The organism is Streptomyces sp. NPDC012510, from assembly GCF_042955065.1.
Classification (GTDB): domain Bacteria; phylum Actinomycetota; class Actinomycetes; order Streptomycetales; family Streptomycetaceae; genus Streptomyces.
Map to the genome: position 1 here is coordinate 113,648 of NZ_JBIBEN010000022.1, position 46,747 is coordinate 160,394.

Genomic DNA, 46,747 nt, shown 5'->3' on the forward strand with positions numbered 1-46,747 from the left:
GGCCCGTACGACGACGAACCCGTCCCCCACGGTGAGGTGCCCGATCCAGCCGGGCGCGAGAACCACCACCGTGAGCGTCGTGGCGAAGTCCTGCGCGTCGGCGCCGGTCCGGTCGAGGAAGTCCTTGCTGACGTCGTCCAGGGCGTCCCGCAGCAGCTCGTGCACGGCCGCCCCCGGCCGCACCTCCACAGCCGCCTCGGCCCGCCGCGCGAAATACTCCGTCGCGAGCCGCACCGCGAGCCGCGCGCCCTCCTCCGACCGGGGCCGGCTGCCGGCCCCGTCGGCGACGGCGAGCACGGCGACGGAGGGCGTCGCGGTGGCGTCACACGCGTCCTGGCAGGGCAGGCCCTGGCGGCGGTGCCGGTAGCCCTCGACGCTCAGGCCGTGGATCCGCCAGGGCGCGGCGGCGGTCACCTCACGCCTCCCAGGCCGGGCGCTGTGTCTTGAACTGGCTGAAGATCTTCTCGAACACCTCGTCACCCGCCCCCTTCTGCTCGGCGTTGGCGCTGGCGGACATCATCTGCAGCAGCTCCCGGAACGGGAATCCCTGCAGTCGCGCGTTGAACTTCGGCGCGAACGCCCGCAGCACCTGCTCCCCCCTGTCCGTGATCCCGCCGACCCCGATGGCGTACAGCCGGAACCTCCGCGCACCCTGTTCCTCGGCGAGTACGGGCACCAACCGGTGCCAGGAGTCGGTGAGATGACCGGTCGGGTCGGTCGGCAGACCGTCCGTGACCAGGCAGATCTGGGGCCGGTAGTACTGCAGCCCGGATGCCCTCAGCTCGCTCTTGCGGGCCGCGACGATGTGCATCGCCAGCTCCAGCGCCTCCGTCATCAGGGTGACTCCGGCGGCCGTGAGCTGTGGCGCCTGGAAGGCGTGCGCGGGTATGAAGGGGCTCGTCCGGGTGCGCGGGTCGAGGAGCTGGGGACCTCGCCACGCGCCGACTCCCTGCCCGCCGAAGGTGACGACGGCGACCTCCACGCTGTAGCTGAGGCTCACGTCGTCGTGGAGTTCCCGGGTCCACTCGGCGAGCGCGTTGTTGAGCGTCTGGATCGGCTGTCCCGCCATGGAGCTGGACGTGTCGAGGCAGAGCACAAGCGGCATGCGCTGCGCGTTGTTCTCGAACTCGATGTCGGCGTACTCGGCCGGCAGCGTGGGCGGGTATTCGCTGTGCATCGTTGGTCCCCCTGCTGTGGTGCTGGTGTGCCTGGTGGCGCTGTCGGCGCCGGGATGCCGGCGGCGCGGCCGGGGTCACCTGGGTGTGCCCTTCGCGTGCCGGGCGGCGGTCGGCGGGAAGGCGTACAGGACGTCGGAATCGCGTTCCCGTGCGTCGGTGACGTCGACGTGCTGGCCGGGCGCGGGCGGCGGCCGACCGGGCTCGGCCCACACCGCCCGGCGCAGCACCCGGTCGATCTCGACATAGCCCTGCGGGTGCAGTTCGGTGCGGACCACCGCGGTCCGCGCGTGCGCCGGGCGGGCTCCCACCTGCCGTCCGTGGCGTGGCGCGGGGGCGATCCGCAGCCGGGTGGTGCGCTCGTCCTCGCCGCCGCCCGCGACCCCGCCCGCGCCTCCGACGCGCGCCGCGTGGGCCGGCGCCGCCCGCGCGGGGCCACCGACCACCCGCCCGGGCGACGCCGCTCGGTGGCCCACGGCCACCGGGCCCCTGGAGCGCCGGATCACGATCACGAACGCGAGAAGCAGCAGAGCGAGGAGGAGCGCCATCCAGAAGGCGGTCCAGGTGGAACCGCCGTATCCGGAGGCTTCGCCGTCGGGGGTGTCCTCCGCCTCCCGACCGGGTGTGGGCGACTTGGGCCCGGCCGGGGAGGGCTCCCGTCGGGACGGGTCCGAGGCGCCACCGGGTACGGGGCCGAGGGCGTCGACGTGGGTGGAGTGGTCGGCGGCGAGTCCCGCGTCGATCAGCGCCTGACCGTCCAGGGTCTCGGGCCGGCCGTCCTTGCGCTCGATCAGCTCGCACAACGGTCCCCGCTCAGCGCAGAGGCCCGCGTCCTTCAGCTCGTCGAGCGGGCCCGGCCGCAGCCGGTCGATCCTGGCCTCGGGATGGACGAGCCGCCCCTCGGCCAGGACCAGCAGGGCCGTACCGCCCTCGCCCGTGCGCTTGCCGCCGCGCACCTGGACCACGAGCGAATGGCGGTCGTCGCGCAGCGTCTGGATGTCGTGGCGCTGCCGCTCGTCGACGTTCTCGTAGGCCAGGGGCGCGTCCAGCGTGATCACGACCGGGCCGTCCTTGATCACCTCGGCCCAGCACGCCAACTGCTCGGTGAGCCGGTCGTCGCACGACTCGGCCTCCGCCACCGCCGGTCCGTCCGGAACCGTCGCGACCAGAAGCCCCACGAGCGCACCGACCAACGACAAACGCCCGATCGCACTCACCGCACCAACCCCCCGTGGCCTGAAAGGCACGCCCCCGCGGCCCCGAAAAAGCCCACTCGCATAGTGGAGCAGACAGCGGGGCGGCCGGAAGGGTTTGAAGAATTCCGCCGACGGACTTACGGCGAGTTACGCCGATTTTCGATCAGTATGCTTTTCACTTCTACAACTTGAACACCTGATGACAACGACTGAACATCTGTCGCGCCCGGTCCACCCAGTCATTGGCCAGCGCGTCGAAATCCACCTGAGTGATACGGCATGTCAACGGCAGATCGCAGACTCCGGCGAGACATGGGCGCGGCCCGCGTACGTCCCACACCGAAAGCATGGGGTTCAGTTGTTCGGTATTCCACGCGTTCGACGCGGCGGCGGCTATGGCGAGTTGGTCCTGCCGCAGGAAATTCCCGTCCGTGGCGAAGGCGACCAGGAGTTTCTTGGTGGTCATGAATCTCACCGTGACCATCCGCCCCGCCTCATGCAGATCGAATCGCAGGGAAACGGAGACGGTGTCGTGGACCGTGTGGTAATTCCGCCGGGCCACCCAGCTCTGCACCAACTGCCGCCAGTGGGAGCCGAGGTCGTAGATCTCGGCGTTGCGCCCCGGATACGAGTCCCGCCCGGGGAAGGAGTCACGCCCCGCGTACGACTCACGGCCGGGGTACGACTCACGGCCGGGGTACGACTCACGGCCCGAGGAGGAGTCAGGCACCGTCACGGACCACCGCCCCGGCGACCATGGCGTCTGTCAGTCCCGCGTCGAGCAGCGCCTGGGCGTGCAGCAGCAGACAGGAGGGCACGGACTCGCTCGTCGTACGGCGCCGATGCCGGTCCTTCAACTCCTCGTGACGCACCTCGATGGTCCGCGCCACCTGCGGCGGCGGCCACACCTCGGTTGCCACGCTCTCCCCCACCGACTCCGCCAGGATCTCGGCCAGTCCAGGCCGTTCCTCGGGCCGCTTCGCCAGGCAGCGGGCGATGAGGGGCCGCAGTCCCGCCGGTACGCCGTCGAGCCGGGGCTCCCCTCGTGCGACCTCCACGCGCACGCCCTCCCCGCTGCCGTGCGGAGGCCGGCCGGTGAGCGCGTACACCAGGACCCCGCCCAGCGAGAACACATCGCTCGGCGGGCCCACCCGGTCTCCTCGGATCTGTTCCGGCGACATGAAGGACGGGGTGCCCACGACCACGCCGGCACGGGTGAGGCCGGGTGCGCCGTCCACGCGGGAGATGCCGAAGTCGATGACGCGGGGCCCGTCCTGGGCCAGCAGAACGTTCGCCGGCTTGAGGTCGCGGTGGATCACATGGGCGGCGTGGATCGCCTGCAGGGCCTCGACGAGACCTGCGGCGAGGGGGCGGACCTGGGCCTCGGGCAACGGGCCGTCGGCGCGGACCGCTTCCGCGAGGGAGGGGCCGGGGACGTACAGGGTGGCCAGCCAGGGGAGTTCGGCGTGCGGGTCGGCGTCGACGACGGCGGCGGTGTAGGCGCCGCTGACCACGCGGGCGGCGGCCACCTCGCGGGCGAAGCGTTCGCGGAATTCGGGTTCGGCGGCGAGTTCGGGGCGGGCGACTTTCACGGCGACCTCTCGGCCGGCGGGGGAGCGGCCAAGATAGACCCAGCCCATGCCGCCCGAGCCGAGGCGGCCGACTATCTTGTACGGGCCGATCTTCATGGGGTCACTTACGGGTGTGCGCACCCCGGTCACCTCATTTCGGGGTTCGGTGCGGATGTCCCGAGTGTCCCGCGAAATCCGGTCAGCGGGAGCGCTTTTCGCCCCCTCCGCCCCTACCCGTCCCATCCCGGGGGCGGTGCCCCTTCGACCCCCTTGGGTGCGTTCTTCAGGTGCGGGTGAGTGGGGGCTTCTCGCGCGGTTCCCCGCGCCCCTGAAAGCGCAGCCCCGGCTTTTCAGGGGCGCGGGGAACCGCGCGAGAAGCTCCACCGGGCCCGCACCCGCCCACGGACCCGAACCCCCGAGCTCCTGGGCACCTCACCCAACAACCCGGCGCACAAGGAATTCCGCGACCGGCCGAGGAGACGTCGCTGGTCAGGGCAACCCATACCCGGCCGGCCGCGGAGCATCAACGCGGGGGTCAGCCCAGGCGGCTCACCAGCGCCCGGTACTCCTCCCACAGCTCCTTCGGCGTGTGATCACCGAAGGTGTTGAGGTGCTCCGGCACCAGCGAGGCCTCCTCACGCCAGACCTCCTTGTCCACCGTGAGCAGGAACTCCAGGTCGGACGCGGCCAGCTCCAGCCCGTCGGTGTCCAGCGCCTCCGGCGTCGGCAGGATGCCGATCGGCGTCTCCACACCCTCCGCCTTGCCGTCCAGCCGGTCCACGATCCACTTCAGGACACGGCTGTTCTCGCCGAAGCCGGGCCAGACGAACTTGCCCTCGTCGTTCTTGCGGAACCAGTTGACGTAGTAGATCTTCGGCAGCTTGGACTGGTCCTTGCCCTTGGCGACATCGACCCAGTGGCCCATGTAGTCGCCCATGTTGTAGCCGCAGAAGGGCAGCATCGCGAAGGGGTCGCGGCGCAGTTCGCCGACCTTGCCCTCGGCGGCGGCGGTCTTCTCCGAGGCCACGTTCGCGCCCAGGAACACCCCGTGGTTCCAGTCGAAGGACTCGGTCACCAGCGGCACCGCGGTGGCACGGCGGCCACCGAAGAGGATCGCCGAGATCGGCACACCCTTGGGGTCCTCCCACTCGGGCGCGATGATCGGGCACTGCGCGGCGGGGACCGTGAAGCGGGCGTTGGGGTGGGCGGCCGGCGTCTCGGAGGACGGCGTCCACTCGTTGCCCTTCCAGTCGGTCAGGTGCGACGGGGTCTGCTCCGTCATCCCCTCCCACCAGATGTCGTTGTCGTCGGTGAGCGCCACGTTGGTGAAGACGGAGTTGCCCCAGAGCGTCTTCATCGCGTTGGCGTTGGTGTGCTCTCCGGTACCGGGCGCGACGCCGAAGAAGCCGGCCTCGGGGTTGATGGCGTAGAGCCGGCCGTCCTCACCGAAGCGCATCCACGCGATGTCGTCACCGATCGTCTCGACGGTCCAGCCGGAGATCGTCGGCTCCAGCATCGCGAGGTTCGTCTTGCCGCAGGCGGACGGGAACGCGGCGGCCACGTACTTCGACTCGCCCTGCGGCGGGGTGAGTTTGAGGATCAGCATGTGCTCGGCGAGCCAGCCCTCGTCGCGCGCCATCACCGAGGCGATGCGCAGGGCGTAGCACTTCTTGCCGAGCAGCGCGTTGCCGCCGTACCCGGAGCCGTACGACCAGATCTCGCGGCTCTCGGGGAAGTGGGAGATGTACTTGGTGCTGTTGCAGGGCCAGGGCACATCGGCCTGGCCGGGCTCCAGCGGGGCGCCGAGGGTGTGCACGGCCTTGACGAAGAAGCCCTCGGAGCCGAGCTCGTCCAGCACCGGCTGCCCCATGCGGGTCATCGTGCGCATGGAGACGGCGACGTACGCGGAGTCGGTGATCTCGACGCCGATCGCGGAGAGCGGCGAGCCGAGCGGGCCCATGCAGAACGGGACGACGTACATGGTCCGGCCGCGCATCGAGCCCCGGAACAGGCCCTTCTCGCCCTGGAAGATCTCCCGCATCTCGGCGGGGGCCTTCCAGTGGTTGGTCGGGCCCGCGTCCTCCTCCTTCTCCGAACAGATGAACGTACGGTCCTCGACCCGGGCGACATCGGTCGGGTCGGACGCTGCGTAGTAGGAGTTGGGGCGCTTGATCGGGTCGAGTTTCCGGAAGGTGCCCTTGGCGACGAGCTCCCCGCACAGGCGCTCGTACTCGGCCTCGGATCCGTCACACCAGACCACGTTGTCCGGCTGCGTCAGTTCGGCGATCTCGTTCACCCACGCCACGAGTTCTCGGTGGGTGGTCGGGACGGTTGAAGAGGGAGCCGCGATGTCGCGCGCCACGATTGCTCCTAAAATGAGGGATTTTTTGTTGGAGGCCCCGTGGGGGCTGCGACCCGGATGCTTCACGGATTGGATCTCAGGGCGCTCATCCGGTGCCGACCGCACTCATTTGATCATCCGATGAGAGTGCCCATATGTCCAGAGGGCCTCACACGTGAGCATCGTGACCATCGCCACTCCCCAGTCGCCCCACGGGAGACCTCCGTGCGTGACCTCCACGTCACTCCAAGTGCACAGCTGGGCGCTCAGGTATCCCCATCGAGGGGACCGCGTGAGATGATGGCCACTTCCGGGAGCGCGAACGGCCCGCACGGTCCCGTAAGTTACGGGTCCGTAGGTACCATGCAGGACATGACTGCGTCCGTCCCCGATGCGCACACGGAGACGCCGGCCGACGGCCGCGATCCCGACGCGCGCTCCCTGTCGCATCAGATCGCCCACCAGCTCACCGACGAGATCCACCAGATCACCGACGAGATCAAGCCCAAGCTCCGGGGCTGGCTCCACCTCGGCATGTTCCCGGCCGTGCTCGTCGCCGGCCTGGTGCTCACCGCGCTCGCGGACTCCACCCGCGGACGCATCGCCTGCGGGATCTTCGCCCTCACCGCCTGCCTGCTGTTCGGCGTGAGCGCGCTCTACCACCGGGGCAACTGGAGCCCGCGCATGGACGGCGTCCTGCGCCGGCTGGACCACGCCAACATCTTCCTGATCATCGCCGGCACCTACACCCCGCTGACGATGCTGCTCCTGCCGGGCACCAAGGGCCAGTGGCTGCTGTGGGGCATCTGGGGGGCCGCGCTCGCCGGGATCGTCTTCCGGGTCTTCTGGGTCGGCGCCCCGCGCTGGCTCTACACCCCCTGCTACATCGCCATGGGCTGGGCGGCCGTCTTCTTCCTGCCCGACTTCATGCGCACCGGCGGCATCGCCGTCCTCGTCCTGGTGATCGTCGGCGGCCTCCTCTACAGCGCCGGCGGAATCATCTACGGCCTCAAGCGCCCCGACCCGTCGCCGCGCTGGTTCGGCTTCCACGAGGTGTTCCACTCCTTCACCCTCGCCGCGTTCATCGCGCACTACGTGGGGATCTCACTGGTGGCGTACCAGCACGCGTGACCCCCGGGACGACCGGAGCCTCTCCTCGGTGCCCGCGACCCTCAGGTCGCGGCCACCGGCGACCGGACGCCGAGACGGGTGAGCGGCGACGGAGCGACGAGGACACCCGCCAACTCGTCGCCCACGCCCTGGACACCGTCCGGTACGGCCTTCCCGCGGGGACCGGCCGAGGGGAAGTGCCGAGCGGTACGGGGCCGGCACCCCTGGGGAAAATCCCTGAGCCGGCGCCACTCCCCCATGCCATCCTGACCAGGTGAAAGCAGCCGAGATCCACGTCGAAGTCGCCCCCGAGCTCGCTCTGTTCGTCGCGCACGGCAGGCGTGGGGGCGGTGCTACGCCTCTGGCCACCGACGGGGTGTCCACGCTCGGTCATGTCGTCGAATCCCTCGGTGTGCCGCTGACGGAGGTCGGCGCGCTCGTCGTCGACGGCCGCGAGAAGCCGGTGTCACACATCCCGGCGGACGGCGAGTCGGTGACCGTACGCCCCGTCGCACGCCCCCAACGCATTCCGGGCGCCCCGCTCCGCTTCCTCCTGGACGTCCACCTCGGCACCCTCGCGCGACGGCTGCGGCTGCTGGGGGTCGACGCGGCGTACGAGTCCACGGACATCGGCGACCCGGCACTGGCCGCACGGTCCGCCGCCGAGCGACGGGTGATGCTCAGCCGGGACCGAGGGCTGCTGCGGCGGCGGGAGCTGTGGTCGGGGGCGTACGTCTACAGCACCCGGCCTGAGGAGCAACTGCGGGACGTACTGGACAGGTTCGCACCCGAGTTGCGGCCGTGGACGCGCTGCACCGCCTGCAACGGGACGCTGAAACCGGCGACCAAGGAGGAGGTCGCCGACCGGCTGGCGGGCGGTACGCGGCGTTCGTACGACGTCTTCGCGCAGTGCGACGAGTGCGGACAGGCGTACTGGAAGGGCGCGCACCACGAGAAGTTGGAGGCGATCGTGCGGGAGGCGTTGCGCACGCGGACGGGATGAGCCGGGCGATGATCACTATCTGGAATCGTTTGTGTTCGCCACGTTGACACCATGGGCATCCCCTCTTACTGTCACGCCAGTCTTGCGACCGTACAACGACATATCGAACAACAGAGGGATGACGACGAGCTGTGCCGGGCGCCCTGATCGGCGATGACATCGGGCGCCCCGTCGGCTTTTCATCAGCGCCGAACGGAGCCGGCACGTGCGAATCGCTCCGGTCGACGCCCCCGGCATCCTCTCGACGACGAGAAGAACAGGGAACGATCACCATGCCCAACCGAAGAGCCGTCCTCGCCGCCATCGCCGGAGCGGCGTCCCTGGCCCTCACCGCGACCGCCTGCGGCGGCGAGACCCCCAGGGCCGGCTCCGAGGGCTACACCATCGGCATAGCCATGCCCACCCGGGCCTCGGAGCGCTGGCTCACCGACGGCAAGAGCGTCGTCGAGGATCTGGAGAGCAAGGGATACAAGACCAAACTGGTCTACGGCGACGACGACCCGAAGGCCCAGGTCGCCCAGATCGAGGAGCTGGTCCAGCAGCGCGTCTCCGCACTGATCGTGGCGGCCATCGACAACAAGGCGCTGAACGGCGTCCTCAAGCAGGCCGCCGACGCGGACATCCCGGTGATCTCCTACGACCGGCTCATCCTCGGCACGAACGACGTCGACTACTACGTCTCCTTCGACAACGAGCAGGTCGGCCGGCTCCAGGCCCGCCACATCATCGACAAACTCGACCTGGAGGAGGGCGAGGGACCGTTCAACATCGAGCTGTTCGCCGGCTCCCCCGACGACAACAACACGAAGTTCTTCTTCGACGGCGCGATGCACCTCCTGCAGCCGTACCTGGACAACAAGCAGTTGGTCGTCCGGTCCGGGCAGACCGACCTCGACCAGATCACCACGCTGCGCTGGGACGGGCCCACCGCGCAGAAGCGCATGAACAAGGTCCTCGCCGATACGTACGCGAACCGGACCGTGGACGCGGTCCTCTCCCCGTACGACGGCATCTCCATCGGCATCATCAACGCCCTGAAGGAGGACGGCTACGGCACCGCGGGCAAGCCCCTCCCGATCATCACCGGCCAGGACGCCGAGTTGGCCTCGGTCAAGTCCATCATCGCGGGCGAGCAGTCCCAGACCGTCTACAAGGACCTGCGCCTCCTCGCGGAGGCCGCCGCGACCATGGTCGACGACATCCTGAACGGCGACACACCGCAGTTGAACAACCGACGCGCCTACAAGAACGGCGTCAAGGCCGTCCCCGCGTACCTGCTCCAGCCGATCAGTGTCGACAAGTCCAACTACGAGTACATCCTGCTGGGCAGCGACTTCTACACGGCCGAGGACCTGAAGTAACGGCCCGGGTGTCGTCACCGCCGCCCTCCACCGCACGGCGGCGGCCCCCCGGCTGCCGCCCGGCGGCGGCCCCGGGCGGGCGACCCGCCGGCTCGAGGCGGAGGGCGGGCCGGGCCGTGGACGGACGGGGCTAGCGGATGTTGCCGGCCGGGGCTAGGTGGTTCCGGGTTGTTGCCGGCCGGGGCTAGGTGGATCCGGGTCGTTGCCGGGCCTCGTCGGCGACCTGCCTGCCCGATTCGCGTGCCTGGTCGCTGACGCGGGTGGCCTGGTCGCGGGCCTCGTCCTGGGTGGTGCGGGCGCCTTCCGAGGCGGTGTCCTTCACCTCCTGCGCCGCGCTCTGCGCGGCCTCCTTGGCGTCTTCCTTGAGCTGCTGTGCGGAGTCGAGGGCCGCCTGCTTCACCGGCTCCAGCGCCTCGCCGCCACGTTGCATCAGGTCGGTGGCCTTGTCCTGCTCCGCCTGGGACGCCGGCAGCATCGAGGACACCAGCATGCCGAAGCCGAAGGCGATCAGACCGGCGGCCAGCGGACTGCCCTGGGTCCGGCGCATCGCCTCGTCAGGCGCCTGCCGTACCGCTTCCCCGGCCTGGCCGGCAGCCTCACGTGCCGTGTCCGCCGCCTGCTGGGTGCCCTCCTGCAGCGAGCCGGCCGCCGACCGCGCACCGCTCCCGACGCCCTGGGCGGTGTCCGTGGCGGTCCCCATGACCCGCTCACGCATGCCCGAGACGGCGCCCCGCATCCTCCTGGTGCGGCGGCGGGCCACACGTCGGGGGCTGGTACGGTCCGCGAGCCGGTCCACGTCCGCGGACAGCCGGTCGCGAGTGGCGCTGATCTCGGCCCTCATCTGGTCGGGTGACGTGCCCATTGCGCATTCTCCTTCATCGATTCGACGGTCTGCTCGGGCTTCGGTGCCACCCCGCGCATCCGGGTGCGGCCACGCTGGTACAGGACGGCCGCGATCACGGCCCACACCGCGGTCACGATCAAGGCGGCCCAGCCCCCGTCCATCACGTTGGCCAGACCGAACACCGCGGCCAGCGACAGGAACAGGAGCACCATGTATCCGGCGAACCCGGCGCCGCCGTACATGCCGGCGGCCTTGCCTGCCTTGGTCGCCTCCTGTCTGACCTCGGTCTTCGCCAGTTCGACCTCCTGGCGGAACAGGGTCTGGACGTCCGACGTCACGGCGGACAGCAGTTCGCCCACCGAGACGTCCCGCCGGTGCGTCCGCACCGGGGCGGACGAGGTCGAGGACAGGGTCGAGGGCATCGGTCACACCTCCGGGTAGGGGCGGCCCGGCGTATCGCGCGGGGGCGTACCGATGGACGGCGGGACCTGCGGCGGAGCGGGTGGCGTGACGGGCGGCGGCATCTGGGCGGCGCCCGGTGCGGGGCCGGTGGGGAGTGCCGTGGACTCCTGCTCGGTCAGCGCCGTCCGCTCCGGAGTTCCCTCCGGGCTTCCGGAGAACGCCGGCCGCCCGTTCCCGGAGGACTGGTCCGCCTTGGCCGCCACCTTCACCAGGCGTCCGACGGCCAGCCCCGCCAGCAGCGCGCCCCCGAGGAAGGCGCCGGGGCGTCGGCGGGCGAAGCCCTGCATCTCGGAGAGGACGCCCTCGACTCCCTCCCTGTCCAGGTAGTCGGCCGCCCGGTGCCCGCCGTCGGCAGCCTGGGCTGCGAGGCTGCGGGCAGGGGAGTCGCTCCGGGCGTTGTCAGCCAGTCCCTCCAGATCGTCCGCCCAGTTGCGCAGCGCCCCGGCCGCCCGCCTGGTCTGCGTCCGGGCCTCGTCCCTCGCGCGACCGCGCAGGTCCTGGACGGCCACGCCGACCTGTTGACGTGCTTCCCCCGCCACCGCCTTGGCCTGATCGGCGGCGGTACCGGCGACCTGGCTCGCGGCCTGCTTGGCCTGACCGGCCGTGGCCGACGCCTCCGCCCTGGCGGTCTCGCCGGTCTGCTGCAACCTCGTGTTGCCTTGTGCTGCCTCACTCATCAGCCACTCCTCCTCGACACCCGCTGACGCGAACGATAAGTAGGTTTTGCCCACGAGTGACTGTTTTGCCGGTCTTCACACATGCGCCCGACGGAATCTCTGACATCTCCGACCCGAAATCCGCATCCGACCCCCGTCCGGGCAGGACTCGGCCCGACTCGGCCCCGTATCCGGCGGGTGTCCGCCGGATACGGGGCCGTCGCCCTGGCCTGACCGATCAGGTCGCGCCGTCGGCCCTCGTCGTCAGCGCCGCTCGAGGTCCGCCCTCCCGCACGCCGGCCCGTCCCTGTCGCGGTCCAGCCGCAAGGGATCGTCCTTGCCGTTCACCTGCAGACGGCCGTAGTCGTTTTCCTGCAGCCACGCGCAGCGGGACGCCGTCGTCGGGACACTGTCGTGTTCTCGATTTCCGCCGGGAACGTGGTCGGCACACAGACGTTCGCCGTGCCGCAGTGGCGGTCGCAGGCGGAGAGGGGCGGGCCGGCCTTCTACGACCCGCGCTTGTTCCGCGGCCTGTGGTCTTGCCCTCCGGCGCGTCCGCGAACTCGTGGAGATGGGCCGAAGGGACCTCCCCGGAGGTCTTTGCCAACGCGGACGGGCCTTGCGGATGGACCCGTTCCGCCACCGACGGAACGCCATTCGCGTCGATCGACACGTCGTGGTTCCATGTGCCGTTGCCCGGCGCTCCCCGCGGCGAGACGCCCTGCCACGACCGGCCCTCGTGCGGCGATCAGCGGGATGCGCAGCACCAGGTCGGCGTTGGCGAGCAACGCGAACCTGCCCATGCGAACACGGGGGCGGTTCCAGCCACTTGTTCAATCTTGCCCCAGTCCCGAACCGGAGCATTTCAACCGGTTACGCCCGTCCCGAGGGCGGTACGCAGCCTGTCGACATCCGTCGTGGGCGCGTCACAGGTGAAATCGCGGCAGACGTACGCGGTCGGTTCGCCGCCGACGAGAGGACGGTCCGCCAGCAGCGGCAGCTCGCCACTGTCCGGGGCCCCCACGGCGACCACCGCGCCCGGCGCGGTCCCCAGCAACGCCGCCCGGTGCAGCTCCCTCGTCCCCGGATGCCCCTCCGGCCCGACCACCGCGACCTCGCGCGGCCCGTCGAGCAGCACCTCCGCCGTCGCGAGCCCCCACCCGATGAACCTCGGCACCCTCGGCCCCAACGCCTTCACCACACCCAACGCCCGTTCCGCCGCGGTCCGGTGAGGCTCGGAACCGGTGTGCGCGGCATAGCCGAGCAGCGCTCCCGCCGCCGCGCTCCACCCGGACGGCGTGGCGTTGTCCGTCGGATCCTGCGGCCGCCGGATCAGCTTCTCCGCGTCCGCCGCGGTGTCGAACAGCGCCCCGGACTCCTCGTCCACGAACCGTACGAGCACATGGTCGAGGAGGAAGCCCGCGAACTCCAGCCACACGCCCTCCCCGGTGACCGACGCCAGCGCCAGGAACCCCTCCGCGACGTCCGCGTAGTCCTCCAGCACCCCCGCGTTGGCCCCGACGTGCCCGTCCTTGCTGGTCCGCGCGAGCCGCGCCTTCTCGTCCAGGTGCAGCCGTACGAGGAGGTCGGCGGCGGCGATCGCGGCGTCCACCAGGTCGGGGCGGTCGAAGTAGGCACCGGTCTCGGCGAGCGCGGCGACGGCGAGCCCGTTCCAGGCGGCGACCACCTTGTCGTCGCGACCGGGGGCGGGCCGCCGCGCACGGGCCCCGTTCAGCCGGTCCCTGACCGACTCGATCCTCGCGGCGTCCAACACCCCTTCCCTTCGTGGGAGTCGGAGCACGGACGCCCCCTCCTCGAAGGTGCCCTCCTCGGTGACCCCGAAGTGGTGCGCGGCGAGCCGGGCGTCCTCCTCTCCGAGCACCTCGGTCAGTTGCTCCGGAGTCCAGACGTAGTACGCCCCCTCGACATGCCTGCCGGTCCCGTCGTCGCTGTCGGCGTCGAGCGCGGAGGCGAACCCGCCCTCGTCGGTCCGCAGTTCCCGCACCATGAAGTCGGCCGTCTCCAGCGCCACCCGCCGGGCAGACTCGGAGCCGGTGGCCCGCCACAGATGGGCGTACACCCGGCACAACAGGGCGTTGTCGTACAGCATCTTCTCGAAGTGCGGCACCAAGGGCCCACCTGGCCGCGGTGTGAGTACGTACCGGTGGAACCCCCCTCCCACCTGGTCGTACAGGCTCGAACGAGCCATCGCTTCACACAGTCCCTCTGCCATCTCCAGCGCCGCCTCGGAACCGGCCCGCGCGTGGTGGCGCAACAGGAACTCGATCACCATCGACGGCGGGAACTTGGTATCCCCTTTGAACCAGCCGCTCGCGGGATCGATGTCCCGGGTCAGTTGCAGAAGGGCCAGGGCCTGGTTCTCTTCGGTGGGCGTCCCGGCATCCTTGGTGCTCAGTTCCCGCCCGGCAAGGTCCCGAGTGATCTTCCCCGCGACTTCTCCCACCTCGCTCCGTCGGCTCGTCCAGGCGTGGTGCACGCCTTCGAGCACCTGCTGGAAGGACGGCATCCCATGGCGAGCCTCGGGCGGGAAGTACGTACCGAAGTAGAAGGGCTGCCCGTCCGGCGTCATGAACACGGACATGGGCCACCCGCCCTGCCCGGTGGCGGCTTGCACGGCCTCCATGTACACGGCGTCCACGTCGGGCCGCTCCTCACGGTCCACCTTGACGGACACGAAGTGCTCGTTCATGTACGCGGCGGTGCCGGAGTTCTCGAAGGACTCGTGCGCCATGACGTGACACCAGTGGCACGCGCTGTAGCCCACACTCAGGAATACGGGGACATCACGCCGCCGGGCTTCTTCGAACGCGTCGGTCTCCCATGGCCACCAGTCGACGGGGTTGTCCGCGTGCTGAAGGAGGTACGGCGACGTGGCCTGCGCGAGTCGGTTCGGCATACCCCCATCCTTGCGCACCCGCCTCCGCCGCGCCCATGTGCCACAGGGGAAGCGCCAGATCGCACCCCCGGTCGGCGAACGACCTCGCCGCCACACGGCGAATCCCGCACCTCGCCTCCAGTGACGATCAGGCCCTCTCGCCTACTCGGCCCAGTCGCCCCACACTGGCCGGAGGCAACCGTTTCGGCGAAGGGGGACGTGTGATGCGGGACAGCCACCGGGGGGAGGCCGAACGGCTGTTGGTCCGGGCGGTCGAGGAGGAGGTCCGCAGGTCCGGCGGCCGTACCGACGGCGTGGTCCTCCTGGGCCGCGCCCGCGCCGCCCTGGACACGATGGCCCAGAACGCGTCGGAGGAGTACGAGGCGTACACCCGCGCACTGGACGAGTCGGAGGCCGGCCGCCTCACCTTCGGCCAGCGCTACGCGAAGGAGGGCTCCGGAACTCCCCTGCTGGTGGCGGCCGTCGCCGCCGGCACGGCGGTCGCGGCCGACCTCTCCTTCGGTGTGGACGCCGGCACCGCCGTGAGCACCGGCGTCATCGTCGGCGTCGCGAGCGCCGTGGCCACGGTCCTGAAGGTGACCGCCTCCCACCTCCCCGCGGCCCACCACCACGCGGGCGCCCTGGGTCAGCCGGGCGGCCCGGAGCAGCTACGGCTGCAATGGCTGACGGCGCTGGAGGTACGCGGCATACGGCCGTTCCTGGACCAGCAGCGCGTCCTCGCCGCGTCGACGGCGACCGCGAAGAAGAAGGCGGTCCAGTTACGCGGCGCCGACAAGAGCGCGGCGGCGCGGCGGCGCAATGTGCTGGAGCAGTCGTTCGCCCAACTCCCGGAGGCCGACGACCGCTTCGCGGGCCGGCGGGCGGAGATGGGCAAGATCCGCCAGTGGGTGCAGGCCGCCCGCGCGGAGACCGAGACCCGGCCGACGGTCGTCGTGCTGCACGGCGCGCCCGGCTCCGGCCGTACCGCCCTCGCCGTCCGCGCGACGCACGAGCTGCGGGACTACTTCCGTGGCGCCTGTGTGGTCGACCTGCGCGCCGACAGCCCGGAGGAGACCCCGCTGTCCACCCGGGACGCGCTGATGCATCTGCTGAATCGTCTCGGCGCACCTCGCGACCAGCTCCTCTTCCGTGAGCGCACCTCTCAGGACCAGCAGGTCAAACGGCTGTGCGAGCTGTACCACCAGCATCTGACCGCCCTGCCGGTGACGATCGTCCTGGACGACGCCTCCGACCCCGAGCAGGTCCGCACCCTCGTCCCCGAGCGCTCCGACAGCCTCGTCCTGGTCACCGCCCGCTCCCCGCTCGCCCTCCCCGCCGACCTGCCCGCCTGGGTCCATCGGCTTCCCGTCGAGCCCCTCGACGGGAAGGGCGCGCGGGAACTGCTGGCGACGGCGGCCCAGGACGGGTCGATGCTGTCGCCGGGCGCAGGCCCAAACACGAGTACGAAAACGGGCGCGGGCGCAGCCCCAGGCGCTTCCGCCGGGGTGGGGACCGCGGCCGGGGCTGGACCGGCCGCCGGGGTAGGAACCACGGCGGGCACGGGGGCCGGGACCGGTGCCGGGACCGGTGCCGGGGCCGGGGCCGGGGCCGGGGCCGGTGCCGGGGCCGGGGCCGGTGCGCCCTCGGGTTCGGGGGTGCGTTCCGCCTCGTACGACCCCGCGTCGGTCGCCCGGATCCGGCAGTTGTGCGGCGGCCTGCCGCTCGCCCTGCGTATCGCGGGCTCCTCCCTCGGGCCCCGTACGCCCGGCCGGTTGGCCGGGGACCTGGGCGCGTACGGCCCGGTCGAGCCGATCGAGCGGGCCCTGTGGCTGCGCTACACCGACCAGTCGGAACTCTCCCGTCGCCTGCTGCGCCGCCTGGCACTGGCGGGCCGCGCCTCCCTGGGCGCGGCGGCGGCCGCCTCCCTGCTGGCCACGGACGAGACGGAGGCGACCCGCCACCTCACCGCGCTGGCGCGCGCGGGCCTGATCGACCATGTCCACGGCAACCGCTACCGCCTGCACGACCTGGTCCGTGCCTTCGCCCACGCCCGCCTCCTCGACGAGGAGGAGCCGAGCGAGCGCACGGCCGCACAGGAGCGCCTGATCGTGACGTACGCGGATCTCGCCGACTCCGTCCTGCGCCTGGTGGACGGCAATATGTCGACCCGCTCGGACCGCTTCGGCCAGCACGGCTTCGTGTCCCTGGAGGAGGCTCTGCGCTGGCTGGACGACGAGACGAGCTTCATCACGTCCACGCTCCGGCACGCGGAGGGCGTCAACCAGGCGGCGGTCCTCAGCCTGCTCGGCGCCCTGTGCGACTACTGCCTGCTGCGCGGCGACCTCTACCGCCTCGGTGAACTGAGCGAGCTGGCCCAGTCGGTGGACCAGGGCCTGCTGACGCGCTCGGTCCAGTGGCGTACGGGTATCGCGGCCCGCCAGCTCGGCGAGCTGGACAAGGCCCGTACGACGCTCGCCTCGGTCGTCGGCCTCTACCGGGAGACCAACCACGACGCGGGGGCCGCCCGAGCCCTGTGCTCGCTGGGCATCACCCTCCACCACCAGGGCAATCTGACCGAGGCTGCGGAGAAGCTGCTGGAGGCCCTCCAGCTCCAGCCGGTCCCCGAGCTGGCGGCGGACCGCGCCTGGACGATGCACGCCCTGGCGGCGGTGGAACGCGACCGCGCCCACCTCGCCGACTCGATGGACCTGCTGACCCGTGCCCTGGTCATCCACCGTCAGCAGGAGTCGCTGCACGGTGAGGGCTGGGCCTACTTCCAGCTCGGTCAGCTCCTGCTGCGCATGGGCGAGGTACCGCGCGCTCAGAGTGAGCTGCGGACGGCCCTGGACCTGTTCGGCCGCACCCGCGACGCCCGCGGCCAGGCCTGGACCATGACCCAGCTCGCCCGTGCCCGCCTCGTGGCCGGCGACCCCTCGGCCGCCGTCGACGGCCTCCGCCAGGCTCTCACCCACCACCGCGACAACGAGGACGCCCGGGGCGAGGCCTGGACCGGCTACTACCTGGGCCAGGCCCTGGAGGAGACGGGCAACCTGGACCAGGCGGTGCGGGAGCTGGAGAAATCCAGGTCCATGTTCTCCCGTATGCGTGACGTCTACGGCCTGGCCTGTGCCCGCCACCACTCGGCCCGGGTCACCCGCGACCAACGGGCCGTCCAGACGGGCTCGCTGCGCAACTCCGGCTTCGCCCGCCAGCTCCTCGTCGACGCCCGCGCCGACTTCCAGCGCATCGGCCTGGCCCACGGCGAGGCCTGGACCTGCCTCGAACTCGCGGTGGTGGACGCCGGCAACACCCGCACGCCGCAGGCCCTGGCCCTCTGCGAAGAGGCGACCCGGCTCTTCACGTCCTACGGCGACCGCCGCGGCGAGGACTGGGCCCGCTTTCTCAAGTGCACGCTGCTGCCGTACGCCGCGCCCGGCGGCGTGGAGATCGGCACCGCCGTCGCCCAGGAGGAACTGGCCCACCTCTCCCGCACCGCCCACCCCCTGCGCGACGAGAAACTCACCGAGTACGTCGAGGCGTACGAGCTGCTGCTGGAACGAGGCGTCAACCTGGAGAGCGGCTGGCGCGCCTGGACCCTGGGCATGGTCCCGAACCGGCACGCCCGGGAGGTGATGGGGGTGCCGGTCACGGGCGGCGGGTGAGCGAGAGCTCGGGCGCGTCCGCGACGACAGGGTGTGACCGCGTGGCACCTCGGCGGTGTCACGCGGTCATGCCGCCAAGCCGTCGCGTCGCCGCTCAGCGCTTCGCCGGTGTCGCCTTCCCGCCCGCCTCCGTCGCCGTCTCCTCGACGGAGGCGTCCGCGTCCGGTGTCTCCTCGAAGTCGACCTTGCCCATGTGCTTGTTCATGGACTTCATCAGACCCCAGACGGCCAGGGCCATCACCGCGAAGACGATGAAACCGAGGACACCGGGGGTGACCTTGTCCTTGTCCAGCTCCTTGGCGAGAGGGACGAGGTGTGTGACTGCCAGGCTTGCGCTTGCGCTCATGCCTGGCATTGTCCCCCAGGCCTAGCGGATGCCCGCAAAGAGGTCGTCCTCTGGGAGCGAGGTGTCCACGAGGGACTTCGCGAGCTCGTACTCCTCGGTGGGCCAGACCTCCTTCTGGATCTCCATCGGGACCCGGAACCAGCCGCCGTCGGGGTCGATCTGCGTGGCGTGGGCGATGAGGGCCTTGTCACGGATCTCGTAGAAGTCGGCGCAGGGCACGTGGGTGGTGAGGGTGCGGTCCTCGTGGCCGGACTCGTCCCAGCGCCTGAGCCAGTCGCCGTACGGGGAGTCCAGACCGCGCTCCAGCAGGGCGTTGTGCAGCGCCTCGGTGCGCGGACGGTTGAAGCCCTGGTTGTAGTAGAGCTTCTGCGGCTGGTACGCCGGGCCGTACTCGGCCTCGGGGTACTTCTCGGTGTCCGCCGCGTCCTCGAACGCCACCATCGAGATCCTGTGGGTCATGATGTGGTCGGGGTGCGGGTACCCGCCGTTCTCGTCGTAGGTGGTGATCACCTGGGGACGGAAGCCTCGGATCTTCCGGACCAGCTCGCCCGCCGCCTTGTCGACGTCCTCCAGGGCGAAGCAGCCGTCGGGGAGGGGCGGGAGCGGGTCGCCCTCCGGGAGGCCGGAGTCGACGAAGCCGAGCCACTCCTGCTTCACGCCGAGGATCTCGCGGGCCTCGTCCATCTCCTTCTTGCGTACCTCGTGAATGTGCTCCTCGATGTACTTGTCGCCCTGCAGCTTCGGATTGAGGATGGAGCCGCGCTCCCCGCCCGTGCAGGTCACGACCAGCACGTCCACCCCCTCGGACACATACTTCGCCATGGTGGCCGCACCCTTGCTCGACTCGTCGTCGGGGTGTGCGTGCACGGCCATCAGTCGCAGCTGGTCAGTCAAGACTCGTTCCCTCGTAAGTCGGCGCCCGGCCTGAACTTCGGTGACTCGGCCCGGCGCGATCCGGTGAGTCCATACTGCCGCCCCGCTGGGACACCCGTGTGGGGCGGCCGTCAGGCGCTGGGCGGGGGGCTTCTATAGTGACGGCATCGGGGGGCGGGATATTCCCGGTCCAGAACCTGGACGCACCTTCCGGGAGTCCGCGCCCGGCCCTCCCTTTCCGAGAGGACGACCTTGACTTCCTCCCCTTCTCCGACCAGGCCGCATCGCTGATGGCGCGGACCAGGCCGCCGTTCTTCACCATGTTCCGAACGGCGAGGTCCTCGATCACGATCGTTTGGTTCTCACGGTTTCCTCCCCCGGCTGAAGCCGGGGGTATCCACGAAGGAGAGACACGATGACGACGGCGAGCAGTCAGCTGCCCGAGGGCCGCTACGGCCGCTCCCCGGACGCGCGCGACGACCGCAGGCTCAAGGTCATCGGCGCCGTCCTGGGCGCCGCCCTCCTCGTCCTCGTCGGCTGGTACGCCTACCACTACGTCGCCGGCAACAGGATCAGCGCCGAGATCTACACCTTCGATACCTCGGCCTCCTCGGTGAGGGTGCACCTCAAGGGCGACAAGGACGCCGGCGTCAAGGGCTACTGCACCGTGCGCTCCCAGGCCGCGGACGGCGCCGAGGTCGGACGCGCCGACTTCCACTTCGACGTCGGCACCACGGACATCGACGAGGTCGTCACCCTGAGGACGACGTCGCGCGGCACCACGGCCGAACTGGTCGGCTGTCACACCGGCTGACCCCCGCCGCGTCCCTCCGCGAGCTCCGGCTTCCCCGCCGCACGGGCCTGACCTGGGGTGACGTAATGCTTGTGGTTTATGTCCTCCCCCTTCCGCCGCTGAATTGTTAGGCTCGTGGTTTCGCCCACTCGTGAAGGAACATTCTTCTGGGTAGGGCGATGCTTTGTATTCCCAGTACCTACGAGGAGCACCTGTGACCCAGACCAGCGAGAACGTCACCTGGCTGACCCAGGAGGCGTACAACCAGCTCAGGGCCGAGCTGGAGTACCTGTCTGGTCCCGCGCGTACGGAGATCGCCGCCAAGATCGCGGCCGCGCGCGAGGAGGGCGACCTGCGGGAGAACGGCGGGTACCACGCGGCCAAGGAAGAGCAGGGCAAGCAGGAGCTCCGTGTGCGCCAGCTCACCCAGCTCCTGGAGAACGCCAAGGTCGGCGAGGCGCCGGCGTCGGCGGACGGCGCGGTGGCGCCCGGCATGGTCGTGACGATCGCCTTCGACGGTGACGAGGACGACACCGTGACCTTCCTGCTCGCCTCCCGGGAGTACGCCAGCTCCGACATCGAGACGTACTCGCCGCAGTCCCCGCTCGGCTCGGGCGTGATCGGCAAGAAGGTCGGCGAGGACGCGCAGTACGAGCTGCCGAACGGCAAGTTGGCCTCGGTGACGATCCTCAAGGCCGTGCCCTACCAGAGCTGACCGCGCGTCTCACGCGACCCGTGGCCCCCGGCGCCCCTTCGGTGCCGGGGGCCTGGTCGTGCGACCTCAGTCGATGACGGTGTAACCCGCTTCGCGGAGGGCGAGTTCGACCTCGGCGCAGTGCGTCGGTCCCCTCGTCTCCAGGTGCAGTTCGACCTCCACCTCCGTGAGCCCGAGCCGGGGGTCGGTCCGCACATGGCTGACGTCGAGGACATTGGCGTCCGCGTCCGACAGCACCCGCAGCAGCGTCGCGAGGGCGCCGGGGCGGTCGGTGAGGCGGAGGCGTACCTGCAGATAGCGGCCGCCGGCGGCCATGCCGTGCCGCAGGATGCGCTGCAGCAGCAGCGGATCGACGTTGCCGCCCGAGAGCACCGCGACGACCGGCCCCTCGAAGGATCCCGGGTCGCGCAGCAGAGCCGCGACCGGGCTGGCGCCGGCCGGTTCCACGACCAGCTTGGCCCGCTCCAGACAGAGCAGCAGGGCGCTGGAGAGGTTGTACTCGGAGACCGTGCGGACCTCGTCCACCAGGTCGGCCACGATGGCGAACGGCACGTCGCCGGGCCGTCCGACCTTGATGCCGTCGGCCATCGTCGCCGGGTTCTCCACGGCCACGGGCGCCCCGGCGGCGAGCGAGGCCGGGTAGGCGGCGGCGCCCTCCGCCTGCACGCCGATCACGCGCACGTCCGGCCGCAACGACTTCACGGCGACCGCGATGCCCGCCGCGAGCCCGCCCCCGCCGATCCCGACGACGATCGTGCGCACCTCGGGGCACTGCTCCAGGATTTCCAGACCGACCGTGCCCTGACCCGCGATGACGTCATGGTGGTCGAAAGGGTGAATGAACACCGCGCCCGTCTCGGCGGCGTACTCCTGGGCGGCCGCCAGCGTCTCGTCGACCACCGTGCCATGCAGGCGCACCTCGGCGCCGTACTCCTCGGTGGCGCTGATCTTCGGCAGCGGGGCGCCCTTCGGCATGAAGACCGTGGAGCGCACGCCGAGCAGTGAGGAGGCGAGGGCGACGCCCTGGGCGTGGTTGCCGGCGCTCGCCGCGACGACACCGGCGGCGCGCTCCTCGGGCAGCAGGCCCGCTATACGGACGTAGGCGCCGCGCAGCTTGAACGAGCCCGTCCGCTGGAGGTTCTCGCACTTGAGGTGCACCGGCGCCCCGACGAGCTGCGACAAATGCCTGCTGCCCTCCATCGCGGTGACACGTGCGATGCCGGTAAGCATCTTCTGGGCGCCTCGCACATCGTCGAGCGTCACCGGAAAGGAGTCAGCCGTGCTGTAGCTCATGACCACCAGTCTCGCAGTTCACAGCGGTCGAACGCGGGTGTGACCAAGGGGCGGGACCGTGTTTCAGCGGCGCCGCTACGCCCCGCGCCCGGTCCGCGTACTCTGTCCCCCAACCCAGCGCCTCACGCATGAATTGAGCCTTTGGCCATGCCCACAACACCTGAAATGTCGATGGACATGACGACCGTCGGTGACACCGGTCTTCTCGACACGCTGCAGCACGAGGTCGCGGTGTTCGCGCGCCGTGCCGAACAGACCCGGCTCGGCGGCGTCGGGCAGGTGCGCAACTCCATGGACCGCGCCGCGTACCTGCTGCTCAACCGCCTCGACAACGAGGGCCCGATGGGCGTCAAGGCGCTCGCGGCGAGCATGGGAATCGACTCCTCGACGGTCACCCGTCAGGTGGCGCCGCTCGTGGACACCGGTCTCGTCAAGCGCACCTCGCACCCGGAGGACGGCCGCGCGGTGGTGCTCCAGCTCTCGCCGCGGGGGCTCTCCCGGCTTGAGGAGGTACGTTCCTCCAGGCGTCAGCTGATGGCCGAGCTCACCCAGGACTGGGCGGCCGAGGAGCGCGAGGCGTTCTGCTCCCTCCTCACCCGCTTCAACACCGCGCTCTCCGCACGCATGGGGGCCGCCCCGGAGGCACCGGCACCGTCCTGACCCTTGACCGCACGCCCGCTCCTGGCCTCATATGAGACCGGGCCCTCGTCGTACCCGACAGCCGAGTCCGCAAGGGGCTGTCGAGTCCGTACGGGGGAGTGAGGTCGGCCTCAGGCGGGAGGCGCGGTGCGAGAACGGCGTGTGGCCCAAGGTGCCCGCCGGGCCAGGGAGTTCGAGGCGTTCGTCGCGGGTGCGGCGGGGCGGCTGCTGCAGACCGCCACCCTGCTCACGGCGGAGACACCGGACGACAACCCGCGCGCGCGTCGGCTGCTGACCCATGCCCTCGCCCACACGTACGCCACCTGGGACCGTCTGCGCGGCGAGGACCCCTACGACCGGACCCGGCAGCAGCTCGCCGTCCGCTTCGCCCGCGGGGCCTGGCACCGGCACGGTCTCTTCCGTCCCCCGCGCGACGGCGTTCTGCGCGTCCTCGGCCCACAGGAGCGGCTGATCCTCGTCCTCCGGCTCTACGAGGGTGTCGCCGAGGAGCAGACGGCGGCGCTGCTCGGGCTGCCCGTCGAACGCGTACGGACGATCTGTCTGCGCGCGATGGCGACCGTCCTGCATCCCCCACGCGGGGCCGCCCCGAAGAAGAAGGTGGTGGAGGTGGCGCCGTCATGAGTCTGCGGGACCGCGAGGCGGCCGTACGGCGGATGCTGGAGCGCGAGCCGGTGCGGGTGCCGCCCGATCTGTACGCGGACGCGGTGCGGCGCGGCGGGCGCATGCTGCGGCGCCGGACGGCGGCCCGCCATGTGATGTGGGTGGTGCTGCTGGCGGCCGTGGTCGCGTTCCTGGTGTGGGCGTCGACGACCCGCCCCTGGGTGGAGCCGCCCTCGCGGACGACTCCCCCACTGACGGTCTGGTGAGCTCCCGGAACGGGGTGGACGGGCGCGGCGGCACCCGGTCAGGTGGCGGGACCGCCTAGCCGGCCCAGGGCCTGCTGGAGGTCCTCCAGGAGGTCGTCGACGTTCTCGATGCCCACGGAGAGGCGTACGAGGTCGCCGGGGACCTCCAGGGCGGAGCCTGCGGCGGAGGCGTGCGTCATGCGTCCGGGATGCTCAATGAGGGACTCGACACCGCCGAGGGACTCGCCCAAGGTGAAGACCTTCGCCCTGTCGCAGACCTCGACGGCCGCCTGCTCACCACCGGTGACCTGGAACGACACCATGCCGCCGAACGCCTTCATCTGCTTGGCCGCGACCTCGTGCCCGGGGTGCTCGGGCAGGCCCGGGTAGAGCACCCGGGACACGCGCGGGTGCCGGGTGAGCATGTCGGCGACCTTGGTGGCGTTCTCGCTGTGCCGGTCCATGCGGACGGCGAGCGTCTTGGTGCCGCGCAGCACCAGCCAGGAGTCGAACGGCCCGGAGACGGCGCCCATCGCGTTCTGGTGGAACGCCAGTTCCTCGCCCAGGTCCTGGTCGCCGACGATCAGGGCACCGCCGACGACGTCGGAGTGGCCGCCCATGTACTTGGTGAGCGAGTGCACGACGACGTCCGCGCCGAGCGCCAGCGGCTGCTGGAGGTAGGGGGTGGCGAAGGTGTTGTCGACGACCAGCTTGGCCCCCGCCTCACGGGCGATTTGGGCGACGGCCGGGATGTCGGTGATGCCGAGCAGCGGGTTGGAGGGGGTCTCCACCCAGACGACCTTCGTCTTCGGGGTGATGGCGGCGCGTACGGCCGAGGGGTCGCTGGTGTCCGCCACGGACCATTCCACGCCCCACCGGGAGACGACCTTCGCGAAGAGACGGAACGTGCCGCCGTACGCGTCGTTGGGGATGACCACGTGGTCGCCGGGGCTGAGCAGCGTACGCAGCAGGCAGTCCTCGGCGGCCAGCCCGGACGCGAACGCCAGGCCGCGGCGGCCGCCCTCCAGGGCGGCGAGGTTCTCCTCCAGCGCGGTCCGGGTGGGGTTGGCGCTGCGGCTGTACTCGTAGCCGCCGCGCAGGCCTCCTACGCCGTCCTGCTTGTAGGTCGAGACCTGGTAGATCGGCGGGACGACCGCGCCGGTGAGGGGATCCGCGGTGTTGCCCGCGTGGATCGCGAGGGTCTCGAAGTGCTGACTGGTGTGGGTGTCGCTCATGAGTGTCGAGCGTAAGCGCTCCGCGCGAGTGCCGGGCGCCTTGCCGCCAGGGAGGCCCTGTGGTTCGGCGGGAGCGGGTCGTTCGTGGCCGGTCGCGCCCACGCGGCGGAGCCGCATGTCGATACGGCCCCGCGCCCCTGGCCGTGTCGCAGTCACAGGCGCAGGCGCAGGCGCAGGCGCAGGCGCAGGCAGTCACAGTTCACCGGAGTTATCCACAGGCTCCCGACCGGGTTGGGCAATTGTCGGTGGCGTCTGGAACCCTTGTGGCATGGAGATTCTCTGGGTCCTGATGGCGATGCTCATGATCGGATTCGTGATGTGGCCGATCATGGCGCGGCGGCGGGCCGGTGTTCAGCAAGTCGAGGCGGGACATCCGGACGCCGCGGATCCCGCCGACTACGGCTTCGTGCGGCAGGAGCTGCTGGACGTGCGGATGCCGGGACCGGACCAGGACCTGCTGGACGTGCTGGACGTGGTGCAGCGTTCGCAGGACTACCGGGCGGCGAAGCAGTTGCTGGCGGGCACGGAGATGGACGGCGAGATCCGGTGGCAGCGGGTGCAGGCGTTCGCCGGTGCGGCGGCGCTGGAGCTGGCGCAGCGGCCGGGCGGGGCCGACGAGGCGCCGGGCGGGCAGTGGCTGCGGGTGTGGCGCGCGGAGGCGCCCAAGGACGCGGGCGGCGCGGCGGTGCACGCGGAGTTCCTGGTGCAGCAGGCGTGGCGGACGTCGACGCCGGGCACGGACGACTTCCGGATCATCATGGAGGAGGCCAGATCGGCGTGCGGTGACGCGGCGCTGCTGGCCCCCGGTGACCCGATCCCGTACATCATCGAGCTGTCGGTGGCGCGCGGGCTGGCGTACTCCCGTGAGGAGTTCGAGCAGCTCTGGCTGAAGATCCTGGACCGGGCCCCGGCGCACATGGGCGCGCATCTGGCTGCCCTGCACTACTGGTGCGAGAAGTGGCACGGCTCGCGGGACCTGGCGTACTCCTTCGCCGAGGCGTCCGCGGCCCGCGCCCCGCAGGGCTCGCTCCTCGCGGCCATGCCGCTCTTCGCGGTGTTCGAGCACCTGCCCGAGGTGAACCTGGTGCAGGGCTTCTACCAGAGCGAGGTCGTCACCAAGGCGGTCCACGGCGCGCTGTTCGCGGTGCACGCGGCGCGGTCCGACGACCCGATGCTGGCCCACGTCCGCCATCTGCTGGTCTTCTTCCTGGTCCGCTCCGAGCGGTGGTCGGAGGCGATGAACCAGCTTGTCCACGTCGACGGCCATGTCGGCGCCCTCCCCTGGACCCTGACCTCCGACCCGTCCGAGGACTACGCGATATACCGCGCCCTGGCGGTGGCGGGTTACGAGGCCAACGGGGGGAGCCCGGCGACCCTGCCGCACTGAGCCGAGGGTCGTCCCGTCGACCACGGATTCCCGGACTGCCAATGCCCTGCCGTGGCGCTGTCAGGGCGACAGCACCAGGCGATGTCCGCCTTCTACTGCCGTATCCGGAACGCCTCGGCCCAGGCGGGTGGCGACGGCGTCCTCGACGGACTGACCGGGCGAAGCTCGGCAGGCACCAGGAATGCGGGCGGTACCCGGAACGTTCCCCAGGTACCGCCCGCTCGTTCCGAGCCGCGGAACCCTTCAGCCCCAGGAGGAGGAGCCCCGATGCTCTTCGGCCGCACGCCTCAGCCGCCCACCCCCGAGCAGGCTCTGCGTGGCCGCGCCGAGCTGCCGTTCAGCGTGCCCGACCGCCACACCGTGCTGGGCACACCGCTCCTCGGCCCCTATCCCGAGCACCTGGAGACCGCGGACTTCGGCCTCGGCTGTTTCTGGGGTGCCGAGCGGAAGTTCTGGCAGCTCCCGGCGGGTGTGTGGACGACCCTGGTCGGTTACCAGGGCGGCTACACGGAGAACCCCACGTACGAAGAGGTCTGCTCCGGACTCACGGGTCACACCGAGGTCGTCCGCGTCGTCTTCGATCCGGCGCTCGTCTCCTACGAGCGTCTGCTCCAGGTCTTCTGGGAGTCCCACAACCCCACGCAGGGCTACCGCCAGGGCAACGACGTGGGCACCCAGTACCGTTCCGCCGTCTACACCCACACTCCCGCCCAGGCCGAGGCCGCCGAAGCCTCCCGGGAGGCCTACCAGAAGGTCCTGACCGACGCCGGCCACGGCACGATCACCACCGAGATCCTCCCGGCGGAGGGCCGCGTCTTCTACCCCGCCGAGGGATACCACCAGCAGTACCTGGACAAGAACCCGGCCGGTTACTGCGGCATCGGCGGCACGGGAGTCTCCTGCCCGATCGGCGTGGCCAAGGCGGACGGCTGACAGAGGGGGAGCATGTCGAGGTGACGCAGTGGACCGAGCACGCGGCTTCGCACGATCCGCCGGTGCGGGGCCTGAGGCACGACGACGGTGGGGGCCCCAGGCCCCACACCTGGGCTCTCCCCCCTGTCAACTTGGCCACGAGCAGCGTCGACGTGACCCTGTGGACGCGCCTTCCGGCCCGGCCCGGCGCCGGTTCAGATCCCTCCGTGACCGCCCCCGCCCGGCTCGAACCCCGCCAGTAGCTGTTCCAGGGCCGTTTGGTCCGGGCCCATGAACGGCGGGGCGTCGGGGGCGGTGGTGAGGGTGTCGAGGAGGGCTCCGGTGATGCCGGCGGCCGGGGGGAGGTGGGTGGAGAGGACGAGGTCCGGCTTGCGGTCCTTGAGGAGCTGGAAGGTCGCCAGGTACTTGTCCATGTCGACCGTCCTGACCCAGGGACTGTCGACCGTGGCCCACAGGAGCTGGGCGATCCGCAGGTCCTCGGCGGCAACGTCGCGGACGTCGTCGGCCTGGGCGAGGTCGGCCGTGGCCAGGGGCGCCCCGAAGCAGTCGGAGCTGAAGCAGACGCCGGAGTGGTCGTCGAAGAAGCCGACGGTGGCGGGGTTGTCGAACAGGGGCGGGCGGAAACCGGTGAGCGCGCGGTCACCGATGTCCATCGTCTCGCCGGGGTTCAGGAAATAGCAGCGGTCGAGGGGGAGCGGGCGTTCGCAGGAGAGGATGCCCGCGCCGATGAAGGTCGTCACGACGCGAGCCTCGGGTGCCGCCGCCATCAGGTCGAAGAGCCCGCCCGTGTGATCGCGGTCGGGGTGGGTGAGCCAGATCCAGCGCACGTCCGCCGGGTCGAGCACCGTGCTGAGGGTCTCGACGAAGTTCCGGTCGGGCAGGCTCAGCCCGGTGTCGATCACAACCGGCTGGGCGGCCAGCAGGACGAAGGCGTTCACCGGGAGGTGCCCGATCCCGGGCACCTCAAGGCTGTCGGACAGAACGCTGATGTCCGGGCGCACCGTATGGACCGTGCCCGGCCGGATCTTTTCAAGGGGCATGTCGCTCACACCTCTGCGGCCCCCCGGGATGGTGATCGCGCACGGCCGCCTATGTCTCCCCCTCTTCTCCGCTCTTCTCCCCTCTTCATCGTCCGGCTTCCCCGCCCACCCCGCATCCGGGCGCCCCCCACGGGCTGAGCCCGCGAACCTCGCCGACGGTCCACACGCCTTGCTCCTGAGCCCCGCGCCCCTGAAGGCAGGGGCGCAGCCCCGCCTTCAGGGGGCGGGGAACTGCGCGACCAGCCCCCACTCACCCGCACCCGGAAGAACCCCGAAAGAACTCCCGAACACCCCGAGCGGTCGGTCAGATCGTCGCCGTGTCGATCACGAACCGGTACCGGACATCGCTCGCCAGCACCCGCTCGTACGCCTCGTTGATCTGATCCGCGCGAATCACCTCGATCTCCGCACCGAGCCCGTGCGCGGCACAGAAGTCCAGCATCTCCTGGGTTTCCCGGATACCACCGATCCCGGACCCCGCCAGGGTCTTACGACCGGCGATCACCGAGAAGAGGTTGAGAGCGACGGGCTCCTCGGGCGCGCCGACGTTCACGAACGCACCGTCGGTCTTCAGCAGGGAGAGGTAGGCGTCGAGGTTCAACGGCGCCGAGACCGTCGAGAGGATGAGATCGAACGTGCCGGCGAGCTCCTTGAACGTCGCCTCGTCGCTGGTGGCATAGTAGTGGTCGGCTCCCAGCTTCAGCCCGTCGTCCTTCTTGCGGAGGGACTGCGAGAGGACGGTCACCTCGGCACCGAGGGCGTGTGCGAGCTTGACGCCCATGTGGCCGAGGCCGCCGAGACCGACGACGGCGACCTTCTTGCCGGGGCCGGCGTTCCAGTGCCTGAGCGGGGAGTACGTGGTGATGCCGGCGCACAGCAGCGGCGCGGCCTCGTCCAGGGCGATGCCGTCGGGGATACGCAGGGTGAATGCCTCGGCGACGACGACCTTCTGCGAGTAGCCGCCGTAGGTGGGCTCGCCGTCCTTGCCTATGCCGTTGTACGTCTGGATGTTGCCCTTGAGGCAGTACTGCTCCAGGCCCGCCTCGCAGTTCTCGCACTCGCGGCAGGAGTCGACCATGCAGCCGACGCCGACCCTGTCGCCCACGGCGAACTTGGTGACGCCGGAGCCGACGGCCTCGACGACACCGGCGATCTCGTGACCCGGGACCATCGGGAAGATGGCCTCGCCCCAGCCCTCACGGGCTTGGTGGATGTCCGAGTGGCAGATGCCGGCGTACTTGATGTCGATCAGAACGTCGTGCTCCCCCACCTCGCGGCGCTCGATGGTGGTGCGCTCCAGCGGAGCCTTGGCGGCGGGGGCCGCGTAGGCGGCAACAGTGGTGGTCATACCGTGCTTCTCCTGGTGGTCGTCCCGCATCCGGCCTGCCTTCCGGCCGGCTGCGGGTATCAGCCTGCCCGGTGTCGCACGGTTCACCCAGGTCCCGGCTTTGCGTACGTCCCCTGGTCCTACCACTGGCGGGGTCAGCCTCCTGGGCGTACTACCGGCAATACTGGTCATATGGACGACCAGCCCCGAGCCGCACAGGAGCCCCGAGCCGCACAGGAGCTTCGAGCCAGAGAGACCGCCAGGCCCACCGGAACCACCGGAACCACCGGACCCGATGAGACCGCCGGTGCCGCCGCGGCCCTGGACCGGCGTGCCGAGCTCAGTGAGTTCCTGCGCACCCGGCGGGCCCGGCTGAAGCCGGAGGACGTGGGGCTGCCGACGTACGGAAGGCATCGGCGGGTGCCCGGTCTGCGCCGGGAGGAGCTGGCACAGCTCGCGGGTGTGTCCGTGGCCTACTACACACGGCTGGAACAGGGCAACGGGCGCAATGTGTCGGCGGAGGTGCTCGACTCCATCGCGCGCGCCCTCCAGCTGAACGACGCCGAGCACGCGCATCTGACACACCTGGCGAAGCCGAAGGCCCACAAGAAGAAGCGGTCGGCCCGTCCACAGCAGGTGCGCGGCGCGCTGGGGCAGTTGGTGGACTCGCTGGACGGCATCCCGGCGTACGTCGTGGGCCGGCGCTCGGACATCCTCCTCTGGAACCGGATGGCGGCAGCCGTGTTCGGGGACTGGTCGGAGCTGCCGGCATCGGAACGGAACTGGGCGCGGATGGTGTTCCTGCGGCCCGAGTACAGGGATCTGTACGTCGACTGGGAGCAGAAGGCTGCCGACATCGTCAGCTATCTGCGGATGGACGCGGGCTGCCATCCGGACGATCCACTGCTGTCGGCGCTGGTGGGCGAGTTGTCGGTGAAGAGCGAGGAGTTCCGGCGGCTGTGGGCGACGCACGACGTGAAGGAGAAGAGCCACGGGGTGAAGCGTGTGTTCCACCCCCTGGTCGGTGACCTCACCCTCTCCTTCGAGACGTTCCACCTCCCCGACGACCACGAGCAGAGTTTGATCACCTACCACGCCGAGCCGGGCTCCCCCTCGGCGGACGCCCTCCGTCTGCTGGCCAGTTGGGGCACGGACGCGACCCGGGCGCCGAGGGCGACGCCGTAACGGCACGGCCCACCGGAAGGGCACACCACCCCCAGTGGGCCGTCGCCGTCACGGCCGCCCGGCCGAGCGCGCCGTCGGCTCACCTGCCGGCATAGGCGTCGTAGATCGTCACCTTCGACGTGTTCCCCTTGGTGTCGGCCACCTTCGCACGGAACGACACGCTCTTCCCCGCCGCCGGTGTCCGGTGGCCGAACCTGCCGTTGTTCACCGCGACCTCGGTCCACTTCCTGCCGTCGCCCGACACGCACACGGACAGCGACTTGAGGTTCCTGCCCGCCGCCGCGCCCTGCACCGTGACAGGGACGTCGACCAGCGGTGGCGGCCCCGGAAACACCGATGCCGCCCGTGGGGGGCGGCATCGGTGTTTCCGCTGGACGGGCGGGCGGATCAGGCCTCGGAGCCGGCCTTCCACTCGGCCCAGCTCATGTTCCAGCCGTTGAGGCCGTTGTCCGGGGCGACCGTCTTGTCACCGGTGTTCCGGATGTCCACGACGTCACCGACGATCGAGTTGTTGTAGAACCAGTAGCCCGCCGTGCCGGTGTCGTTGGCACCCTTGGTGTCGTTCAGACCGACACAGCCGTGGCTGGTGTTGACGTTGCCGAAGACGGAGTCGGCGCCCCAGTAGTTGCCGTGGATGAACGTCCCGGACGTGGTGAGACGGATGGCGTGCGGCACGTCCTTGATGTCGTACTCGCCCTTGCCGTCGTCGTCGGTGAAGCCCACGGTCGCGCCGTTCATGCGCGTCTCCTTGAACTTCTCCGACATCACCATGACGCCCGCGTACGTCTTGTTCTCGGGCGAGCCCGCGGAGATCGGGATGGTCTTGACGACCTTGCCGTCCTGCATGACCTTCATCTGCTTGGTCTTGGCGTCGACGATCGAGACCTGGTTGCGGCCGATCTTGAAGGACACCGTCTTCTGCTGCACACCGTAGACGCCCTCGGCGCCCGCGACCCCGTCGAGCGCGAGCTTCAGGGTGACGGTGGAGCCCTCCTGCCAGTAGTCCTCGGGGCGGAAGTCGATGCGGTTGGCGTTGAACCAGTGCCCGACGACCTCCTGGCCCGAGCTGCTGGAGACGGTGATCCCCTTCTGGACGTCGGCCTTGTTGGTGATGGCCTTGTCGAAGTTGATCGAGACCGGCATGCCCACGCCGACGGTGGAACCGTCCTCGGGTGTGAAGTTGCCGATGAAACTGTTGGCGGGCGAGACCGTGGTGAACGCCGAGTTCTCGTGGGCCTCGCGCCCCTCGGAGTCCTTGGCGCTGGCGGCGATCTTGTAGTTGGTGGACCGCTCGAGCTGGGTGCTCGGCGCCCAGGTCTTCTTGTCGGCGGATATCTCGCCCTCGACGGCGGTGCCGTCGGCGGCGGTCATCTTCACCTCGGTGAGCGTGCCCTTGCTCACGGAGACCTTCGCCGAGTTGTTGATGGAGGCGTTGTCGGAGCCGTCCTTCGGCGTGATCTTGATGTCCGCCTCGGAGGTCTTCTTGGCCGCGGCCTCGTCGACCTTGGCCTGCGAGGAGTCCCCGCCGTCGCCTCCGGACGCGTCGCCGCCGTCGCCTCCGCTGCACGCAGAGAGCACCAGCACCCCGCCGAGCAGTGCGGACGCGACCGACAGGCCCCTGCGCCGCTTACTGTTCGTCATCACACGCTTCTCCATCGTTGCCGAATCCCCAAGAGCCCGAAGATCCCCGTAAGCACTTAAACACCACTACGGCGCTGAGCCGTTCCGCTCGTCGCGGATATGTGGGATACGCCACTCCACCCGCAACGGATCGACGGCGACCCGGCGGCGGTGCACTGGTGACTGGTGCGCCCCATGAGACGAGAGAACCCCGGGCGTCGGTTGCCGCCCGGGGTCATGAATCTCCCGCGCCGCTCAGCCGAGCCCTTCTTCCTCTTCGTCCTCGCGGCTATCATCCTCGCCGAGACCCCATTCCGGCGAATCGGGGTCGTAGTCGATACCTTCGCTGCTCCAGGAGGCCTGGGCGAGTTCGACTCCCGGCACCTCTCCGACCAGGTCGAACGGGTCGATCAGATAGGCGAGAGCCTCCGCCGTGTCCTCCGTCACCGCGCTCTCGGCGTGTACCCGCTCATCGGCGGGCATATCGGCGTCGGCCGCGATTCGCCCCAGGGCGGCCCCGGTCACGGCCTCCACATCCTCGACCTCCACCACCAATTCGACGCGAAGCCGGACAAACTGTGATGTCTCCGTTGTACTCATGCTCCGGAGGGTACGGCTCAGAGGTCACGCGACTTTCCCACGACCCGCGCCTTTCATTAGCATCGCTCCCTACGGCCAATTCGCCAGCTCCACAAGGGGATCGATATTCCGTGTCCGTCGCACGTCGCGCGTCGTCCACCGCCCGCCGATCGCTGCTGACCGCCACCGCCGCGGGCACCCTCCTGGGTGCCCTCTGGTTCGTGCCGTCGGCCAACGCGACGCAGGAGGAACCGGCGATACGGCACCAGACGCCCACGACGACGACCGACACGAACTCCGCCCCCACCCGCGAACTCGCCGACACCGGCAGCCCCAACACGACTCCGTACATCATCGGCGGCACAGCCATGCTGGGCGTCGGTGCGGGTTTCGTCGCCTACTCGATCCGCCGCGAACGCGAGGCCTACGGCCCGTTGGGCGGCGCGTAGTTGGTCCGCCGGCGCGTGGGGGCGACTCACGCAGTTTCCCTGCGTCCCTGAAGATCAGTCCCCGCGCCCCTGCCTTCCAGGGGCGCGGGGAACTGCGCGACCAGCCCCCACCAACCCGCACCCGCCCGCCAACCGAACCTCCGAGCCATGAAGCGCCGAGGGGGTCGAAGGGGCTCAGCCCCTGGGGATGGGACGGGTAGGGGCGACGGGGGCGAGAACCCTCAGGCGAGCACCCCGGTCACGGACTCGGCCGCAGCCACCAACCGCCCGTCCCGAACAAACTCCTCGGCCCTCTCCAGATCAGGCGCGAGAAACCGATCCCCCCCGGGCCCTTCCACTCCGGCCCCCCTCAAGGCCCCCACCACCGCCCGAGTGGCCGCCGCAGCCGTCAATCCCTCACGCAGCTCCACGGCCCGAGTCCCGGCGTACAGCTCCACCGCCAGCACCCGCCCGAGGTTGTCCACAGCGGTACGCAACTTCCGCGCCGCCGCCCACCCCATCGACACATGGTCCTCCTGCATCGCGGACGACGGAATCGAGTCGGCCGAAGCCGGCACGGCCAGCCGCTTCAGCTCGCTCACCAGAGCCGCCTGCGTGTACTGCGCGATCATCAGCCCGGAGTCCACCCCCGCGTCGTCCGCGAGGAACGGCGGCAACCCGTGTGACCGGTTCTTGTCCAGCAACCGGTCGGTACGCCGCTCCGCGATCGACGCGAGGTCCGCCACGGCGATCGCCAGGAAGTCGAGGACGTACGCGACCGGCGCCCCGTGGAAGTTCCCGTTGGACTCGACCCGTCCGTCCGCCAGGACGACGGGGTTGTCGACCGCCGCCGCCAGCTCCCGCTCGGCGACGAGCCACGCGTGCGCGAGGGTGTCCCGTCCCGCCCCGGCCACCTGCGGAGCGCACCGCACGGAGTACGCGTCCTGCACCCGAGGCGCGTCGTCCTGGTGGTGCCCGGTGAGCCCCGACCCCTTCAGCACGGCGAGCATGTTGGCCGCGGAGGCCGCCTGCCCCGGATGCGGGCGGATGGCGTGCAGCTCGGGCGCGAGGACCTTGTCGGTGCCGAGCAGCGCCTCCAGGGAGATCGCGGCGGTGATGTCGGCCGACGTGTACAGCCGCCGTAGGTCGGCCAGCGCCATGACGAGCATCCCGAGCATGCCGTCGGTGCCGTTGAGGAGGGCCAGCCCCTCCTTCTCCCGCAGCTCGACGGGGGCGATGCCGTGCTCGGCGAGCAGCTCACCGGCCGGTCGCACGATCCCGTCCGGGCCCTCGGCGTCCCCCTCCCCCATCAGCGTGAGCGCGCAGTGGGACAGCGGCGCGAGGTCGCCGGAGCAGCCGAGGGAGCCGTACTCGTGCACGACGGGGGTGATCCCGGCGTTGAGGACGTCGGCCATGGTCTGCGCGACCTCGGGCCGTACGCCGGTGCGGCCCGAGCAGACGGTCTTCAGCCGCAGGAACAGGAGCGCGCGTACGACCTCGCGCTCGACGCGCGGCCCCATGCCCGCCGCGTGGGAGCGCACGATGTTGCGCTGGAGCCGGGCGCGCAGCTCCGGGCTGATGTGCCGGGTGGCGAGGGCGCCGAAACCGGTGGAGACCCCGTAGACGGGGTCGGGCTTGGCCGCCAGCGCGTCCACGATCTCGCGGGCCGCGGCGAGGGCCGCCACCGCCTCGTCGGAGAGCTCGACCCGGGCGCCGGCCCGCGCCACGGCGATGACGTCGGCCGCGCTGACGCCGGAGGTCCCGAGCACCACCGTGCCCACAGAGTGCATATCCATATTCAGGATCGTAGGGACTGAATCGCCGAATGTCACGACCGAACGAGGGAGGGGCTCCTTACCGAGGCGAGAGAGGCCCTCGCCGGGGCCATGCGCGCCCTGCGGGGCCCTTTCGACCTCTCCCAGGGCTATCCGCGTAGATCAGAGAATGCTCAGAAACCGGTCAGAAAACGCTCCGAGATTGATCAGAATGCCGATCGCGGGAGCCTGGACGACAGCCGCCCGCCCTAAGGTCGATTTACGCGATGACGCGCGGTCGGTCCCCTGACCACCACGCACTCCGCCGGCCCAGGCCGGACGGATCTCGGACCACCGACCGGACCACCGACCGGATCACGGACCGGATCACGGACGGGATCACAGACCGGATCACCGACCGGAGGTCATCCGTGCCCCAGCCCGGAAGCCATCCGGACCACCGACCGGCCCACGGCTCACTCCCCCCTTGGCCGTGGGCAGCCCAGGGCCGCGCGCCGACTCGACCCGTCGCGCGGCCCGCCCTAGGACCGGCGCCCTCGAATGCGGCGCCGGTCCCCCGGGTGCGCGGGGTCGACCGGGGCGGGCGGCCGGTCGGCGAGACTGACCACCGGATCCTCGCCCCCGTCGCCCTCGCGCCCCGCGACGACCGGCTCGACGGAACCGGCGGCCTTGGCCCGGTACTGCGCGGCGTCGGCGAGCCGGAAGAGCCGCCGGGCCGAGCGCAACGGCCCGATGGGATCCCCGGTCGAGGCGACTCCGCAGGCGACCCCGTCACCCGGCTCCAGCTCCCGCGCCCGTACGCAGAGGTCGCCGGCGACCCGTACGACCTCGTCCGCCGACGGCCCGACCGCGAGCAGACAGAACTCGTCGCCGCCGAGGCGCGCGGCCAGCACACGGGGCAGTTCGGCGGCACAGCGTGAGAGCACCGATCCGAACCGCTCCAGCAACTGGTCGCCGACCGCGTGCCCGAATGAGTCGTTGACCTTCTTCAGACCGTTGAGGTCGCAGACGACGAGGCTGATGACCGTGCCGTCGCGCCGATGGGCCTCCATGGCCTCATCGAGCCGGAGGTCGACCGCGCGCCGGTTGCCGAGGCCGGTGAGGGAGTCGGTGAAGGCGAGCCGACGGGCCTCCTCCAGCCGCTCCGACTGCGCGATCCCGGCCGCCACCACCGAGGCGAGCACCGTGGCGAACGCGGCGTTGTCGCCGTGGAAGACGGGCTCTCCGGCGGGCCGGGCCACATACAGCTCGCCCCACGCCCGGCCGTGCAGCACGATGGGCGCCACCACACAGCAGCCCCGGCCGCGCCGACGCAGCGCGGCGACCCGCTGATGGCAGTAGCCACCGGGCCGCCGACCGCCGACCGGTCCGGCCGCCGTCTCCACCCAGGCGTTGGGCTCACCGCCCTCCAGCCACCGCTCGTGCAGGAACTCCGTGATCTCCGGGAACTGGTGCACGGGGTACGTCTCGTCCTCGGGGAACTCCTCCTCGTCCGCCGCCAGGGTCCCCACATTGACGAGCACCCGCAGCAGGCCGCGCTCCCGCTCCCACACGGACAGCGCGGCGAAGCTCCCGGACAGGGCTCGGCGGGCGCCGTCCGCCGCCGCCCGCCACGACTCGCGCGGCGTCTGCGCCCCGGCCATGCCACGCGCCAACGCCACCACGGCCCTCAGCCGTCTGTCCTCACCCATCACCCCAGGCTAGGGAGCTTTGATGCGATATGGGACGTTGGCGGGCCGAACAGGGGTACGGTCCGCCCGGCCGTCCCCGCCTCGGCCGACCCCGCCTCGGCTTCCCCGCGGGCGGGCCCGGCTGCGATGATCGGAGAGAGGTTGTTAACCGACGTTAACCGGGAGGGTGTCATGAGCCAGGACGCGGGCGCGGGCTCGGGGACGGAGCGATCGGCCGGGGCGGGGGGAGGAGATGAGCGGCGCTACGGCGAATACGTCGGCGTACGGCGGCACGGGTATGTCGCCGAGCTGGTCCTCGACCGGCCCAAGGCCATGAACGCCGTGTCGACCGCCATGGCCCGTTCCCTCGCGTCGGCGTGCGACGCGCTGGCCGGGGACCGGGACGTACGCGCGGTCGTGGTGACGTCGACGCATGAGCGGGCGTTCTGCGTGGGTGCCGATCTGAAGGAGCGGAACTCGTTCAGTGACGCCGAACTGGTGCGGCAGCGACCCGTCGCGCGGGCGGCGTACACCGGCGTACTGGAGCTGCCGATGCCCACCGTCGCCGCCGTGCACGGCTTCGCGCTGGGCGGCGGCTTCGAACTCGCCCTGTCCTGCGACCTGATCCTGGCCGACCGTACGGCGGTGGTGGGGCTGCCCGAGGTCTCCGTGGGTGTGATCCCGGGCGGTGGAGGTACCCAACTGCTGCCGCGTCGGGTGGGGGCAGCGCGGGCCGCCGAACTGATCTTCACGGCGCGGCGGCTGGAGGCCGCGGAGGCGCGGGAGTGGGGGCTCGTGGACGAGTTGGTGGACGAGGGACGGGACCGGGAGGCGGCGCTGGCGCTGGCCACCCGGATCGCCGCGAACTCACCCGTCGGGCTGCGCGCCGCCAAGCGCGCACTCCGACTCGGGCACGGCCTCGACCTGCGCGCCGGCCTGGAGGTCGAGGACGCGGCCTGGCGTTCGGTGGCGTTCTCGGGCGACCGGGCGGAGGGTGTGGCCGCGTTCAACGAGAAGCGGAAGCCTGACTGGCCGGGCGAGTGACCGCGGGCCCCGCCCGACCTGACACCCCGGGCGGTCGCGCGCGGCGGGGAACGCGTGCGGTTCGCGGCCGCGTGCGGTTCGCGGCCGCGTGCGGTTCGCGGCCGCGTGCGGTTCGCGGCCCCGCGTACCTGGACGCGTGCGGTTCGTGGCCGCGTACCGCGCCGCCGTGGCTTGTCGCGCAGTTCCCCGCGCCCCTGAACGGCGGCTCCGCCGACCTTTCACCGCGCGAGCGACGCCTCCGTTCTGCGCCGCGCACCCCGGCTCTGGGCCGACGAGGCGCGCGGCGCCCGGCCGAAGCGGAGCGCGTGGACGCCCGGCGAGGCGGAGGCGGAGGGACACCCGGCTGATACGGAGCGCAGGGACACCCCGCCGACGTGGAGGCGGAAGGACACCCCGCCGACGTGGTGAAAGAGGGACACCCGCCGCCGAGGCATAGGCGCAGGGACACCCCGCCGAGGTGAAGGCGGAAGGGATGGTGACCGGTGGACAGGGGCACCTGGAACCCGGCCGGCAGAGGGTCCATGAGCCCCATGGGGTCCTTGGGCCCATGGGGCCCTTGGGGTCCTTGGGCCCATGGCGCCCATGGGGTCCATGGGGTCCATGGGGTCCATGGGCCCATGGGAAACGGGTTGGTAGCGGCGGCCGGGAGCGCTGGGGCGGGTGAGGCGTTCCCGGCCGCCTCGACGGCAACCTTGGCGGCCGTTTCCCCGTTCGAGTGACATCCGGGCCTTCTCCAGCCACACCGCCCATCCCGGCACATAGCCTGCGCTCCGCCACAGGCGCACCGGGGGACACGGGCGCGCAGGGGAGGGACGGGACCATGACGACACACACGGCGACCAAGCCGATGCCGAGCACGACGACCCCACCGACACCACCACGGTGGGTCCCACAGCAGCCGTCGGCGACGACACCGGGGCCCGCGACGCCCTCGCCCTCCGGGGCGGCAGGGTCACCGGCGTCGTCGGGACCGGGGGTGTCGGCGCCCCGAGGGCCTTCGGGAACGCCACCGAGTTCGTCGCAGTCGTCGTCGGGGGCGTCAGGGGGCGCGACGCCCTGGAGGCCGTCCGCGACGCCGACCTCGCCCGGCGCCCCTGCGACAGCGGCAGAGGCCCCGGCCGCGGGCGAGGCCCTCGCTGTCCGTCCGGCTCCTCGCCTACAGGGCCGGCACCGGCGGCCCCGGCCCCGGAAGCTGCTCCTCGCGGTGGGCGGGATGGCGCTGGCGGCGGGTGCCCTGAGCCTCGTACGCATGGCGTCGGACCCGACGGGCGGTGGTGGTGGCCTGGCGGGACCGGCACCGACGGCGGCGGACGGGGCCACCGACGAGGCGGCCAACGCCGGGGCGACGGTGGGAAGCGAGCCCTTGGCAGGCCCGGGCACCCCGACCGCCGACGCCCCGATGGGCGGCGGCGACCCCGCGTCGACGGGGCGACCGGCACCGGGAGCCACCGCCCCCGCACCGGCCCCCTCCACCTTCCACCCGGCTGCGTCGGTCGGCGTCGACCTCCCCTCCGGCCCGGGCACCGGCGACATTCCCGGAAGCCGGGCCACCCCCGACACGACCCCAGCCGCCCGCGCCACGGAATCCCCCCGCCCCACCCCGGCGGACCCCACCCAGCCACCGGCGGCAGCACCCCATCAGCCGACCACCCCGGAATCCCCCGACTCCCCGACCACCCCCGACGACACGGCGTCCCCCGCGTACCCCGCGAAGCCGGGCCTCTGCGTCCCCCTGGTCGGACTGTGCGCCAACGACACCCTGGGCCGGTGAACCAGGCCGGGAGGTCACCTCGGCCACACGTACCGCGCGGCCCCCGACGGACCGAGAACCTGACGCCCCCTGACGCCCCCTGACGTCCAAGCACGCGATGCGCACGCGCACCCCCACGACCCGCCCGACCCGCCCGACCCGCGCGACCCGCCCCCTCACCTCACGCCTTGCCCGGCCTCCGCGTGAGCAACCACGGCTGGACCACGCCCAGACCGCGCACGGGCCGCTGCCACATGGGCTGGAGGGCGAAACGGTAGGTCGGGGGTTCCTCGCCCTCCTTCTCCGCGGCGGCCGCGGCTTCGGCGGCCTCGGCCTCGGAGGCGGGGGCCTCACCGGTGCGGGTCAGTTCCTCGGCGAAGGCACCGTCGACGAGGACCGCGTCCTTCGGCGCTATGGAGGTCAGCCGGCTCGCGAGGTTCACGGTCGAACCGAAGACATCGCCCATCCGGGTCGTCACCGTGCCGAAGGCCATGCCGACGCGCAGTTCGGGCATGGTCTCGTCATTGGCCATGGTCTCGATGAGCCGCAGGGCGATCTCGGCCGCGACGCCCGCGTCGTCCGTGGCGTACAGGACCTCGTCGCCCAGGGTCTTGATGAGCCGCCCGCCGTTCGCGGCGACCAGGTCCGCCGCCGTGGTCTCGAAGGCCTCGACCAGCTCGCCGAGCTCCTCCTCCTCCATCCGACGGGTCAGCCGTGTGAAGCCGACGAGGTCGGCGAAGCAGACCGCCAGCCGCCGGTCGACCATCTCCTCGTCGTCCGCTGCCTGCACGACCCGCCCGGTCGCGGCGGCGAGCTGACGCCGCCAGACGTAGACGAGGAACTCCTCCAGTTCCGGCAGCAGCAGCTCGACCAGGGGGTACGTCACCTCGGTCCGGGTCATGCCCGGCTCCGGCGGCTCGGTCAGGCCCTCCAGGAAGGAGTCGATCTGCCACTCGGCGAGCCGCGCCGTGGTCTGCCCGGTGGAACGGGCCACCTGTACTGCCATGGCCTCGCTCAGCAGCCCCGCCTCGACGAGACCGGCGAGCCGCCGCAGCGCGAGTACGTCCGCCTCGGTCAGCGCCTTGGCCTGACCGATGTCGGCGAAGCCCATGGCCCGCCAGAAGCGGGACGCCAGCTCCATGGACACGCCCGCACTGCGCGCCGCCTGGAAGGGGGTGTAGCGGCGCTCGGCCCCGAGGATGAGCCCTTCGAGGCGCAGAGCCAGCGGATTCTCCTCGCCGGCGTCCGCGCCGTGGGAGTCCCCGCGCGCGACCGACGCCGAGAGCGGGGGAGGCTCCACGGCGCCCTGCGCGTCCGTGCCGGACCCCGTGTCCTCGACGCTCACGCCTGCTGCCCTTCCGATCTCCCGCGGTCACGTACTCGACCGGCCTCAACTCTACGGCAGGTGTGCGCCAGCTCACTCCGTCAGGTGGGCCGAAGGGTGCGTCCCCCGTTCGGGTGACCGCACCGGGCCCACCGCGTACGTCCGTGGCGGCGCCCCCGCCGGACAGCTTCCGTACGGATCACGGGTGCCCAGGCACCACGGCCCCCACACGCACCTCCCGTCACACAGCCCGCAGATGAACGATGTCCCCCGCCCCCACCGGCTCCTGCAGCCCGTCCGCCGTGGCGAGAACCAGCCGCCCGTCCCCGTCCACCGCCACGGCCTCGCCGACGATCGACCGGTCCCCCGGCAGCTCGGCACGCACTGTGCGCCCCAGGGTCGCGCACCCCGCCGCGTAGGTCTCCTGCAACCCGCTGACCGCCGGGTCGCCACCTGCCCGCCGCCACCTGCCGTACCAGTCCTCCAGCGCCCGCAGCACGGCGCGCAGCAGCGGATCGCGGTCGGTGGTCACGGCGCCCGCAAGGGCCAGCGACCCGGCGGTGGGCACCGGCAGCTCGTTCTCGCGCAGGCTGACGTTGACGCCGATCCCGATGACGACCCCGTCGGTGCCCGCGCGCTCGGCGAGAATGCCGCCGGCCTTGCGTTCGTCACCTCCGACGGTCACCAGCAGATCGTTGGGCCATTTGAGTGCCGTATCGACGCCGGCGGCCCGGGACAGCCCGGTGGCGACGGCGACACCGGCGAGCAACGGCAGCCAGCCCCAGTGGTGGACGGGCACGTCGGTGGGCTTGAGGAGGACGGAGAAGAAGAGCCCGGAGCGGGGCGGCGCCGTCCACCGCCGGTCGAGACGCCCCCGGCCGGCCGTCTGTTCCTCGGCGACGAGGACCGCGCCCTCCTCGGCATCCCCCTTGACCGCATGTCCGACCAGGTCCTGGTTGGTGGAGCCGGTGCGCCGCACGACCTCCACATCGCAGTACAGGCCCCCGTGCCCGCCGTCCCGCACCAGGGCCCGCCGCAACGCGGCGCCGTTGAGCGGCGGCCGATCGAGGTCGGACCAGCGGTTGTCGTCTGAGGCATCTCGCGGCGTCATGCAACCCACCCTAGGTGTGGTAAACGCCGCACTGCCGAACGGTAGGCGCAGCACTACGCTACGGATGAGTAACCAATCCCACTTCTGAGCACGCACTTTCAACGCATCCTGAGTTGAACGCATCCTGATCCCACGCATCGTCCCCATTGAGCAGGCAGGGAGCCGCATCCCGATGTCCGAGCCGGAAGAGCCAGCAAGCATCGACATCCACACGACCGCGGGGAAGCTCGCGGATCTGCAGCGCCGTATCCACGAGGCGACGCACGCCGGCTCCGAGCGCGCGGTGGAGAAACAGCACGCCAAGGGCAAGCTGACGGCCCGTGAGCGGATCGACCTGCTCCTCGACGAGGACTCCTTCGTGGAGTTCGACGAGTTCGCCCGCCACCGCTCCACCGACTTCGGCATGGAGGACAACCGCCCGTACGGCGACGGGGTCGTGACCGGCTACGGAACGGTCGACGGCCGCCCGGTGGCCGTCTTCTCCCAGGATTTCACCGTCCTCGGCGGCTCGCTCGGCGAGGTCTTCGGCCAGAAGATCATGAAGGCGATGGACTTCGCCCTCAAGACCGGCTGCCCGGTCATCGGCATCAACGACTCCGGCGGCGCCCGTATCCAGGAGGGCGTCATGGCCCTCGGTATGTACGGCGAGATCTTCCGCCGCAACACCCACGCCTCCGGCGTCATCCCCCAGATCAGCCTCGTCGTCGGCCCCTGCGCCGGCGGCGCCGTGTACTCCCCCGCGATCACCGACTTCACGGTCATGGTCGACCAGACCTCACACATGTTCATCACCGGCCCGGACGTCATCAAGACGGTCACCGGCGAGGACGTCGGCTTCGAGGAGCTGGGCGGCGCCCGCACGCACAACGCCACCTCGGGCGTGGCCCACCACATGGCGGGCGACGAGAAGGACGCCATCGAGTACGTCAAGCAGCTCCTGTCCTACCTCCCGTCGAACAACCTCAGCGAGCCCCCGGCCTTCCCCGAACAGGCCGAGCTCACCGTCACCGACGAGGACCGCGAGCTGGACACCCTTGTCCCGGACAGCGCGAACCAGCCGTACGACATGCACACGGTGATCGAACACGTCCTGGACGACGGCGAGTTCTTCGAGACCCAGCCCCTCTTCGCCCCGAACATCCTCACCGGCTTCGGCCGCGTCGAGGGCCACCCCGTCGGCGTCGTCGCCAACCAGCCCATGCAGTTCGCGGGCTGCCTGGACATCGACGCCTCCGAGAAGGCGGCCCGCTTCGTCCGCACCTGCGACGCCTTCAACGTCCCGGTCCTGACCTTCGTCGACGTCCCCGGCTTCCTCCCGGGCGTCGGCCAGGAACACGAGGGCATCATCCGCCGGGGCGCCAAACTCATCTACGCCTACGCGGAAGCCACCGTCCCGCTCATCACCGTCATCACCCGCAAGGCCTTCGGCGGCGCCTACGACGTCATGGGCTCCAAGCACCTCGGCGCCGACCTCAACCTCGCCTGGCCCACCGCCCAGATCGCCGTCATGGGCGCCCAGGGCGCGGTCAACATCCTCCACCGCCGCACCATCGCCGCGGCCCCCGACAACGAACGCGAGGACGTGCGCGCCCGCCTCATCCAGGAGTACGAGGACACTCTCCTCAACCCCTACACGGCGGCCGAACGCGGCTACGTGGACGCGGTGATCATGCCCTCCGAGACCCGCCGCCACCTCGTCCGCGGCCTGCGTCAACTGCGCACCAAGCGGGAATCCCTCCCCCCGAAGAAGCACGGCAACATCCCCCTCTAGACCTGACGGGAGCCATCGTGATCAAGGTCGTACGGGGTAATCCGACCCCGGAGGAGCTCGCCGCCGCCCTGGCGGTGGTCCAAGCCCGCGCCGCGGCGGCGACAGCCGAGCCGCCCGGCGCCGCCCCCCGGGACTCCTGGTCCGACCCCGCCCGCATCGCCGCACACCGCCTGCCGACGCCGGGCCCGACGACATGGAGCCGTACATACTGGCCCGGCTGAGCGGAACGCCACACCCCAATTGAGTACGCGTACTCAGGCGTCCGCACCACCGGCCACGCAGCATCGGACCCATGCTGTGGTCCGACCCCGAGAACGAGCCGCCGAAGGAACTGCGCGACACGCAGGACATGCTTCGGCGGCTCGGCATCCTCATCGCCCTGGCCATGCTCCTGGCGATGTTCGTACTTGGCGTCCTCTGACCCCGCGGCAAGCCCCCCGAAGCCCGGTAGCCACGCACGAACACGAGGGGGCATGTTGCGAACGCGGAAACCCCACTGCGGGGCAGCCCGACACGAACACAAGGGGATGCCCGGAGCACGGAAGGCCCCAAGGCGGGACAGCCGCGTGCGGACGGTAAGGGGGCGTGTCGGGGGGGTGTCCGCCCGCAGCGGTTGGCGCGTCAACACCTTGCACATCTCAGGGAACCGATTCCGCGCCGTTCCGAGGACGGACACCCCCGGCACGCCCCCGACCCACACCCCCCGCAGGCGAACGCGCACCCCCACCCTCCCCAGCAGGCCGCCACAGACCGCCACAGGCACCGACGACCGCCGCAGACACCGACGGCCGCCACCCCGCCGATACCCTGACCGCATGACCGAACCGCAGCCGCGCCGTCGCCTAGTACTCGCCTCCCAGTCCCCCGCCCGGCTCAACCTGCTGCGCCAGGCCGGCCTCACCCCCGAGGTGATCATCAGCGGAGTCGACGAGGACGCCGTCACCGCCCGGACCCCCGCCGAACTCGCCCTCGCCCTCGCCGAGGCCAAAGCCTCCGTCGTAGCGGCGAAGCCCGAGGTGAAGGGCGCCCTCGTCATCGGCTGCGACTCGGTCCTCGACCTCGACGGCGAAGCCCTCGGCAAGCCCGGCGACGCCGAGGAGGCCACCGCCCGCTGGAAGTCCATGCGCGGCCGAGCCGGCACTCTCCAGACCGGCCACTGCGTCTACGACACCACCACCGGCCGCTACGCCTCCGCCACCGCCTCCACGGTGGTCCACTTCGGCGACCCCACCGACGAGGAAATCGCCGCGTACGTGGCCTCCGGCGAACCCCTCCACGTGGCGGGCGCGTTCACCCTCGACGGGCGCTCGGCCCCGTTCATCGACGGCATCGACGGCGACCACGGCAACGTCATCGGCCTGAGCCTCCCCCTGCTCCGCCGCCTGCTGGCCCAACTGGGCGTAGGCATCACCGAACTGTGGACCCCTCGCGCCGACTGACCTGCGTCAGGACGCCCCCGACACAGAAGGAGCAACCGGAGCAGCCCGCTCCGGTTCGCCCGGCTCACCCCCACCCCGCCGGTCGTACGTCATCAACGTGAGCAGCACCAACCCCAGCACCACCATCATGAACGCGAACGCGCCCCACCCGACGAGCCCCACGGTGAGCGCCCCGAGCAGCCCATGGACGACGGCCACGCTGACGAGCAGGATGTGCCCGGGTCCGGCTGCGGGCCGATTGCGCAGCGCGACGAGCAGGGCGACGACGCCGCAGAGGACGAAGTAGAGGCCGAAGAGCACCCCCCCGGCCTTCGTCGACACGGACATCGCGTGAGGATCGAGCCCGGCGAGCGACATCTTCTGCCGATCGACGACGGTGCCGAGGAACCACTGCAGCCCGGCGATCCCGAGCCCCTCCGCGAACAGCACGATCGCCGTGACCACCGCCACCGGTCTGCGGATCACCGGCCCCACCCACTTCCGTTACCCCAGGTACGCGTTCGGGACAGCGTGAACGCTACTAACGGGTAAATCCCGGGACAAGGGTTCTCGCCAGAGCAAAGAATCATTGGGCCATTAGTAGGGACTCCACAAAGAAACCCAACCGGCCGCAGCGCGGCCACACAGAGACCTTGACCACACCAGGCGGCTAGGGTCTTCGTGTGGATTCCTGCGCCATGCTGTGCGACAAGGGATTTCACCGGTCGAGCGAGCCTCGTTCACGCTCCGTGTGGGCAAGCTCACCGTTGTGGACGGGTCGAAACGCCGTGTCGGCAGTCCCTAAACTCGGCTTGTTTCAAGGAGAGGGAGCCATCGTGCGCAAGGTGTTGATCGCCAACCGAGGCGAAATCGCTGTCCGCGTCGCCCGGGCGTGCCGGGACGCCGGGATCGCGAGCGTGGCCGTGTACGCCGATCCGGACCGGGACGCGCTGCATGTGCGTGCGGCGGACGAGGCGTTCGCGCTGGGTGGTGACACGCCGGCGACGAGTTACCTGGACATGGCCAAGGTGCTGCAGGCGGCGAAGGACTCCGGGGCGGATGCGGTCCACCCGGGCTACGGCTTCCTCTCGGAGAACGCGGAGTTCGCCCAGGCGGTTTTGGACGCGGGCCTGATCTGGATCGGCCCGCCCCCGCAGGCGATCCGTGATCTGGGGGACAAGGTGGCGGCCCGTCATATCGCCCAGCGCGCGGGCGCGCCGCTCGTGGCGGGCACTCCGGACCCGGTCTCGGGTGCCGAGGAGGTCGTGGCGTTCGCGCGGGAGCACGGTCTGCCGATCGCGATCAAGGCGGCGTTCGGCGGTGGCGGGCGTGGCCTGAAGGTGGCCCG

Annotated in this window: 43 protein-coding genes and 1 pseudogene (1 of these 44 only partly in view); 20 read left to right on the top strand and 24 right to left on the bottom strand. The window is 71.0% G+C overall.

Going from position 1 to position 46,747, the window contains the following annotated elements; all coding sequences use genetic code 11:
* From ACFY9I_RS33040 to ACFY9I_RS33065, 6 genes are all read right to left on the bottom strand, one after another.
* Window positions 1-414: the 5' portion of a protein phosphatase 2C domain-containing protein gene (locus ACFY9I_RS33040; protein ID WP_391008263.1), read on the bottom strand. It extends 375 nt beyond the left edge of the window; 414 of the gene's 789 nt are visible here — the first part of the coding sequence; its start codon is at window positions 412-414; the stop codon falls past the left edge of the window.
* A gap of 1 nt (window position 415) precedes the next feature.
* On the bottom strand, window positions 416-1,177 hold the full coding sequence (locus tag ACFY9I_RS33045) for a VWA domain-containing protein (RefSeq protein ID WP_391008265.1): 762 nt from the start codon (window positions 1,175-1,177) through the stop codon (window positions 416-418).
* 75 nt (window positions 1,178-1,252) lie between these two features.
* On the bottom strand, window positions 1,253-2,374 hold the full coding sequence (locus ACFY9I_RS33050; RefSeq protein WP_391008267.1) for a hypothetical protein: 1,122 nt from the start codon (window positions 2,372-2,374) through the stop codon (window positions 1,253-1,255).
* Window positions 2,375-2,552: 178 nt separating this feature from the next.
* Window positions 2,553-3,107 (bottom strand): hypothetical protein, encoded by a 555-nt coding sequence (locus tag ACFY9I_RS33055; protein WP_391008269.1) that lies wholly within the window; start codon window positions 3,105-3,107, stop codon window positions 2,553-2,555.
* Window positions 3,094-4,083 (bottom strand): protein kinase, encoded by a 990-nt coding sequence (locus tag ACFY9I_RS33060; protein ID WP_391008271.1) that lies wholly within the window; start codon window positions 4,081-4,083, stop codon window positions 3,094-3,096. The genes ACFY9I_RS33055 and ACFY9I_RS33060 overlap by 14 nt, the downstream gene beginning before the upstream one ends.
* 394 nt (window positions 4,084-4,477) lie before the next feature.
* Window positions 4,478-6,304: a phosphoenolpyruvate carboxykinase (GTP) gene (locus ACFY9I_RS33065; RefSeq protein WP_391008273.1), complete on the bottom strand. Its 1,827-nt coding sequence runs from the start codon at window positions 6,302-6,304 to the stop codon at window positions 4,478-4,480.
* A gap of 351 nt (window positions 6,305-6,655) precedes the next feature.
* Here ACFY9I_RS33065 and ACFY9I_RS33070 point away from each other — a divergent pair, with 351 nt between their 5' ends.
* The 3 genes from ACFY9I_RS33070 (at window position 6,656) to chvE (ending at window position 9,757) form a co-directional block, all read left to right on the top strand.
* Complete coding sequence (locus ACFY9I_RS33070; protein ID WP_391008275.1) at window positions 6,656-7,414, top strand: hemolysin III family protein; 759 nt, start codon at window positions 6,656-6,658, stop codon at window positions 7,412-7,414.
* Window positions 7,415-7,667: 253 nt separating this feature from the next.
* Window positions 7,668-8,396, top strand: a complete 729-nt coding sequence (locus ACFY9I_RS33075) for a Mut7-C RNAse domain-containing protein (protein ID WP_391008277.1) — start codon at window positions 7,668-7,670, stop codon at window positions 8,394-8,396.
* Window positions 8,397-8,668: 272 nt separating this feature from the next.
* Complete coding sequence (gene chvE, locus ACFY9I_RS33080; RefSeq protein WP_391008278.1) at window positions 8,669-9,757, top strand: multiple monosaccharide ABC transporter substrate-binding protein; 1,089 nt, start codon at window positions 8,669-8,671, stop codon at window positions 9,755-9,757.
* A gap of 184 nt (window positions 9,758-9,941) precedes the next feature.
* On the opposite strand, the gene ACFY9I_RS33085 is transcribed toward chvE, so the two are convergent.
* The 4 genes from ACFY9I_RS33085 to ACFY9I_RS33100 form a co-directional block, all read right to left on the bottom strand.
* Window positions 9,942-10,619: a DUF3618 domain-containing protein gene (locus ACFY9I_RS33085; protein WP_391008280.1), complete on the bottom strand. Its 678-nt coding sequence runs from the start codon at window positions 10,617-10,619 to the stop codon at window positions 9,942-9,944.
* The gene (locus ACFY9I_RS33090; RefSeq protein WP_391008282.1) at window positions 10,595-11,023 is read right to left on the bottom strand and encodes a phage holin family protein; all 429 of its coding nucleotides are present in this window, start codon (window positions 11,021-11,023) and stop codon (window positions 10,595-10,597) included. The genes ACFY9I_RS33085 and ACFY9I_RS33090 overlap by 25 nt, the downstream gene beginning before the upstream one ends.
* A 3-nt stretch (window positions 11,024-11,026) precedes the next feature.
* The gene (locus ACFY9I_RS33095) at window positions 11,027-11,740 is read right to left on the bottom strand and encodes a hypothetical protein (RefSeq protein WP_391008284.1); all 714 of its coding nucleotides are present in this window, start codon (window positions 11,738-11,740) and stop codon (window positions 11,027-11,029) included.
* Window positions 11,741-12,584: 844 nt separating this feature from the next.
* Window positions 12,585-14,636, bottom strand: a complete 2,052-nt coding sequence (locus tag ACFY9I_RS33100; RefSeq protein WP_391008286.1) for a DUF255 domain-containing protein — start codon at window positions 14,634-14,636, stop codon at window positions 12,585-12,587.
* Window positions 14,637-14,839: 203 nt separating this feature from the next.
* Between ACFY9I_RS33100 and ACFY9I_RS33105 the strand changes: the two genes are divergently transcribed.
* Window positions 14,840-18,277 carry a tetratricopeptide repeat protein gene (locus ACFY9I_RS33105; protein WP_391008288.1) on the top strand — a complete coding sequence of 1,146 codons (3,438 nt, stop codon included), beginning with the start codon at window positions 14,840-14,842 and terminating at the stop codon, window positions 18,275-18,277.
* 94 nt (window positions 18,278-18,371) lie between these two features.
* Here the strand turns inward: ACFY9I_RS33105 and ACFY9I_RS33110 are convergent, their stop codons facing one another.
* Window positions 18,372-18,632, bottom strand: a complete 261-nt coding sequence (locus tag ACFY9I_RS33110) for a hypothetical protein (RefSeq protein WP_391008289.1) — start codon at window positions 18,630-18,632, stop codon at window positions 18,372-18,374.
* Window positions 18,633-18,644: 12 nt separating this feature from the next.
* Complete coding sequence (gene mca, locus ACFY9I_RS33115; protein WP_391008349.1) at window positions 18,645-19,496, bottom strand: mycothiol conjugate amidase Mca; 852 nt, start codon at window positions 19,494-19,496, stop codon at window positions 18,645-18,647.
* Between the two features lie 415 nt (window positions 19,497-19,911).
* Here mca and ACFY9I_RS33120 point away from each other — a divergent pair, with 415 nt between their 5' ends.
* Complete coding sequence (locus ACFY9I_RS33120) at window positions 19,912-20,310, top strand: DUF4307 domain-containing protein (protein ID WP_391008291.1); 399 nt, start codon at window positions 19,912-19,914, stop codon at window positions 20,308-20,310.
* Between the two features lie 193 nt (window positions 20,311-20,503).
* Entirely contained in the window at window positions 20,504-21,004 is a 501-nt protein-coding gene (gene greA / locus ACFY9I_RS33125; RefSeq protein ID WP_391008292.1) for a transcription elongation factor GreA, read from the top strand.
* A 66-nt stretch (window positions 21,005-21,070) separates the two neighbouring features.
* Here the strand turns inward: greA and ilvA are convergent, their stop codons facing one another.
* Window positions 21,071-22,297 carry a threonine ammonia-lyase gene (ilvA, locus tag ACFY9I_RS33130; protein ID WP_391008294.1) on the bottom strand — a complete coding sequence of 409 codons (1,227 nt, stop codon included), beginning with the start codon at window positions 22,295-22,297 and terminating at the stop codon, window positions 21,071-21,073.
* Window positions 22,298-22,462: 165 nt separating this feature from the next.
* Between ilvA and ACFY9I_RS33135 the strand changes: the two genes are divergently transcribed.
* From ACFY9I_RS33135 to ACFY9I_RS33145, 3 genes are all read left to right on the top strand, one after another.
* Window positions 22,463-22,957 carry a MarR family transcriptional regulator gene (locus ACFY9I_RS33135; RefSeq protein WP_391008350.1) on the top strand — a complete coding sequence of 165 codons (495 nt, stop codon included), beginning with the start codon at window positions 22,463-22,465 and terminating at the stop codon, window positions 22,955-22,957.
* 126 nt (window positions 22,958-23,083) lie between these two features.
* Window positions 23,084-23,578, top strand: a complete 495-nt coding sequence (locus ACFY9I_RS33140; RefSeq protein ID WP_391008296.1) for a sigma factor-like helix-turn-helix DNA-binding protein — start codon at window positions 23,084-23,086, stop codon at window positions 23,576-23,578.
* On the top strand, window positions 23,575-23,823 hold the full coding sequence (locus ACFY9I_RS33145) for a hypothetical protein (protein WP_391008298.1): 249 nt from the start codon (window positions 23,575-23,577) through the stop codon (window positions 23,821-23,823). The genes ACFY9I_RS33140 and ACFY9I_RS33145 overlap by 4 nt, the downstream gene beginning before the upstream one ends.
* Before the next feature lie 38 nt (window positions 23,824-23,861).
* Here the strand turns inward: ACFY9I_RS33145 and ACFY9I_RS33150 are convergent, their stop codons facing one another.
* Window positions 23,862-25,037, bottom strand: a complete 1,176-nt coding sequence (locus ACFY9I_RS33150) for a cystathionine gamma-synthase (protein ID WP_391008300.1) — start codon at window positions 25,035-25,037, stop codon at window positions 23,862-23,864.
* Window positions 25,038-25,305: 268 nt separating this feature from the next.
* Here ACFY9I_RS33150 and ACFY9I_RS33155 point away from each other — a divergent pair, with 268 nt between their 5' ends.
* On the top strand, window positions 25,306-26,424 hold the full coding sequence (locus tag ACFY9I_RS33155; protein WP_391008302.1) for a hypothetical protein: 1,119 nt from the start codon (window positions 25,306-25,308) through the stop codon (window positions 26,422-26,424).
* 267 nt (window positions 26,425-26,691) lie between these two features.
* Complete coding sequence (gene msrA, locus ACFY9I_RS33160) at window positions 26,692-27,357, top strand: peptide-methionine (S)-S-oxide reductase MsrA (RefSeq protein ID WP_391008304.1); 666 nt, start codon at window positions 26,692-26,694, stop codon at window positions 27,355-27,357.
* A gap of 194 nt (window positions 27,358-27,551) precedes the next feature.
* Here msrA and ACFY9I_RS33165 read toward each other — a convergent pair whose 3' ends face one another.
* Both ACFY9I_RS33165 and ACFY9I_RS33170 read right to left on the bottom strand, forming a co-directional pair.
* On the bottom strand, window positions 27,552-28,397 hold the full coding sequence (locus ACFY9I_RS33165; protein WP_391008306.1) for an MBL fold metallo-hydrolase: 846 nt from the start codon (window positions 28,395-28,397) through the stop codon (window positions 27,552-27,554).
* A gap of 304 nt (window positions 28,398-28,701) precedes the next feature.
* Complete coding sequence (locus ACFY9I_RS33170) at window positions 28,702-29,745, bottom strand: alcohol dehydrogenase catalytic domain-containing protein (protein WP_391008308.1); 1,044 nt, start codon at window positions 29,743-29,745, stop codon at window positions 28,702-28,704.
* Window positions 29,746-29,916: 171 nt separating this feature from the next.
* Here ACFY9I_RS33170 and ACFY9I_RS33175 point away from each other — a divergent pair, with 171 nt between their 5' ends.
* Entirely contained in the window at window positions 29,917-30,909 is a 993-nt protein-coding gene (locus tag ACFY9I_RS33175; RefSeq protein ID WP_391008310.1) for a helix-turn-helix domain-containing protein, read from the top strand.
* A 79-nt stretch (window positions 30,910-30,988) separates the two neighbouring features.
* Here ACFY9I_RS33175 and ACFY9I_RS33180 read toward each other — a convergent pair.
* The 3 genes and pseudogenes from ACFY9I_RS33180 to ACFY9I_RS33190 form a co-directional block, all read right to left on the bottom strand.
* A pseudogene (locus tag ACFY9I_RS33180) lies at window positions 30,989-31,219 on the bottom strand (hypothetical protein); the annotation flags it as partial.
* A gap of 77 nt (window positions 31,220-31,296) precedes the next feature.
* Window positions 31,297-32,550: an Ig-like domain-containing protein gene (locus tag ACFY9I_RS33185; protein ID WP_391008312.1), complete on the bottom strand. Its 1,254-nt coding sequence runs from the start codon at window positions 32,548-32,550 to the stop codon at window positions 31,297-31,299.
* Between the two features lie 234 nt (window positions 32,551-32,784).
* Complete coding sequence (locus tag ACFY9I_RS33190; protein WP_391008314.1) at window positions 32,785-33,129, bottom strand: hypothetical protein; 345 nt, start codon at window positions 33,127-33,129, stop codon at window positions 32,785-32,787.
* 110 nt (window positions 33,130-33,239) lie between these two features.
* Between ACFY9I_RS33190 and ACFY9I_RS33195 the strand changes: the two genes are divergently transcribed.
* The gene (locus ACFY9I_RS33195; RefSeq protein ID WP_391008316.1) at window positions 33,240-33,557 is read left to right on the top strand and encodes a hypothetical protein; all 318 of its coding nucleotides are present in this window, start codon (window positions 33,240-33,242) and stop codon (window positions 33,555-33,557) included.
* Window positions 33,558-33,778: 221 nt separating this feature from the next.
* Here the strand turns inward: ACFY9I_RS33195 and hutH are convergent, their stop codons facing one another.
* Window positions 33,779-35,317: a histidine ammonia-lyase gene (hutH, locus tag ACFY9I_RS33200; RefSeq protein WP_391008351.1), complete on the bottom strand. Its 1,539-nt coding sequence runs from the start codon at window positions 35,315-35,317 to the stop codon at window positions 33,779-33,781.
* Window positions 35,318-35,832: 515 nt separating this feature from the next.
* The gene (locus tag ACFY9I_RS33205; protein WP_391008318.1) at window positions 35,833-37,002 is read right to left on the bottom strand and encodes a diguanylate cyclase domain-containing protein; all 1,170 of its coding nucleotides are present in this window, start codon (window positions 37,000-37,002) and stop codon (window positions 35,833-35,835) included.
* Window positions 37,003-37,173: 171 nt separating this feature from the next.
* Between ACFY9I_RS33205 and ACFY9I_RS33210 the strand changes: the two genes are divergently transcribed.
* Window positions 37,174-38,025, top strand: coding sequence for an enoyl-CoA hydratase-related protein (locus ACFY9I_RS33210; RefSeq protein WP_391008320.1), 852 nt, complete (start codon window positions 37,174-37,176; stop codon window positions 38,023-38,025).
* A gap of 1,249 nt (window positions 38,026-39,274) precedes the next feature.
* The gene (locus ACFY9I_RS33215) at window positions 39,275-39,796 is read left to right on the top strand and encodes a hypothetical protein (RefSeq protein WP_391008322.1); all 522 of its coding nucleotides are present in this window, start codon (window positions 39,275-39,277) and stop codon (window positions 39,794-39,796) included.
* A gap of 160 nt (window positions 39,797-39,956) precedes the next feature.
* On the opposite strand, the gene ACFY9I_RS33220 is transcribed toward ACFY9I_RS33215, so the two are convergent.
* Both ACFY9I_RS33220 and ACFY9I_RS33225 read right to left on the bottom strand, forming a co-directional pair.
* Complete coding sequence (locus ACFY9I_RS33220; protein WP_391008324.1) at window positions 39,957-41,120, bottom strand: adenylate/guanylate cyclase domain-containing protein; 1,164 nt, start codon at window positions 41,118-41,120, stop codon at window positions 39,957-39,959.
* A 220-nt stretch (window positions 41,121-41,340) separates the two neighbouring features.
* Window positions 41,341-42,210, bottom strand: a complete 870-nt coding sequence (locus ACFY9I_RS33225) for a biotin--[acetyl-CoA-carboxylase] ligase (RefSeq protein WP_391008326.1) — start codon at window positions 42,208-42,210, stop codon at window positions 41,341-41,343.
* A 172-nt stretch (window positions 42,211-42,382) separates the two neighbouring features.
* Between ACFY9I_RS33225 and ACFY9I_RS33230 the strand changes: the two genes are divergently transcribed.
* The 4 genes from ACFY9I_RS33230 (at window position 42,383) to ACFY9I_RS33245 (ending at window position 45,420) form a co-directional block, all read left to right on the top strand.
* Entirely contained in the window at window positions 42,383-43,981 is a 1,599-nt protein-coding gene (locus ACFY9I_RS33230) for a carboxyl transferase domain-containing protein (RefSeq protein ID WP_391008328.1), read from the top strand.
* Between the two features lie 14 nt (window positions 43,982-43,995).
* A complete protein-coding gene (locus tag ACFY9I_RS33235; RefSeq protein ID WP_391008353.1) occupies window positions 43,996-44,202 on the top strand; it encodes an acyl-CoA carboxylase epsilon subunit in 207 nt (68 codons plus the stop codon).
* Window positions 44,203-44,273: 71 nt separating this feature from the next.
* Window positions 44,274-44,402, top strand: a complete 129-nt coding sequence (mmpB, locus tag ACFY9I_RS33240) for a morphogenic membrane protein MmpB (protein ID WP_391008330.1) — start codon at window positions 44,274-44,276, stop codon at window positions 44,400-44,402.
* A 394-nt stretch (window positions 44,403-44,796) separates the two neighbouring features.
* Entirely contained in the window at window positions 44,797-45,420 is a 624-nt protein-coding gene (locus ACFY9I_RS33245; RefSeq protein ID WP_391008332.1) for a Maf family nucleotide pyrophosphatase, read from the top strand.
* 6 nt (window positions 45,421-45,426) lie between these two features.
* On the opposite strand, the gene ACFY9I_RS33250 is transcribed toward ACFY9I_RS33245, so the two are convergent.
* Window positions 45,427-45,894: a hypothetical protein gene (locus tag ACFY9I_RS33250; RefSeq protein ID WP_391008334.1), complete on the bottom strand. Its 468-nt coding sequence runs from the start codon at window positions 45,892-45,894 to the stop codon at window positions 45,427-45,429.
* A 341-nt stretch (window positions 45,895-46,235) separates the two neighbouring features.
* Here ACFY9I_RS33250 and ACFY9I_RS33255 point away from each other — a divergent pair.
* Window positions 46,236-46,747 (top strand): biotin carboxylase N-terminal domain-containing protein (locus ACFY9I_RS33255; protein ID WP_391008335.1); only part of this gene is annotated, 512 nt, incomplete at its 3' end.

Coding starts and splice junctions, on each gene's coding strand:
- ACFY9I_RS33045 (WP_391008265.1), bottom strand. CDS start 1,177: ATGCACAGCGAATACCCGCCCACGCTGCCGGCCGAGTACGCCGACATC.
- ACFY9I_RS33070 (WP_391008275.1), top strand. CDS start 6,656: ATGACTGCGTCCGTCCCCGATGCGCACACGGAGACGCCGGCCGACGGC.
- chvE (WP_391008278.1), top strand. CDS start 8,669: ATGCCCAACCGAAGAGCCGTCCTCGCCGCCATCGCCGGAGCGGCGTCC.
- ACFY9I_RS33085 (WP_391008280.1), bottom strand. CDS start 10,619: ATGGGCACGTCACCCGACCAGATGAGGGCCGAGATCAGCGCCACTCGC.
- ACFY9I_RS33090 (WP_391008282.1), bottom strand. CDS start 11,023: ATGCCCTCGACCCTGTCCTCGACCTCGTCCGCCCCGGTGCGGACGCAC.
- ACFY9I_RS33095 (WP_391008284.1), bottom strand. CDS start 11,740: ATGAGTGAGGCAGCACAAGGCAACACGAGGTTGCAGCAGACCGGCGAG.
- ACFY9I_RS33100 (WP_391008286.1), bottom strand. CDS start 14,636: ATGCCGAACCGACTCGCGCAGGCCACGTCGCCGTACCTCCTTCAGCAC.
- ACFY9I_RS33105 (WP_391008288.1), top strand. CDS start 14,840: ATGCGGGACAGCCACCGGGGGGAGGCCGAACGGCTGTTGGTCCGGGCG.
- ACFY9I_RS33110 (WP_391008289.1), bottom strand. CDS start 18,632: ATGCCAGGCATGAGCGCAAGCGCAAGCCTGGCAGTCACACACCTCGTC.
- mca (WP_391008349.1), bottom strand. CDS start 19,496: ATGGCCGTGCACGCACACCCCGACGACGAGTCGAGCAAGGGTGCGGCC.
- ACFY9I_RS33120 (WP_391008291.1), top strand. CDS start 19,912: ATGACGACGGCGAGCAGTCAGCTGCCCGAGGGCCGCTACGGCCGCTCC.
- ilvA (WP_391008294.1), bottom strand. CDS start 22,297: ATGAGCTACAGCACGGCTGACTCCTTTCCGGTGACGCTCGACGATGTG.
- ACFY9I_RS33135 (WP_391008350.1), top strand. CDS start 22,463: ATGTCGATGGACATGACGACCGTCGGTGACACCGGTCTTCTCGACACG.
- ACFY9I_RS33145 (WP_391008298.1), top strand. CDS start 23,575: ATGAGTCTGCGGGACCGCGAGGCGGCCGTACGGCGGATGCTGGAGCGC.
- ACFY9I_RS33150 (WP_391008300.1), bottom strand. CDS start 25,037: ATGAGCGACACCCACACCAGTCAGCACTTCGAGACCCTCGCGATCCAC.
- ACFY9I_RS33155 (WP_391008302.1), top strand. CDS start 25,306: ATGGAGATTCTCTGGGTCCTGATGGCGATGCTCATGATCGGATTCGTG.
- msrA (WP_391008304.1), top strand. CDS start 26,692: ATGCTCTTCGGCCGCACGCCTCAGCCGCCCACCCCCGAGCAGGCTCTG.
- ACFY9I_RS33165 (WP_391008306.1), bottom strand. CDS start 28,397: ATGCCCCTTGAAAAGATCCGGCCGGGCACGGTCCATACGGTGCGCCCG.
- ACFY9I_RS33170 (WP_391008308.1), bottom strand. CDS start 29,745: ATGACCACCACTGTTGCCGCCTACGCGGCCCCCGCCGCCAAGGCTCCG.
- ACFY9I_RS33175 (WP_391008310.1), top strand. CDS start 29,917: ATGGACGACCAGCCCCGAGCCGCACAGGAGCCCCGAGCCGCACAGGAG.
- ACFY9I_RS33185 (WP_391008312.1), bottom strand. CDS start 32,550: ATGACGAACAGTAAGCGGCGCAGGGGCCTGTCGGTCGCGTCCGCACTG.
- ACFY9I_RS33190 (WP_391008314.1), bottom strand. CDS start 33,129: ATGAGTACAACGGAGACATCACAGTTTGTCCGGCTTCGCGTCGAATTG.
- ACFY9I_RS33205 (WP_391008318.1), bottom strand. CDS start 37,002: ATGGGTGAGGACAGACGGCTGAGGGCCGTGGTGGCGTTGGCGCGTGGC.
- ACFY9I_RS33210 (WP_391008320.1), top strand. CDS start 37,174: ATGAGCCAGGACGCGGGCGCGGGCTCGGGGACGGAGCGATCGGCCGGG.
- ACFY9I_RS33215 (WP_391008322.1), top strand. CDS start 39,275: ATGGCGTCGGACCCGACGGGCGGTGGTGGTGGCCTGGCGGGACCGGCA.
- ACFY9I_RS33225 (WP_391008326.1), bottom strand. CDS start 42,210: ATGACGCCGCGAGATGCCTCAGACGACAACCGCTGGTCCGACCTCGAT.
- ACFY9I_RS33230 (WP_391008328.1), top strand. CDS start 42,383: ATGTCCGAGCCGGAAGAGCCAGCAAGCATCGACATCCACACGACCGCG.
- mmpB (WP_391008330.1), top strand. CDS start 44,274: ATGCTGTGGTCCGACCCCGAGAACGAGCCGCCGAAGGAACTGCGCGAC.
- ACFY9I_RS33245 (WP_391008332.1), top strand. CDS start 44,797: ATGACCGAACCGCAGCCGCGCCGTCGCCTAGTACTCGCCTCCCAGTCC.